General features: G+C 55.6%; 55 protein-coding genes and 1 pseudogene (1 of these 56 cut by a window edge). 31 read left to right on the plus strand and 25 right to left on the minus strand.

Annotated features, from left to right (window positions below):
• A protein-coding gene (locus tag JZ655_RS20565; protein WP_046886218.1) for a bifunctional aspartate kinase/homoserine dehydrogenase II crosses the window boundary here: on the minus strand, nt 1-1,139 show its beginning. 1,294 nt of this gene lie to the left of the window's left edge; 1,139 of the gene's 2,433 nt are visible here — the first part of the coding sequence; the start codon lies at nt 1,137-1,139; the stop codon falls past the left edge of the window.
• A gap of 2 nt (nt 1,140-1,141) precedes the next feature.
• A complete protein-coding gene (metB, locus tag JZ655_RS20570) occupies nt 1,142-2,302 on the minus strand; it encodes a cystathionine gamma-synthase (protein ID WP_207292629.1) in 1,161 nt (386 codons plus the stop codon).
• Nucleotides 2,303-2,579: 277 nt separating this feature from the next.
• Between metB and metJ the strand changes: the two genes are divergently transcribed.
• Nucleotides 2,580-2,897: a met regulon transcriptional regulator MetJ gene (metJ, locus tag JZ655_RS20575; protein ID WP_007369220.1), complete on the plus strand. Its 318-nt coding sequence runs from the start codon at nt 2,580-2,582 to the stop codon at nt 2,895-2,897.
• 69 nt (nt 2,898-2,966) lie between these two features.
• On the opposite strand, the pseudogene JZ655_RS20580 reads toward metJ, so the two are convergent.
• The 3 genes and pseudogenes from JZ655_RS20580 to rpmE all read right to left on the minus strand — a co-directional run.
• Nucleotides 2,967-3,404, minus strand: a pseudogene (locus JZ655_RS20580) (oligogalacturonate-specific porin KdgM family protein); the annotation flags it as partial.
• A 15-nt stretch (nt 3,405-3,419) separates the two neighbouring features.
• Nucleotides 3,420-4,117 (minus strand): IS1-like element IS1A family transposase gene (locus tag JZ655_RS20585; RefSeq protein ID WP_242637262.1). Its coding sequence is split into 2 segments (ribosomal slippage): nt 3,420-3,868 and nt 3,868-4,117, totalling 699 coding nucleotides; the frame shifts between segments, so codons are not numbered across the junction.
• Between the two features lie 376 nt (nt 4,118-4,493).
• On the minus strand, nt 4,494-4,706 hold the full coding sequence (gene rpmE / locus JZ655_RS20590; protein ID WP_040078031.1) for a 50S ribosomal protein L31: 213 nt from the start codon (nt 4,704-4,706) through the stop codon (nt 4,494-4,496).
• Between the two features lie 201 nt (nt 4,707-4,907).
• On the opposite strand from rpmE, the gene priA reads away from it, so the two are divergent.
• The 7 genes from priA to rraA all read left to right on the plus strand — a co-directional run bounded on the left by priA (nt 4,908) and on the right by rraA (nt 12,884).
• On the plus strand, nt 4,908-7,103 hold the full coding sequence (priA, locus tag JZ655_RS20595; RefSeq protein WP_207292630.1) for a primosomal protein N': 2,196 nt from the start codon (nt 4,908-4,910) through the stop codon (nt 7,101-7,103).
• Between the two features lie 136 nt (nt 7,104-7,239).
• On the plus strand, nt 7,240-8,265 hold the full coding sequence (gene cytR / locus JZ655_RS20600; RefSeq protein ID WP_207292631.1) for a DNA-binding transcriptional regulator CytR: 1,026 nt from the start codon (nt 7,240-7,242) through the stop codon (nt 8,263-8,265).
• A gap of 82 nt (nt 8,266-8,347) precedes the next feature.
• On the plus strand, nt 8,348-9,349 hold the full coding sequence (gene ftsN, locus JZ655_RS20605; protein ID WP_046886214.1) for a cell division protein FtsN: 1,002 nt from the start codon (nt 8,348-8,350) through the stop codon (nt 9,347-9,349).
• A 94-nt stretch (nt 9,350-9,443) separates the two neighbouring features.
• Complete coding sequence (gene hslV / locus JZ655_RS20610) at nt 9,444-9,974, plus strand: ATP-dependent protease subunit HslV (RefSeq protein ID WP_003862036.1); 531 nt, start codon at nt 9,444-9,446, stop codon at nt 9,972-9,974.
• Between the two features lie 9 nt (nt 9,975-9,983).
• Nucleotides 9,984-11,315, plus strand: coding sequence for an ATP-dependent protease ATPase subunit HslU (gene hslU, locus JZ655_RS20615; protein ID WP_207292632.1), 1,332 nt, complete (start codon nt 9,984-9,986; stop codon nt 11,313-11,315).
• Nucleotides 11,316-11,379: 64 nt separating this feature from the next.
• Nucleotides 11,380-12,306, plus strand: a complete 927-nt coding sequence (gene menA, locus JZ655_RS20620; protein ID WP_207293890.1) for a 1,4-dihydroxy-2-naphthoate polyprenyltransferase — start codon at nt 11,380-11,382, stop codon at nt 12,304-12,306.
• Between the two features lie 92 nt (nt 12,307-12,398).
• Nucleotides 12,399-12,884: a ribonuclease E activity regulator RraA gene (gene rraA, locus JZ655_RS20625; protein WP_046886212.1), complete on the plus strand. Its 486-nt coding sequence runs from the start codon at nt 12,399-12,401 to the stop codon at nt 12,882-12,884.
• Nucleotides 12,885-12,922: 38 nt separating this feature from the next.
• Here the strand turns inward: rraA and JZ655_RS20630 are convergent, their stop codons facing one another.
• A complete protein-coding gene (locus tag JZ655_RS20630) occupies nt 12,923-13,309 on the minus strand; it encodes a hypothetical protein (protein ID WP_207292633.1) in 387 nt (128 codons plus the stop codon).
• 757 nt (nt 13,310-14,066) lie between these two features.
• Nucleotides 14,067-14,306, minus strand: coding sequence for a septal ring assembly protein ZapB (gene zapB, locus JZ655_RS20635; protein ID WP_040078018.1), 240 nt, complete (start codon nt 14,304-14,306; stop codon nt 14,067-14,069).
• 400 nt (nt 14,307-14,706) lie between these two features.
• On the opposite strand from zapB, the gene JZ655_RS20640 reads away from it, so the two are divergent.
• The 4 genes from JZ655_RS20640 to fpr all read left to right on the plus strand — a co-directional run bounded on the left by JZ655_RS20640 (nt 14,707) and on the right by fpr (nt 19,058).
• On the plus strand, nt 14,707-15,552 hold the full coding sequence (locus JZ655_RS20640) for an MIP/aquaporin family protein (RefSeq protein WP_040078017.1): 846 nt from the start codon (nt 14,707-14,709) through the stop codon (nt 15,550-15,552).
• A gap of 21 nt (nt 15,553-15,573) precedes the next feature.
• Complete coding sequence (gene glpK, locus JZ655_RS20645; RefSeq protein ID WP_040078016.1) at nt 15,574-17,082, plus strand: glycerol kinase GlpK; 1,509 nt, start codon at nt 15,574-15,576, stop codon at nt 17,080-17,082.
• A gap of 123 nt (nt 17,083-17,205) precedes the next feature.
• Nucleotides 17,206-18,216, plus strand: coding sequence for a class II fructose-bisphosphatase (gene glpX / locus JZ655_RS20650; protein WP_207292634.1), 1,011 nt, complete (start codon nt 17,206-17,208; stop codon nt 18,214-18,216).
• Nucleotides 18,217-18,311: 95 nt separating this feature from the next.
• Nucleotides 18,312-19,058, plus strand: coding sequence for a ferredoxin--NADP(+) reductase (gene fpr, locus JZ655_RS20655; protein ID WP_040078014.1), 747 nt, complete (start codon nt 18,312-18,314; stop codon nt 19,056-19,058).
• On the opposite strand, the gene JZ655_RS20660 is transcribed toward fpr, so the two are convergent.
• On the minus strand, nt 19,059-19,478 hold the full coding sequence (locus JZ655_RS20660) for a DUF805 domain-containing protein (RefSeq protein ID WP_207292635.1): 420 nt from the start codon (nt 19,476-19,478) through the stop codon (nt 19,059-19,061).
• Nucleotides 19,479-19,591: 113 nt separating this feature from the next.
• Here JZ655_RS20660 and JZ655_RS20665 point away from each other — a divergent pair, with 113 nt between their 5' ends.
• Both JZ655_RS20665 and tpiA read left to right on the plus strand, forming a co-directional pair.
• Nucleotides 19,592-20,188, plus strand: coding sequence for a DUF1454 family protein (locus JZ655_RS20665; protein WP_207292636.1), 597 nt, complete (start codon nt 19,592-19,594; stop codon nt 20,186-20,188).
• A gap of 111 nt (nt 20,189-20,299) precedes the next feature.
• On the plus strand, nt 20,300-21,067 hold the full coding sequence (gene tpiA, locus JZ655_RS20670) for a triose-phosphate isomerase (protein WP_040078010.1): 768 nt from the start codon (nt 20,300-20,302) through the stop codon (nt 21,065-21,067).
• Between the two features lie 36 nt (nt 21,068-21,103).
• Here the strand turns inward: tpiA and JZ655_RS20675 are convergent, their stop codons facing one another.
• The 6 genes from JZ655_RS20675 to cpxP form a co-directional block, all read right to left on the minus strand.
• Nucleotides 21,104-22,408 (minus strand): SLC13 family permease, encoded by a 1,305-nt coding sequence (locus tag JZ655_RS20675; protein ID WP_207292637.1) that lies wholly within the window; start codon nt 22,406-22,408, stop codon nt 21,104-21,106.
• A 73-nt stretch (nt 22,409-22,481) separates the two neighbouring features.
• Nucleotides 22,482-23,231: a CDP-diacylglycerol diphosphatase gene (locus JZ655_RS20680; RefSeq protein WP_207292638.1), complete on the minus strand. Its 750-nt coding sequence runs from the start codon at nt 23,229-23,231 to the stop codon at nt 22,482-22,484.
• A 105-nt stretch (nt 23,232-23,336) separates the two neighbouring features.
• Nucleotides 23,337-24,326: a sulfate ABC transporter substrate-binding protein gene (locus JZ655_RS20685; RefSeq protein WP_207292639.1), complete on the minus strand. Its 990-nt coding sequence runs from the start codon at nt 24,324-24,326 to the stop codon at nt 23,337-23,339.
• 131 nt (nt 24,327-24,457) lie between these two features.
• Entirely contained in the window at nt 24,458-25,420 is a 963-nt protein-coding gene (pfkA, locus tag JZ655_RS20690) for a 6-phosphofructokinase (protein ID WP_040078006.1), read from the minus strand.
• A 165-nt stretch (nt 25,421-25,585) separates the two neighbouring features.
• Nucleotides 25,586-26,500, minus strand: a complete 915-nt coding sequence (fieF, locus tag JZ655_RS20695; RefSeq protein ID WP_040078004.1) for a CDF family cation-efflux transporter FieF — start codon at nt 26,498-26,500, stop codon at nt 25,586-25,588.
• Between the two features lie 153 nt (nt 26,501-26,653).
• The gene (cpxP, locus tag JZ655_RS20700; RefSeq protein ID WP_040078003.1) at nt 26,654-27,154 is read right to left on the minus strand and encodes a cell-envelope stress modulator CpxP; all 501 of its coding nucleotides are present in this window, start codon (nt 27,152-27,154) and stop codon (nt 26,654-26,656) included.
• Nucleotides 27,155-27,304: 150 nt separating this feature from the next.
• On the opposite strand from cpxP, the gene cpxR reads away from it, so the two are divergent.
• Nucleotides 27,305-28,003 (plus strand): envelope stress response regulator transcription factor CpxR, encoded by a 699-nt coding sequence (gene cpxR / locus JZ655_RS20705; protein ID WP_040078001.1) that lies wholly within the window; start codon nt 27,305-27,307, stop codon nt 28,001-28,003.
• Nucleotides 28,000-29,373 (plus strand): envelope stress sensor histidine kinase CpxA, encoded by a 1,374-nt coding sequence (gene cpxA, locus JZ655_RS20710; protein WP_040078000.1) that lies wholly within the window; start codon nt 28,000-28,002, stop codon nt 29,371-29,373. Before cpxR ends, cpxA begins: the two co-directional genes overlap by 4 nt.
• 103 nt (nt 29,374-29,476) lie before the next feature.
• Here the strand turns inward: cpxA and yiiM are convergent, their stop codons facing one another.
• The 4 genes from yiiM to rhaS (JZ655_RS20730) all read right to left on the minus strand — a co-directional run bounded on the left by yiiM (nt 29,477) and on the right by rhaS (JZ655_RS20730) (nt 32,747).
• Nucleotides 29,477-30,151, minus strand: a complete 675-nt coding sequence (gene yiiM / locus JZ655_RS20715) for a 6-hydroxyaminopurine reductase (protein ID WP_046886202.1) — start codon at nt 30,149-30,151, stop codon at nt 29,477-29,479.
• A 66-nt stretch (nt 30,152-30,217) separates the two neighbouring features.
• Entirely contained in the window at nt 30,218-30,838 is a 621-nt protein-coding gene (gene sodA / locus JZ655_RS20720) for a superoxide dismutase [Mn] (RefSeq protein ID WP_003861999.1), read from the minus strand.
• 152 nt (nt 30,839-30,990) lie between these two features.
• Nucleotides 30,991-31,839, minus strand: coding sequence for an HTH-type transcriptional activator RhaR (gene rhaR, locus JZ655_RS20725; protein ID WP_207292640.1), 849 nt, complete (start codon nt 31,837-31,839; stop codon nt 30,991-30,993).
• Between the two features lie 71 nt (nt 31,840-31,910).
• Nucleotides 31,911-32,747, minus strand: a complete 837-nt coding sequence (gene rhaS, locus JZ655_RS20730; RefSeq protein WP_040077995.1) for an HTH-type transcriptional activator RhaS — start codon at nt 32,745-32,747, stop codon at nt 31,911-31,913.
• A 301-nt stretch (nt 32,748-33,048) separates the two neighbouring features.
• On the opposite strand from rhaS (JZ655_RS20730), the gene rhaB reads away from it, so the two are divergent.
• From rhaB to rhaM, 9 genes are all read left to right on the plus strand, one after another.
• Nucleotides 33,049-34,518: a rhamnulokinase gene (rhaB, locus tag JZ655_RS20735; protein ID WP_207292641.1), complete on the plus strand. Its 1,470-nt coding sequence runs from the start codon at nt 33,049-33,051 to the stop codon at nt 34,516-34,518.
• A complete protein-coding gene (rhaA, locus tag JZ655_RS20740) occupies nt 34,515-35,774 on the plus strand; it encodes an L-rhamnose isomerase (RefSeq protein WP_207292642.1) in 1,260 nt (419 codons plus the stop codon). The genes rhaB and rhaA overlap by 4 nt, the downstream gene beginning before the upstream one ends.
• A gap of 120 nt (nt 35,775-35,894) precedes the next feature.
• Entirely contained in the window at nt 35,895-36,725 is an 831-nt protein-coding gene (gene rhaD, locus JZ655_RS20745; RefSeq protein WP_040077991.1) for a rhamnulose-1-phosphate aldolase, read from the plus strand.
• A 78-nt stretch (nt 36,726-36,803) separates the two neighbouring features.
• Nucleotides 36,804-37,790 (plus strand): rhamnose ABC transporter substrate-binding protein, encoded by a 987-nt coding sequence (gene rhaS, locus JZ655_RS20750; protein ID WP_207292643.1) that lies wholly within the window; start codon nt 36,804-36,806, stop codon nt 37,788-37,790.
• 104 nt (nt 37,791-37,894) lie between these two features.
• Nucleotides 37,895-39,397, plus strand: coding sequence for a sugar ABC transporter ATP-binding protein (locus tag JZ655_RS20755; protein ID WP_040077989.1), 1,503 nt, complete (start codon nt 37,895-37,897; stop codon nt 39,395-39,397).
• A complete protein-coding gene (locus JZ655_RS20760; RefSeq protein ID WP_207292644.1) occupies nt 39,397-40,401 on the plus strand; it encodes an ABC transporter permease in 1,005 nt (334 codons plus the stop codon). Before JZ655_RS20755 ends, JZ655_RS20760 begins: the two co-directional genes overlap by 1 nt.
• A complete protein-coding gene (locus JZ655_RS20765; RefSeq protein WP_207292645.1) occupies nt 40,398-41,402 on the plus strand; it encodes an ABC transporter permease in 1,005 nt (334 codons plus the stop codon). Before JZ655_RS20760 ends, JZ655_RS20765 begins: the two co-directional genes overlap by 4 nt.
• Nucleotides 41,403-41,532: 130 nt before the next feature.
• Complete coding sequence (fucO, locus tag JZ655_RS20770) at nt 41,533-42,681, plus strand: lactaldehyde reductase (RefSeq protein ID WP_207292646.1); 1,149 nt, start codon at nt 41,533-41,535, stop codon at nt 42,679-42,681.
• Complete coding sequence (rhaM, locus tag JZ655_RS20775) at nt 42,678-42,992, plus strand: L-rhamnose mutarotase (protein ID WP_040077982.1); 315 nt, start codon at nt 42,678-42,680, stop codon at nt 42,990-42,992. The genes fucO and rhaM overlap by 4 nt, the downstream gene beginning before the upstream one ends.
• A gap of 37 nt (nt 42,993-43,029) precedes the next feature.
• Here the strand turns inward: rhaM and JZ655_RS20780 are convergent, their stop codons facing one another.
• From JZ655_RS20780 to JZ655_RS20795, 4 genes are all read right to left on the minus strand, one after another.
• On the minus strand, nt 43,030-44,295 hold the full coding sequence (locus JZ655_RS20780) for an MFS transporter (protein WP_207292647.1): 1,266 nt from the start codon (nt 44,293-44,295) through the stop codon (nt 43,030-43,032).
• Between the two features lie 44 nt (nt 44,296-44,339).
• Nucleotides 44,340-46,463: an alpha-galactosidase gene (locus tag JZ655_RS20785; RefSeq protein WP_207292648.1), complete on the minus strand. Its 2,124-nt coding sequence runs from the start codon at nt 46,461-46,463 to the stop codon at nt 44,340-44,342.
• A gap of 104 nt (nt 46,464-46,567) precedes the next feature.
• Nucleotides 46,568-47,563, minus strand: a complete 996-nt coding sequence (locus JZ655_RS20790; RefSeq protein WP_207292649.1) for a LacI family DNA-binding transcriptional regulator — start codon at nt 47,561-47,563, stop codon at nt 46,568-46,570.
• Between the two features lie 20 nt (nt 47,564-47,583).
• Entirely contained in the window at nt 47,584-48,132 is a 549-nt protein-coding gene (locus JZ655_RS20795) for a helix-turn-helix domain-containing protein (protein ID WP_046886190.1), read from the minus strand.
• A gap of 102 nt (nt 48,133-48,234) precedes the next feature.
• Between JZ655_RS20795 and JZ655_RS20800 the strand changes: the two genes are divergently transcribed.
• Entirely contained in the window at nt 48,235-48,894 is a 660-nt protein-coding gene (locus JZ655_RS20800; protein ID WP_040077975.1) for an AzlC family ABC transporter permease, read from the plus strand.
• A complete protein-coding gene (locus tag JZ655_RS20805) occupies nt 48,894-49,217 on the plus strand; it encodes an AzlD domain-containing protein (protein WP_040077973.1) in 324 nt (107 codons plus the stop codon). Before JZ655_RS20800 ends, JZ655_RS20805 begins: the two co-directional genes overlap by 1 nt.
• A gap of 41 nt (nt 49,218-49,258) precedes the next feature.
• On the opposite strand, the gene JZ655_RS20810 is transcribed toward JZ655_RS20805, so the two are convergent.
• From JZ655_RS20810 to fdhD, 3 genes are all read right to left on the minus strand, one after another.
• Nucleotides 49,259-49,471, minus strand: a complete 213-nt coding sequence (locus JZ655_RS20810; protein WP_046886189.1) for a YdgH/BhsA/McbA-like domain containing protein — start codon at nt 49,469-49,471, stop codon at nt 49,259-49,261.
• Between the two features lie 191 nt (nt 49,472-49,662).
• On the minus strand, nt 49,663-49,875 hold the full coding sequence (locus JZ655_RS20815) for a YdgH/BhsA/McbA-like domain containing protein (RefSeq protein WP_040077971.1): 213 nt from the start codon (nt 49,873-49,875) through the stop codon (nt 49,663-49,665).
• Nucleotides 49,876-49,989: 114 nt separating this feature from the next.
• Complete coding sequence (gene fdhD, locus JZ655_RS20820; RefSeq protein ID WP_242637322.1) at nt 49,990-50,778, minus strand: formate dehydrogenase accessory sulfurtransferase FdhD; 789 nt, start codon at nt 50,776-50,778, stop codon at nt 49,990-49,992.
• A 430-nt stretch (nt 50,779-51,208) separates the two neighbouring features.
• Between fdhD and fdnG the strand changes: the two genes are divergently transcribed.
• Genes fdnG through fdhE form a run of 4 tightly spaced genes read left to right on the plus strand, consistent with a single transcriptional unit; the run spans nt 51,209 to nt 56,732 of the window.
• Nucleotides 51,209-54,259, plus strand: coding sequence for a formate dehydrogenase-N subunit alpha (gene fdnG, locus JZ655_RS20825; protein WP_207292651.1), 3,051 nt, complete (start codon nt 51,209-51,211; stop codon nt 54,257-54,259).
• A gap of 12 nt (nt 54,260-54,271) precedes the next feature.
• Entirely contained in the window at nt 54,272-55,174 is a 903-nt protein-coding gene (gene fdxH, locus JZ655_RS20830) for a formate dehydrogenase subunit beta (RefSeq protein WP_010436855.1), read from the plus strand.
• Complete coding sequence (gene fdoI, locus JZ655_RS20835) at nt 55,171-55,806, plus strand: formate dehydrogenase cytochrome b556 subunit (RefSeq protein WP_008501832.1); 636 nt, start codon at nt 55,171-55,173, stop codon at nt 55,804-55,806. Before fdxH ends, fdoI begins: the two co-directional genes overlap by 4 nt.
• Nucleotides 55,803-56,732, plus strand: a complete 930-nt coding sequence (fdhE, locus tag JZ655_RS20840) for a formate dehydrogenase accessory protein FdhE (RefSeq protein ID WP_046886186.1) — start codon at nt 55,803-55,805, stop codon at nt 56,730-56,732. The genes fdoI and fdhE overlap by 4 nt, the downstream gene beginning before the upstream one ends.
• The last annotated feature ends 16 nt before the right edge of the window (nt 56,733-56,748 follow it).

Genomic DNA, 56,748 nt, shown 5'->3' on the forward strand with positions numbered 1-56,748 from the left:
CCTGCTTCATCCAGAATTTTTAAGGCGCTGTCCGCCACTTCTGCGGTATAGCAGAACTGCAGCAGCTGACGGTCGTTATGCACGCCAACGGCCAGCGGACGCACCTGAGCACGCTTCAGAACCAGATCGATATCTTTATGCGCCAGCTTAAAGTCCTGACCCGCCGGCACCTGGAACTCAATCAGGCAGATATCATCATGGCTGGTCACAATACGCGCGCCGGTACCGGAGGCCAGCACGCGTTCGATGCGGGTAGAGCCCTGATCCGGGGTATAGCTGCAACGGAGTTGTAGATCGATATCGCTGCCGGAAACCGGCTGCAGGGTGCGCGCATGCAGAACCGGTGCGGCCAGACGCGCCAGCTCGCTGGCTTCGTCCAGACGCAGAAGCGGCAGCAGACAGGCATCTTTAACTTTACGCGGGTCGGCACTGTACACGCCGGCGACGTCGCTCCAGATAGTGACGCGGTTAACCCCCGCCAGCGCACCGATTTGCGTTGCCGAATAGTCAGAGCCGTTACGCCCCAGCAGCACGGTTTCGCCCGCGTTGCTGCGGCTGATAAAACCGGTCACGACGATGCGTTTACCCGGATGCTGTACCAGCAACTGTTGCAGCAGCGGATAGGACAAGCCTTCATCCACCTGCGGCTGCGCAGCGCGTTCGGCGCGCAGGAAGTCACGCGCATCAAGCCAGGCGGCTTCAAGCCCTTGTTGTTCCAGAACGGCCGCCATCAGCCGCGCAGACCAGACCTCGCCGTGGCCAACCACTTCAGCGTAAACCGCATCGGTCACGCCGCTATCCAGCAAGCCGGCCAGACGTTCGAGATCGTGAATGAAGGTACTGATCAGGCCATCCGCCACCTCGGCAGGCAGCAATCCGGCGATCAGTTCGCTCTGGTAACGGCGTAATGACTGTTGTACCTGATGCGCAGAGAGACGATCGGTCTGGCTTAATTTCAGCCAGCTAATCAACTGGTTGGTGGTGCTGCCCGCCGCAGAGACAACCATCATGTCCCCCGGCATCGAATATTCCGCCATGATCCCCGCGACCCGCAGGTAACATTTCACATCAGCAAGACTACTACCACCAAACTTGTGCAGTTGACGACCCTTCGCCCCTGCCTGCGCTATCACACTCATGATTACCCCTTGGCTGCGACCCGGAAGCCATTTTCCAGATCGGCAATTAAATCTTCACAATCTTCAATACCGGTTGAGATGCGTAGTAGCGTCTCAGCGATCCCGGCGGCGGCACGCGCTTCTGGCGCCATGCCAGCGTGGGTCATTGTTGCGGCGTGGGAGATTAAGCTTTCAACGCCCCCTAATGATTCCGCCAGCGTAAACAGTGACAACCCGCTCAGGAAGCGACGCAGCGTCTGCTCGTCGCCATCCAGTTCAAAACTTAACATCGCACCAAAGCCCTTTTGTTGACGGGCCACAATCTCGTGTCCCTGATTTTCCGGCAGCGACGGGTGATAGAGCTTTTTCACCAGCGGCTGGGTCTTCAGGAAATCGACAATCGCCTGGGCATTACGCTGCGCCACTTCCATACGCGGCGACAGGGTGCGCAGTCCACGCAGCAGCAGGTAGCTGTCAAACGCACTGCCGGTGACGCCGATGTTATTCGCCCACCATGCCAATTCGGTGACAAGCTCAGGATCCTTTGCAATCACTACCCCGGCGACCACGTCAGAGTGGCCGTTCAGGTATTTAGTACATGAATGCAATACCAGGTCCGCACCCAGCGCTAACGGATTCTGCAGCGCAGGACTGAGGAAGGTATTATCCACTACAGTTATCGCTCCCGCATCCCTTGAGAGCTGACAAATTTGTGCAATATCGACGACGCGCAACAGCGGATTGCTTGGACTTTCCACTAAAACCAGCTTTGGCTTCTCTGCCAGCGCCTGTTTTAGCGCCTGCTCATCCCCCTGATCGACAAACAAGACGCGGTAGCAACCCCGTTTTGCCAGGCTGTCAAACAGACGGTAACTGCCGCCGTAGCAGTCGTGCGGGGCCACCAGCAGATCGCCAGGTTTCAGGAACACCGTGGTGACAAGATGAATAGCCGACATGCCAGTATTGGTCAGTACCGCGCCGGCGCCGCCTTCCAGTTCTGCCAGCGCACGCTGGGTGACATCACGCGTAGGATTGCCACGACGCGAGTAGTCATGCGCGCGCGGTTCATTAAATCCGGTGAAGTTATAGGTACTGGAGAGATGAATCGGCGGGACGACGCAGCCATACTGCTCGTCGTCATTCAATCCGCTACGCACTGCAATGGTGGCCTGTTTACGCGTCATGGTGAAGGCTTCCTGGCTTAATGGATGAAAAGTCAGGCATCAGAGTAAACATTGATTATATGGACGTCAATACATCTGGACATCTAAACTTCTTTGCGTATAGATTGAGCAATACGCAAATAGCCGTTAAAATTATATGCTTTAGCGCATAACGCAGAGGCAATATCCGTGTCACAGCGGCGTCTCTACGGTAAACTACGCGGGATTATGGCCCCGGCCCCGGCAGTCGCTGCGGCATTGGCCTCATATTAATGACTTAGAGGATTAAAGGTATCTCATGGCTGAATGGAGCGGCGAATATATCAGCCCATACGCTGAGCACGGTAAGAAGAGTGAACAAGTAAAAAAAATTACGGTTTCCATTCCTCTGAAGGTGTTGAAGATCCTCACCGATGAACGTACGCGTCGTCAGGTGAATAACCTGCGTCACGCCACTAACAGTGAACTGCTGTGCGAAGCGTTCCTGCATGCGTTTACCGGTCAGCCCTTGCCTAACGATGAAGATCTGCGCAAAGAGCGCAGTGATGAAATTCCGGAAGAGGCGAAGGTGATCATGCGTGAACTGGGCATCGACCCGGATACGTGGGAATACTAAGGCAGCCAGGCTGAATCAGCCCTGACGATAAAATGCGATCCCGCTGAGCCGACTCAGCGGGATGGCTTCTTAGAAGTTGTAGCCTAAGCCCATACGAAAACGGGTTTGACGATCGTCGGTTGTCGCCGTGTTGTATCCGGACGCGACATTGCCCACCTCCGCAAAGGGCACCCAGGAATCTATTTTATAGGCCACGCGGAAGTTATATTCGTAATCCTCTTTTTTATTATTATATAGATTTTCATTATCTGCGAACTTATAGAGGCCGTTAAGTTCGAGCATGACATTATCGATATTATAACCCAGCCAAATTTCTGGGCGATAAACCATACGGTCATCTTGCCCCTGTGCATTACGCCGCGTATATTCCGTACGGTAGCGAAATGCTGTCCACCAGTTCTCATTTATAGCGTACTGAACGCGTAAATAGGGTTTATAAATTGCCATGTCTTCGCCCATCTCCACGGCAATGCCCGGTTGCCAGAGTAAACCTTGCCAGCCAAACTGGGTAATGACTCCAACTTATTGATAGTGTTTTATGTTCAGATAATGCCCGATGACTTTGTCATGCAGCTCCACCGATTTTGAGAACGACAGCGACTTCCGTCCCAGCCGTGCCAGGTGCTGCCTCAGATTCAGGTTATGCCGCTCAATTCGCTGCGTATATCGCTTGCTGATTACGTGCAGCTTTCCCTTCAGGCGGGATTCATACAGCGGCCAGCCATCCGTCATCCATATCACCACGTCAAAGGGTGACAGCAGGCTCATAAGACGCCCCAGCGTCGCCATAGTGCGTTCACCGAATACGTGCGCAACAACCGTCTTCCGGAGCCTGTCATACGCGTAAAACAGCCAGCGCTGGAGCGATTTAGCCCCGACATAGCCCCACTGTTCGTCCATTTCCGCGCAGACGATGACGTCACTGCCCGGCTGTATGCGCGAGGTTACCGACTGCGGCCTGAGTTTTTTAAGTGACGTAAAATCGTGTTGAGGCCAACGCCCATAATGCGGGCGGTTGCCCGGCATCCAACGCCATTCATGGCCATATCAATGATTTTCTGGTGCGTACCGGGTTGAGAAGCGGTGTAAGTGAACTGCAGTTGCCATGTTTTACGGCAGTGAGAGCAGAGATAGCGCTGATGTCCGGCGGTGCTTTTGCCGTTACGCACCACCCCGTCAGTAGCTGAACAGGAGGGACAGCTGATAGAAACAGAAGCCACTGGAGCACCTCAAAAACACCATCATACACTAAATCAGTAAGTTGGCAGCATCACCCGAAGTCTATATCCAATCCTGAATGCCATCGCTAAAAAATGGCAAAATAAAAACAAGACACGAGCAAAGTGTAGAATTACCCGAAGCGGGAAACCTTTTATATTTGGACATCCAGAATAAATGCGTGGCAGAGAGATCAAGAAAACAGAGATGAATATCACCCTCTGTTAAAGAATAAGCCAGCCAAATATTTGAGTGGGAAATATAAAAAGAGAGTGATGAAAAATAATGATTTTTAATTTAAATAAAAAGAAGTTAATTATTCAGGCAGTATATTGCAGGCATAAAAAAAACCGCCCGTAGGCGGTTTCTTCTGGAAGCTTATTTCGCGCCCGGGATGCTGAAACGCTTGTTGAAGCGGTCAACACGGCCACCGGTTGCAACATCACGCTGCTTACCAGTGTAGAACGGGTGGCATTTACCGCACACGTCCAGGTTCAGATCGTGGCCCACGGTGGAGCGGATCTGGATAGCGTTACCGCAAGAGCAGTTTGCAGTAATCATTTCGTATTTCGGGTGAATATCTTTTTTCATGGGAGAACCTCAGTAAAGGCCGCGTCGCTCTTCCAGCCCTAACGCCAGACACCACGCGATGTTGAATGTAAGTTCTTTGGCGTAAAGTACACCAAAGGCGGCGAATCATACAGAATTTAACCAGGCGATGCAAACTGATCCGCACGCCGCCTTTCACTAATGTGTATACTAACGCGCCACTTTTCAAGTCAGGAAGATTCGATGCCCGTTGCTCACGTTGCCCTGCCCGTTCCGCTTCCCCGCACCTTTGATTACCTGCTGCCCGACGGCATGGTTGCTCAGGCTGGCTGCCGCGTGAACGTGCCATTCGGTAAGCAGCAGCGGGTAGGGATTGTGGTCTCAGTCAGTGAGCAAAGTGAGTTGCCGAGAAGCGAACTGAAAAGCGTGGTCGAGGTGCTGGACGACGAACCCGTCTTCTCCGCCAGCGTATGGCGGTTACTGCTCTGGGCCGCCGATTATTACCACCATCCGCTGGGCGACGTGCTCTTCCATGCGCTACCGATCCTGCTGCGACAGGGCAAAAATGCCCGCCATGCCCCTCAGTGGTACTGGTTTGCCACCGAGCAGGGTCAGGCGGTGGATATCAACAGCCTGAAGCGCTCGCCAAAACAGCAGCAGGCGTTGGCAGCATTGCGTCAGGGGCGTATCTGGCGCCATCAGGTAGAAGATCTGGAATTTAATGACGCCGCGCTGCAAGCGCTGCGTAAAAAAGGGCTGTGTGAACTGGCAAGTGAAGCCCCGGCCATTCAGGACTGGCGTAACGGCTTCTCCGTGGCGGGTGATCGACTGCGGCTTAATACCGAGCAGGCGACGGCGGTAGGCGCTATTCATAGCGCATCGGATCGCTTCTCCGCATGGCTGCTGGCAGGCGTGACGGGCTCAGGTAAAACAGAAGTTTATCTTAGCGTACTGGAGAACGTCCTTGCTCAGGGCAAGCAGGCGCTGGTGATGGTGCCGGAGATCGGCCTGACGCCGCAAACCATCGCCCGCTTTCGCGAGCGTTTTAATGCGCCGGTTGAAGTGTTGCACTCCGGCCTGAACGACAGCGAGCGTCTCAGTGCCTGGCTGAAGGCGAAAAATGGTGAAGCGGCGATTGTTATTGGTACTCGCTCTTCTCTGTTTACCCCTTTCAAGAATCTGGGCGTTATTGTTATCGATGAAGAGCACGACAGCTCTTATAAACAGCAAGAGGGCTGGCGTTATCACGCCCGCGACCTGGCGGTGTACCGTGCCCATAGCGAGCAGATCCCGATTATTCTTGGCTCCGCCACGCCCGCGCTGGAAACCCTGCATAATGTGCGCCAGCGTAAGTACCATATGCTGCGCCTGACCCGCCGCGCGGGGAATGCCCGACCGGCAACGCAGCATGTGCTCGATTTAAAAGGTCAGCAGGTGCAGGCGGGATTAGCACCAGCGCTGATCGCGCGTATGCGTCAACATCTGCAGGCGGATAACCAGGTCATTCTGTTTCTCAACCGTCGCGGTTTTGCGCCGGCACTGCTGTGCCATGATTGCGGCTGGATCGCTGAGTGTCCGCGCTGCGACCACTACTATACTCTGCACCAGGCGCAGCATCATTTGCGCTGCCACCACTGCGATAGCCAGCGGCCAATACCACGTCAGTGCCCCTCTTGCGGCTCCACACATATGGTGCCGGTAGGGTTAGGCACCGAGCAGCTTGAGCAGGCGCTCAGCCCCTTTTTCCCGGATGTACCTATCTCACGTATTGACCGGGACACCACCAGCCGTAAGGGTGCGCTGGAGCAGCACCTGGCCGAAGTACATCGCGGCGGTGCCCGCATTTTGATCGGCACCCAGATGCTGGCGAAGGGGCACCACTTCCCGGACGTGACGCTGGTTGCGCTGCTGGACGTGGATGGCGCCCTCTTCTCGGCGGATTTCCGCTCTGCGGAGCGCTTCGCCCAGCTGTACACCCAGGTGGCGGGACGTGCAGGACGTGCGGGTAAACAGGGCGAAGTGGTGCTCCAAACTCACCATCCCGAGCATCCGCTGCTGCAGACCTTGCTGCAAAAGGGCTACGACGCCTTTGCCGAGCAGGCGCTGGCAGAGCGGCAATCGCTGCAGTTACCGCCATGGACCAGCCATGTCATTATCCGGGCAGAAGATCATAATAATCAGCAGGCTCCCCTGTTCCTGCAGCAGCTACGGAATCTGTTGCAAGCCAGCCCGCTGGTAGACAATCAGCTCTGGATCCTCGGGCCGGTACCCGCCCTGGCGCCAAAACGCGGCGGACGCTATCGCTGGCAGATTTTGCTGCAGCACCCCTCTCGTATTCGCTTACAGCACATCGTCAGCGGAACCTTAGCGCTCATCAATACCTTACCTGAAGCGCGCAAAGTGAAGTGGATGCTGGACGTCGATCCCATCGAAAGCTGAACCGCAATGAGAGGGGGATCGTAAAATTCAATGTGCATCACACTTTTTATGAAAATTCTGTAACCGATTCCATAAACTATCTGATAAAAAATGGGGTAATTCAGTAGATCGGTGATGCGCCTGTGAGGAGAAGACGTTGAAGTCCAGGAAAGAGGTTGCTCCGGCGACCATGAAAGATGTTGCCCTGAAGGCGAAAGTCTCGACGGCAACCGTATCCCGCGCATTAATGAACCCCGATAAAGTCTCTCAATCTACGCGCAATCGCGTAGAACAGGCGGCTCTCGAGGTAGGTTATCTGCCTCAGGCAATGGGACGTAACGTCAAACGTAACGAATCCCGCACCATTCTGGTCATCGTGCCGGATATCTGCGATCCCTTCTTTAGCGAAATCATTCGCGGTATTGAAGTCACCGCTGCGGCGAAAGGCTATCTGGTGCTGATTGGCGATTGTGCTCATCAAAATCAGCAGGAAAAGACCTTTATCGATTTGATCATTACCAAGCAGATCGACGGCATGTTACTGCTCGGTTCACGCTTGCCTTTCGATGCCAGCATCGCAGAGCAACGCAATCTGCCGCCGATGGTCATGGCTAATGAATTTGCGCCTGAACTGGAGCTGCCGACGGTTCACATTGATAACCTCACCGCCGCCTTTAATGCCGTAAATTATCTGCAAGAGCTGGGGCATAAACGCATTGGCTGCATCGCCGGGCCAGAAGAGATGCCGCTGTGTCACTACCGCCTGCAGGGATACGTCCAGGCGCTGCGCCGTGCGGGCGCAACGGTGGATCCCCACTACATCGCCCGCGGCGATTTTACCTTTGCTGCTGGCGGGCTGGCGTTAGAGACGCTGCTGGCGCTGCCGGAACCGCCAACGGCGGTCTTCTGCCATAGCGATGTAATGGCGCTGGGGGCGCTCTCCTGTGCCAAACGCCAGGGTCTGCGGGTGCCCCAGGATCTCTCCATCATCGGTTTTGATAACATCTCCTTGTCTGAGTTTTGCGATCCGCCGCTCTCAACCGTGGCCCAACCTCGCTTTGAGATTGGCCGTGAAGCGATGCTCCTGCTGCTCGATCAGCTGAATGGCCAGACGGTCAGCAGTGGATCGCGTTTACTGGATTGCGAATTGATCGTTCGCGGTTCTACGCGGGCGCTGACGTAAATCAGACTCCCTTATCTGGTCAAAGGCCCGTCGCTTAAGTAACATGACGGGCTGACAAACGAATAAATACAGCGAAACGATAGTGGCACAACGAGATTATGTACGTCGCGGCCAGCCGGCACCTTCGCGACGCAAAAAGAGTAGCCCAAAGAAACAGCAACGGAACCTGCCTGCTGTCTCGCCTGCGATGATCGCAATTGCCGCGGCTGTCGTGGTGGCTTTTATTGGCGGCCTGTACTTTATTACGCATCATAAAAAAGAAGAGACTGAGGCACTTCAGGGCAGCAAAGTCGCCGGAAACGGCCTGCCGCCAAAACCTGAAGAGCGCTGGCGTTATATCAAAGAGCTGGAAAGTCGCCAGCCAGGCGTGCGTGCGCCAACCGAACCCTCCGCCGGAGGGGAGGTGAAGAACGCCGATCAGCTCACGAACGAACAGCGTCAGCTATTGGCTCAGATGCAGGCCGACATGCGCCAGCAGCCAACGCAGCTGAACGAAGTCCCGTGGAATGAACAAACGCCCGCACAGCGTCAGCAAACGTTGCAGCGTCAGCGTCAGGCTCAGGTCCAACAGCAACAACAGCAGCAGCAGTGGTCGCAAACCCAGCCGGTACAGCAGCCTCGCACGCAGCCGCGCGTGACGGAACAGCCTTATCAGCAGCCGCAGCAGCAAACGCGCACGGTACAGACGCAGCCTGCCCAGCAGCCAAAAGCGCAGCCGCAAAAGCAAGCGGCCCAGCCGTATCAGGATTTGCTGCAAACACCGGCGCATACCACCGCACAGCAGCCGAAAACGCAGCAGGCCGCACCGGTTACCAAAGAGACCGAGGCGCCGAAGCAAACGGCTGAGAAAAAAGATGAACGTCGCTGGATGGTACAGTGTGGTTCCTTTAAAGGGGCAGAGCAGGCGGAAACCGTACGTGCCCAGCTGGCGTTTGAAGGATTTGATTCACGCATCACCACCAATAACGGCTGGAATCGCGTGGTAATCGGCCCGGTGAAAGGCAAAGAAAATGCCGATGGCACCATTTCCCGTCTGAAAGTCGCGGGCCACACAAACTGTATCCGACTCGCATCCGGGGGTTGAAACCCCCAAAATCTCCCCCATCTATCATTCTATTCAGCCCTGAGCACTGGCTCAGGGCATCTGTTTCCCGAATTTGTAACCAGGGGGTCTGCTCGTGACAACAATAGTAAGTGTACGCCGTAACGGCCAGGTGGTGATTGCCGGTGATGGCCAGGCCACGCTGGGTAATACCGTCATGAAGGGCAACGTGAAAAAAGTTCGCCGTCTGTATAACGACAAAGTGATCGCCGGTTTTGCGGGCGGCACTGCGGATGCCTTCACGCTGTTCGAGCTGTTCGAACGTAAACTGGAAATGCACCAGGGTCATCTGGTGAAAGCCGCCGTTGAGCTGGCGAAAGACTGGCGTACCGATCGTATGCTGCGCAAGCTTGAAGCGCTGCTGGCAGTGGCGGATGAAAACGCGTCGCTGATCATCACCGGTAACGGTGACGTCGTGCAGCCAGAAAATGATCTGATTGCTATCGGCTCTGGCGGTCCGTATGCCCAGGCCGCAGCCCGCGCACTGTTGGAAAACACCGACATGAACGCGCGCGATATCGCTGTGAAGGCGTTGGATATTGCAGGTGATATCTGCATTTATACCAACCACAACCACACCATTGAAGAATTACCGTCTAAAGCGTAAGGATCGCCCATGTCTGAAATGACCCCACGCGAAATTGTCAGCGAACTGAACAAACACATTATTGGCCAGGACAACGCTAAGCGCTCCGTGGCGATTGCCCTGCGTAACCGCTGGCGCCGTATGCAGCTTGACGAAGATCTGCGCCACGAAGTGACCCCAAAAAACATTCTGATGATCGGCCCGACCGGTGTCGGTAAAACCGAAATCGCTCGTCGTCTGGCAAAGTTGGCCAATGCGCCGTTTATCAAAGTCGAAGCGACCAAGTTCACCGAAGTGGGCTACGTAGGTAAAGAAGTGGATTCCATCATCCGCGATCTGACCGACTCTGCGATTAAAATGGTGCGCGTGCAGTCCATCCAGAAAAACCGTTATCGCGCCGAAGAGATGGCCGAAGAACGTGTTCTCGACGTCCTGATCCCACCGGCGAAGAACAACTGGGGCCAGGCAGAACAGCCTCAGGAGCCCTCTGCAGCACGCCAGGCATTCCGTAAAAAACTGCGCGAAGGCCAGCTGGATGACAAAGAGATTGAGATCGATCTCGCTGCGGCACCGATGGGCGTTGAAATCATGTCTCCACCAGGCATGGAAGAGATGACCAGCCAGCTGCAGTCTATGTTCCAGAACCTGGGCGGCCAGAAACAAAAACCGCGTAAGCTGAAAATCAAAGATGCGATGAAGCTGCTGATTGAAGAAGAAGCGGCAAAACTGGTTAACCCGGAAGAGCTGAAGCAGGACGCGATCGACGCCGTTGAACAGCACGGTATCGTGTTTATCGATGAGATCGATAAAATCTGTAAGCGCGGCGAATCCTCCGGCCCGGATGTTTCTCGCGAAGGCGTACAGCGTGACCTGCTGCCGCTGGTGGAAGGCTGCACCGTCTCCACTAAGCACGGCATGGTGAAAACCGACCATATTCTGTTTATCGCCTCCGGCGCATTCCAGGTGGCGAAGCCCTCTGATCTGATCCCGGAACTGCAGGGTCGTCTGCCAATCCGTGTAGAACTGCAGGCGCTGACCACAGAAGATTTCGAGCGCATCCTGACCGAACCTAACGCCTCTGTAACCGTACAGTACAAGGCGCTGATGGCGACCGAAGGGGTGAATATCGAATTCACCGAAGACGGTATCAAACGTATCGCTCAGGCCGCATGGCAGGTGAACGAAACCACCGAAAACATCGGTGCACGTCGTCTGCATACCGTGCTGGAGCGTCTGATGGAAGATATCTCTTACGATGCCAGCGATCTCAATGGTCAGAGTATTACCATTGATGCCGACTATGTGAGTAAGCACCTTGATGCTTTAGTAGCAGATGAAGATCTGAGCCGTTTTATCCTATAATCGCGTTCATTGCATTTTCATCACAAACGATGGGGCTGAAAAGCCCCATTTTTATTGGCACATAATAACGATGACTGAAATCAGCCGTACGCAAGCCTGGCTAGAAAGCCTGCGCCCAAAGACTCTCCCACTCGCCTTTGCTGCCATTGTGGTAGGCACGGCCCTCGCGTGGTGGCAGGGTCATTTTGATCCTCTTGTTGCCTTGCTGGCGTTGATTACCGCTGGCTTACTGCAAATTCTCTCTAACCTCGCCAACGACTATGGCGATGCCGTAAAAGGCAGCGACAAACCCGATCGTATCGGACCTTTGCGCGGCATGCAGAAAGGGGTCATTACTCAGGAACAGATGAAACGGGCCCTGATTATCACCGTGGTGCTGATTTGTCTGTCCGGGCTGGCGCTGGTTTCGGTTGCATCAAAAACCTTTAGCGATTTTATCGGCTTTCTGGTGTTGGGTTTGCTCGCCATTATCGCGGCCATTACCTACACGGTCGGCACCCGACCTTATGGCTACATTGGTCTGGGCGATATTTCAGTGCTGGTCTTTTTCGGCTGGCTGAGCGTAATGGGCAGCTGGTATCTGCAGGCTCATACGCTGATTCCTGCCCTGTTCTTGCCAGCGACCGCCTGCGGTCTGCTGGCGACGGCAGTGCTGAATATTAATAACCTGCGTGATATCGACAGCGACCGCGTGAACGGCAAAAACACCCTGGCGGTGCGTTTAGGCCCGGTGAATGCCCGTCGCTACCACGCCTGCCTGCTGATCGGCGCGCTGGGTTGCCTGGCGTTATTCAACCTGATTTCGCTGCAGAGCGTGTGGGGCTGGCTGTTTATTCTGGCGGCGCCGCTGCTGATTAAACAGGCGCGTTATGTCATGCGCGAACAACGTGCAGAGGCCATGCCCCCGATGCTCGAACGTACCGTAAAAGGGGCGCTGCTGACTAACCTGTTGTTCGTTATCGGTATTGTGCTCAGTCAGACGCTGAGTTAACTGACAAATATCAATTAACAATTGATGATTTTGCCAACAATGCCTTTCGCGCGATATACTGAAATCACTCGCAGCAACAGAGCGTTAAGCCTATGAAATACGATACCTCCGAGCTTTGCGACATCTATCAGGAAGATGTCAACGTCGTAGAACCCCTGTTCTCCAATTTTGGTGGACGGTCGTCATTCGGCGGTCAAATCATCACGGTGAAATGTTTCGAGGACAACGGGTTGCTGTATGATCTGCTCGAACAGAACGGCCGTGGCCGCATTCTGCTGGTCGATGGCGGCGGCTCCGTGCGTCGTGCGTTAATCGATGCCGACCTGGCGCGTCTTGCTACGCAGAACGAATGGGAAGGGATTGTGGTCTACGGCTCCGTGCGCCAGGTGGACGATCTGGAAGACCTGGATATCGGCATCCAGGCTATCGCAGCCATTCCGGTGGGGGCTGCGGGTGATGGCATCGGCGAAAGCGATGTACGCGTCAATTTCGGCGGCGTCACCTTCTTCTCTGGCGATCATCTGTATGCCGACAATACCGGGATTATCCTTTCTGAGGATGCGCTGGATATTGAGTAACGAAAAAGGCCATCGGCAAACCGGATGGCCTTTTTCTTTTATTTGTCCTCACCCGATTCATAATAGGTGATACGAATTTCATACGTTCCCTTCCGCTCCTCGACAGCAATCCCCATCTGAACACGACGGTCGGGATAGCTATCAATATAAGCGTTGAGCTTTTCAGCTATCGACTGGATTTTATCCCCTTCAATATCCGTAAACGTAAGCGTACTGATCTGCAAGCCACTTCCCTCATCGGCGTGACGGGAGAAATACCAGTGCGATGCAAGCTTGGGTGCCTGCCTGAGCGGTTCAGGTGTTAATAAATAATATTGAAGAAAATCTCGTTGCGTGTATTCCTCATCCATGAAGGAACGCGTCATTAAAAGACAATAAAGTATCGCCAGCGCAGAGAACGTTAAAATAAGGAAATATTTCTTCATATGCGCAATTCACGAATGATATGGGGATCGGCCACTGGCTCGATCAATGACATAAAAGCCGGCAGGCTCCCAGAGTAGGGTTGGTGTGTACAGCTTGTATCGGCAGGGTCAGGGAAAAGTAAAGGGAGCACGCTTTTATTCTTAAACTGTCCAACTGGACCATAATAATCCCAGATACGCCATGCCTGCTCTTTGGGACATATATGAAGAAAAGAAGTGTAATCCGTGTAGTCCACTGCCTGGCAAAAGCCGAACAGATTGGAAACTAAATCCTCTGCACTGTATCCGCTGTCGGTTATGACGACATACGGCCAACAGGCCTGTAATGACTCAAACTGATGTGAAGTACTCATAAAGATGGATAACGCGACCCCCTTTAATACCCTGTCACTCAGCCCTCTTCTCACTAAGAAGCCTCGGTATATACCTGTAGTAGACTGAGCCCCCCACCATTTTTTCGACATACTCTGATGGTAGGTCACTTCAAACCATTCATTATCTCCACCGCGCCGCATCGTCATTTGTTGCCATAAACGTTCGGCTCCAGCGGGATTGGCGTGCCCCAAATCGATCCACCCTAAATTTTCCGTATAAATGAGACCGTACTGAGATTCCCGGGTGATATATCTATATTGTTATCAATAATATAGCTTCGTTTCGTCATCTCGCGCTCCGTGTGAGTTGTCGTATCAAGCGAATCTATTTCGATGAAATAAAAAAGGCACGCATTTAGCGTGCCTTTTGTACGAATTCGGAATTACACTTCTTCCATACGTCCCAGAAGTGCCTGCAGACGATCCTGCCAGCCACTCTGCTGTTCGCGCAGCTGGTTGTTTTCACGCTCCAGCTCTTCACGACCGTGCTGTGCAGCCTGAACATCCTGCGCCAGCGCGTTGTTTTTTTCTTTCAGCTCTTCGATTTCCATCTGCAGCAGCGTGATGGTGTCAATCGCCTGCTGTACTTTCGATTCCAGTTTCTCAAACACTTCTAAAGACATGATCCTACCTCTCCTGAATTGCAAGGCGACGCTTCAATGTAAACGCGCAAGACATATGTTCCGATTGTATGGAGCGCCGTCGCCCCTGTCCAGCGGCAAGCCGCGTAGATCGCGGTTTGACACACTTTTCGGCCTCGTCCTGGTGCATTCGCGTCACCTACCCCTTAATTGTTAATACTTTAGTTAACAAAATGGTCCATCTCATACACCAGACTTATCCTTAAATGCGCTTCATGGCGCGAAAACGCTCATTTTATTGACGCAGCACACACATTTTAAGTTCGATATTTCTCGTTTTTGCTCGTTAACGATAAATTAACACTGTGTCTACAGGACATGGTGGTCAGCGCTAAGCTGACCGCGCTAACAATAACCATTAATTATTCTTCAGGATCCGATTATGAGTGAAACATCAACCTTAAAAGGCCAGTGCATTGCCGAGTTCCTTGGTACCGGGTTGTTGATTTTCTTCGGAGTGGGATGCGTCGCTGCACTGAAAGTGGCAGGTGCCAGTTTCGGGCAGTGGGAAATCAGTATTATCTGGGGTCTGGGTGTGGCGATGGCCATTTACCTGACTGCAGGGGTATCTGGTGCACATCTTAATCCGGCGGTGACCATCGCGCTGTGGCTGTTTGCGTGCTTTGATGGACGCAAAGTGGCTCCGTTTATTCTTTCGCAATTTGCCGGCGCGTTTTGCGCAGCGGCATTAGTTTACGGGCTTTATTACAATCTTTTCATCGACTTCGAGCAGACGCACCACATGGTGCGCGGCAGTGCCGAAAGTCTGGATCTGGCGGGAATTTTCTCCACTTATCCGAACCCGCACATCAATTTCGTGCAGGCCTTCGCGGTTGAAATGGTGATTACCGCTATTCTGATGGGCGTCATTATGGCGCTGGGTGATGATGGCAACGGCATTCCACGCGGGCCGCTGGCACCGCTGCTGATTGGTTTGTTAATTGCGGTAATTGGTGCCTCAATGGGGCCACTGACCGGCTTCGCCATGAACCCGGCGCGCGATCTGGGACCCAAAACCTTCGCCTTCTTCGCGGGCTGGGGCAGTGTGGCCTTTACCGGTGCTAAAGACATTCCTTACTTCCTGGTGCCGCTGTTCGGCCCTATCGTCGGGGCTTCTCTTGGGGCGTTCGGCTATCGTAAGCTGATTGGCCGCCACCTGCCGTGCGACACCTGCGTAGTTGAGGAGAAAGACACCGCCTCTGCTACTGAATCAAAAGCTTCGCTGTAATCTGACTACGGGACTCTAAACATGACCGACAAAAAATATATCGTTGCGCTCGACCAGGGCACTACCAGCTCCCGCGCTGTCGTAATGGATCATGACGCGAACATCGTCAGTGTTTCACAGCGCGAATTTGAACAAATTTACCCGCGTCCAGGCTGGGTGGAACACGACCCGATGGAGATCTGGGCATCACAAAGCTCTACCCTGGTAGAAGTGCTGGCGAAAGCCGATATCAGTTCCGATGAAATTGCCGCGATCGGCATTACTAACCAGCGCGAAACTGCCATTGTCTGGGAGCGCGAGACCGGTAAGCCGATTTACAACGCCATCGTCTGGCAGTGCCGTCGTACCTCCGAGATCTGCGAAAAACTGAAGCGCGACGGCATGGAAGAGTACATCCGCAGCGCTACCGGCCTGGTGGTTGACCCTTACTTCTCTGGCACCAAGGTGAAGTGGATTCTGGATCACGTAGAAGGCTCACGCGAGCGGGCAAAACGCGGTGAATTGCTGTTCGGCACCGTCGATACCTGGCTTATCTGGAAGATGACCCAGGGGCGCGTTCACGTTACCGACTACACCAACGCCTCGCGTACCATGCTGTTTAACATTCACGATCTGGACTGGGACGATAAGCTCCTGGATGCGTTGGATATCCCGCGCGCCATGCTGCCGCAGGTGCGTAAATCATCAGAAGTGTACGGCCAGACCAATATTGGCGGTAAAGGTGGCACCCGTATTCCTATCGCCGGCATTGCCGGGGACCAACAGGCGGCGCTGTTTGGCCAGCTGTGCGTCAAAGAAGGGATGGCTAAGAACACCTACGGCACCGGCTGCTTTATGCTGATGAACACCGGCGAGAAGGCGGTGAAGTCTGAGCACGGCCTGCTGACCACCATCGCCTGCGGTCCACGCGGCGAAGTGAACTACGCCCTGGAAGGGGCCGTGTTCATGGCAGGGGCATCCATTCAGTGGCTGCGCGACGAAATGAAGCTCATCAGCGATGCCTTCGACTCAGAATATTTCGCCACCAAGGTGAAAGACACCAACGGCGTGTACGTGGTGCCGGCATTTACCGGGCTGGGCGCCCCTTACTGGGACCCGTATGCCCGCGGTGCGATTTTCGGCCTGACGCGTGGCGTGAACTCGAACCACATTATTCGTGCCACGCTGGAGTCCATTGCCTACCAGACGCGCGACGTACTGGAAGCGATGCAGGCTGACTCCGGCATTCGTCTGCACGCGCTGCGTGTCGATGGCGGCGCGGTTGCCAACAACTTCCTGATGCAGTTCCAGTCCGATATCCTCGGCACCCGCGTAGAGCGCCCGGAAGTGCGTGAAGTGACCGCGCTGGGTGCGGCGTATCTGGCAGGTCTGGCCGTCGGCTTCTGGCAGAACCTCGATGAGCTGCAAGAAAAAGCGGTAATCGAACGTGAATTCCGCCCGGGTATTGAAACTACCGAGCGTAACTACCGTTACAGCGGCTGGAAAAAAGCGGTGAAACGCGCTCTGGCGTGGGAAGAGCACGACGAGTAATCCTCTATTCCCTCTCCCATCGGGAGAGGGTCAGGGTGAGGGGCGCAGACCGCACCGGTCTCCGCCCCCCTTCCCACTCTGTGATAAACTTCGTGCAATTCCTTTTGATTGTACGAGTCCCTCATGAAACGTGAACTTGCTATCGAGTTTTCCCGCGTCACCGAAGCTGCCGCGCTCGCAGGCTATAAATGGCTGGGCCGTGGCGACAAAAATACCGCCGACGGCGCTGCCGTCCACGCGATGCGCATTGTACTTAACCAGGTCAACATCGACGGCACCATCGTGATTGGCGAAGGCGAAATCGACGAAGCGCCCATGCTCTACATCGGCGAAAAGGTCGGTACCGGCAATGGCGACGCGGTTGATATCGCCGTCGACCCGATTGAAGGCACCCGCATGACCGCCATGGGGCAGGCCAATGCGCTGGCTGTGTTGGCCGTGGGGGATAAGGGCTCGTTTCTCAATGCGCCCGATATGTACATGGAAAAGCTGATTGTGGGTCCAGGGGCAAAAGGCGCCATTGACCTCACTCTGCCGCTGGAAGATAACCTGCGTAACGTCGCCGCCGCGCTGGGAAAATCTCTCAGTGAACTGACCGTTACCATCCTCGCGAAACCGCGTCACGACGCCACCATTAAGCAGCTACAGCAGCTGGGCGTGCGCGTTTTTGCCATTCCGGATGGCGATGTGGCCGCGTCGATCCTTACCTGCATGCCTGATAGCGAAGTGGATGTCATGTACGGTATTGGTGGCGCACCGGAGGGGGTCATCTCTGCAGCCGTCATTCGCGCGCTGGATGGCGATATGCAGGGCCGCCTGCTGGCACGTCATGATGTGAAGGGCGATACTGAAGAGAACCGCCGTATCGGCGAAGAGGAGCTGGCCCGCTGTGCCGCAATGGGCATCCAGGCCAACGCCGTACTGCGGCTGGATGACATGGCACGCAACGATAACGTTATCTTCTCGGCAACCGGCATTACCAAAGGCGATCTGCTGGATGGCATAACGCGCAAAGGCAATATGGCCACAACCGAAACTCTGCTGATCCGCGGTAAATCACGCACCATCCGCCGGATCCAATCTATTCATTACCTCGACCGCAAAGATCCAAACGTCCAGACGCACATTCTGTAAACCGTTTGATCAAACGAGCTTTCCAGCCGCAACAGGCTGGAAATCTCCGCGATGAGGAAGGAAGATAAAGACAGATATTTGCACAGGAGAAGACCATGGCGGAGTGGGTAACAGCGAAAGTCACCAGGAACACGTTCTGGACCGATGCACTATTTAGTCTTACCGTTCATGCCCCTGTTCACCCCTTTAAGGCCGGGCAATTCGCCAAGCTGGGGCTGGAGATCGACGGTGAACGCGTGCAGCGCGCCTATTCTTACGTTAACGCGCCTGACAATCCAGACCTTGAGTTCTATCTCGTCACCGTGCCCGATGGCAAGCTAAGCCCTCGCCTCGCGGCGCTGAAACCGGGCGATGAAGTGCTGATTGTGAGTGAAGCGGCGGGTTTCTTTGTCCTCGAAGAGATCCCGGACTGCGACACGCTATGGATGCTGGCAACCGGCACGGCCATCGGCCCTTATCTCTCTATTTTGCAGTACGGCCAGGATCTGGAGCGCTTCAAAAATATCGTGCTGGTGCATGCCGCTCGCTATGCCGCAGATTTGAGCTATTTACCCCTGATGCAGGAGCTGCAAAAGCGCTACGAAGGGAAGTTAACCATTCAGACCGTCGTCAGCCGCGAAACGGTTGCAGGCTCGCTTACCGGACGCGTACCGGCGTTAATCAAGAGTGGTGAACTGGAGAACGCCGTTGGCCTGCCGATGACGGCGGAAACCAGCCATGTGATGCTGTGCGGCAACCCGCAGATGGTGCGCGACACCCAACAATTACTGAAAGAGACCCGGCAGATGGCGAAACACCTTCGCCGCCGACCGGGCCATATGACCGCAGAACACTACTGGTAATCAGCGAAACTTCACGTCCTGCGTCTCTTTACCATACTTATTCTCGCTCTGGGTGCCCACAAAGGCACCCAGGTCGATAATGATCATTACAAAGAGAATGGTCGGTAACAGGCGCCCCACCACCCAGGGTAATATTGACGGCAGCATCGACCAGTTTCCCGCCAGCAGCATCCACGCCAGTATCACCAGCAACGCCCATAGCCCGGAGCGACCGCGATCGTGCAGACGTTTTACCACCACCGATGCCGTAGGCCAGAGCAGGCACACCAGCGCAAAGGCCGCAGTCTGGGTCGTCAGCCAGGCGTTATACGCTGCGGCAAATAAGATCAGCATGGCGGCAATCCACGCGCCAATCCAGATCCAGAAATCACGGCGGCCTATCCGCCCTTTGAAGGAGAACAACCACTGCTGTAGGGTCATGTAAGATTCCTGATTATTATCGCGACGCGTAGTTTAACCTGGAGCCGCATCTTTTTGACAAGCCAGGCGGATACCGTTTTAATCGTGTGCAGTAATAATTTGGGGTTTTATCGATGAAGATGTGGTTTCACCTTGTTTGGCTCTCTTTAACGCTGCTTAGCGCGGGCTTCTCTGTACGCGCTGCCCAAACCCCTGCGCCCGCGACTGCACCCTATGTCATGCCTGGGGCGCCCTCTTTTGATCAGTCCATTAGCCAGTTCCGCGAAACCTTTAATAGCAACAATCCTAAGCTGCCGCTCAATGAATTTCGCGCCATCGATGGTGCGCGCGATACGCCCAATCTCACCCGTGCTGCCAGCAAGATAAACGAGAACCTGTACGCTTCCACGGCGCTGGAACGCGGTACGCTGAAAATCAAAAGTATGCAGGTGACCTGGCTTCCCATTCAGGGGCCAGAGCAGAAAGCGGCAAAAGCGAAAGCGCTGGAATACATGAGTGCCATACTGCGGGCCTTTACCCCGGCGCTGACCAAAATTCAGAGTCAGCAAAAATTGCAAAAGCTACTCACCGCCGGCAAGAGCAAACGCTATTACGCCGAGACAGAGGGCGCGGTCCGCTATGTTGTGGCAGATAACGGTGAAAAAGGCCTGACCTTCGCCGTTGAACCGATTAAGCTGGCGTTATCTGAGTCACTTGGCGGGGCTAATTAATGACGAAAAGCAAAGCCTTTCGGGTGAAAATCTCTATACTGATTCACAGACCATGCTGCCCGGAAGGGTGGCCATATTCCTTAATTCGCTGACTAAGCGTGGAGAATTGAAATGCGACATCCTTTAGTGATGGGTAACTGGAAACTGAACGGCAGCCGCCACATGGTAAACGAACTGGTTGCTAACCTGCGTACAGAGCTGGCTGGCGTGACCGGCTGTGCTGTTGCAATCGCTCCGCCGGATATGTATCTGGACCTGGCTAAACGCGCTGCTGACGGCAGCCACATCGTGCTGGGCGCGCAGAACGTTGACGTTAACCTGTCTGGCGCATTCACCGGTGAAACGTCCGCTGAAATGCTGAAAGATATCGGCGCGAAATACATCATCATTGGCCACTCTGAGCGTCGTACCTATCACAAAGAGTCTGATGAGTTTATCGCTAAGAAATTCGCTGTGCTGAAAGAGCAGGGTCTGATTCCGGTTCTGTGCATCGGCGAAACCGAAGCAGAAAACGAAGCGGGCAAAACTGAAGAAGTTTGCGCACGTCAGATCGACGCGGTGCTGAAAACCCAGGGCGCAGCGGCCTTTGAAGGCGCGGTTATCGCTTACGAGCCAGTCTGGGCGATCGGTACTGGCAAATCCGCAACGCCTGCACAGGCTCAGGCAGTTCACAAATTCATTCGCGACCACATTGCCAAAGCCGATGCGAAAATCGCTGAGCAGGTAATCATTCAGTACGGCGGTTCCGTGAACGCAGCGAATGCGGCAGAGCTGTTCACCCAGCCGGATATCGACGGTGCGCTGGTTGGCGGTGCCTCTCTGAAAGCAGACGCCTTCGCAGTGATCGTGAAAGCGGCTGAAGCAGCAAAACAGGCCTAAAAGCCTTTTTCCTCTCCCCCAACGGGGAGAGGAAACCTAGATTTTTCCCAGCAGGCTAAACCACAGATAATCCAGCGGCAGCAGAATCAGCCAGGTTGCCAACGCCAGCGCAATACAGAGCAACATCCCCGCCTTTGCCGGCACTTTTCCCAGCCCCATCGCAACCACAATCGGCGACGCCTGATACGGCAGCAGCGGCGTGGAGTAGCCCAGCACCTGGATCATAATCACCGACAGCAGCGGAAAGCCGGTGGCATCTGAGAAACTCTGCGCCAGGGTGGTATAGAGCGCAGGAACGCCGTTAGCGGTCATGATAAAGTTCAACGCGGTAGTAATGCCCGTCAGCGCCAGGAAGCTGGTGAAGGGGCTCTCTTTGTCCAGCGGCATCACCTGCAATAGCGCCTCGCCGACCGCGTTGCCGATACCGGTTTGAGTGACGGTGATCGCCAGACCCAGGATACCCGCCACATAGATGCAGGTGCGCATATTCACTCCGGCAGAAAACTCTTCACCGGTGATAAAACCAACACGCGGAAGCATCACGATCACGGCCGCCGCCAGCCCGGTCCAGGCGGGCCCAATGCCGTGCCAGCTCTCGCTTACCCACATCACCAGTACAGCTGCCAGTAGCCATGCCAGGCGCTTCTCATCTCGTCCCATGGGCTCTGACGGCGCCAGATCCTGGGGCGGCTTTGGCGCACCGGGGAACAGCCAGCAAATGAGGCCGATCAGAATCACTCCTTTCAGAATGCCAAGCACCGGAGTATGCAGTAGCAGATACGGCACATAGTTGAGGTGGATGCCATACGACCCCTCCGCTGCGCCGCTCATCACCAGGTTCGGCACGTTAGCAGGCAGAATGGTCGCCGAAAGCTGGAAGGTACCAAAGCCCACCGCCAGCGCCAGGCCAAACCATGCTCGTGAACCGTCTGCAATCCCCGCGCGCTTCGCCATCGCCGCCACAATAGGCATCAGCAGCGCAATACGGCCCATGTTGGAGGGCATCACGAACGCCAGCGCATAACTTAATAGCACCACGCTCGCTACCATCAGCATCCAGGAGTCGGTCAATTTAGTCGAGAGTGCTCTCGCCGCCCTGTCTGCCAGACCGGTTTTGCGGATAGCGACACCAAGCACAAATCCGCTGAAAACCAGCCAGAAGGCCGACGAAGCGAAACCGCCAAAAATAACCTCAGGCGGCGCGATTTTGGCGGTCATCGCTGCGGTAAAGAAGAGCAGCGCGGTAATAAATTCTGGTAGAAGGGAGGTTGCCCAGAGCACGATGGTGATGCCAACAATGATCGAGGGCAGGAACAGAGGGTGAGTAAACCAGAGCGACATACCTGTCTCCTGTCGTTTTTTTCAGCAAGTCTACGGCGACAGGCAGCCAGAGACAACGCTATTTATGGTGGGGTCACTGCAGAATATCGCATTGATGATCCTGTAATTCTTCCGCGGATGCGCGGTTAAGCAGTAGCAGGTTGCGCTCGGTCGCCAGCAGGACAAAGGAGCCGTCAGCCTGCTGTGCCATCGCCAGTGCAAAACGCCCCATGTGGTTGCGTGCTTCCGGCACCTCTTCCGCCAGCATCAAAAAGGGGCTGCGTTTGACCAGTTCGTTTTCCGTCACCCGACGCGCCAAGTAGTCGTGCCCCGCCAGCCCGCCGGGAAAGGGAAGCCATTGAGTACTGATTTGCGCCTGATGCGTATCAAGCTTGATGCGCACGTCCGGGCGCAGGCAAGAGATATGAATATGGAAGTGGTTTTGCGTACGTCCGGTTGGCGAATTAATGGTGAGCGAGACGGCGCTGGCGGGCACCTCCGCGCCGCGTTTACGGCTCATAAAATTGCGCGCCTGCCATGCCAGCCAGAAGAAATTAGGCGTATGGGGCTCCAGCAGTAGCGGGCTTTCGGTACCCTTGATGCGATAAGTGGGCATCAGCAGATACTGTAAGGGACCGTTACGATCTTTGAATACCACGTAGCCTGCATCCGTTTTCACCTGCTCGCAGGGCGCGGGTTGGCGATGCTGCTGCTGATTGGGTACGCACTGCTCAAGCACGATGTGGCGAAGGGCATCCGGGTTGCCCGCCTTCATCCAGAACCCAACGCCTGCAGCGCCGACAATGACCACCAGCACCAGTAAGATAAGCCCTGCTCTTTTCATCTCGCGTTCCCTGTTTTGACCAGAAGAAGAGAGTAACGCAAAAAAGTGACCAATAAAAAACCCGGCGGATTTCTCACGCCGGGTCATCGCCTTTTCCGCCAGATCTTAGCGTTTGCTGATCTGGTCGAAGGTACCACCGTTGGAGAAGTGGTCCTTCTGCGCCTTCGCCCAGCCGCCGAATACATCGTCAATGGTGAAGAGCTTCAGTTTCGGGAAGGTGCTTTCATATTTCTTCGCCACCGCCTCATCACGCGGGCGATAGTAGTTCTTCGCCGCAATCTCCTGCCCTTCCGGGGTGTAGAGATATTTCAGATAGGCCTCCGCTACCGCTTTGGTCCCCTTCTTCTCGACCACTTTGTCGACCACAGAGACGGTCGGCTCGGCCAGAATTGACTCGCCTGGGGTCACAATTTCAAACTTGTCTTTACCCAGTTCGTTGGTCGCCAGCAGGGCTTCGTTTTCCCAGGCAATCAGCACATCGCCAATACCCCGTTCAACAAAGGTGTTGGTTGCGCCACGTGCGCCGGAGTCCAGCACTTCCACGTTTTTAAACAGCGCCTTCACGAAATCCTGCGCTTTTGCCTGATCATTGTTGTTGTGATGAAGGGCATAACCCCACGCAGCCAGGTAGTTCCAGCGTGCGCCACCGGAGCTTTTCGGATTTGGTGTGATAACAGAAACGCCCGGTTTAACCAGATCGTTCCAGTCATGAATCTGTTTAGGGTTACCTTTGCGTACCAGGAACACGATGGTAGAGGTGTAAGGGGCGGAGTTATCCGGCAGGCGTTTGATCCAGTTCTTATCAATACGACCACGCTCTGCAATGGCGTCCACGTCATAGGCCAGCGCCAGGGTGACCACGTCGGCTTCAATACCGTTGATGACGGACGTAGCTTGCTTACCTGAGCCACCGTGAGACTGACGGATCACGACATTATCGCCAGTTTCCTGTTTCCAGTGCGCCGCGAAGGCCTTGTTGTACTGTTCGTACAGTTCACGCGTCGGGTCGTACGACACGTTCAGTAACTGGATATCCTTAGCCAGAACGCTGGTCGAAGCCAGCAATAATGTTAAACCTACGCTCCACTTATTCATCGCCCAACTCTCTAATGTGATATTTGATGAGTGAAGCGTGCCAGAAAGCGGACCATTGATTAAAGAATAAAAAAAGATTGGTTATAGCAACGGGGAATAAAAGCCCTCTCCGGACGGAGAGGGCCAGAGGATTAATACAGTTTTTTCGCGCAGTCTAACCAGTCACCTTTGAACGGACGCTTCATATTTTCAATCGCGTCGATGATGTCATGGTGAACCAGTTTTTCGTTCTGAATACCGACGCAGCGGCCACCGTGGCCCTGCAGCAGCAGATCGATCGCATATGCGCCCATGCGGGACGCCAGGATACGGTCGTATGGCCCTGGGGAGCCGCCGCGCTGGATGTGGCCCAGTACGGTCGCACGGGTTTCGCGCTTGGTTTCGGTTTCGATGTACTTCGCCAGTTCATCTACATCACAGATGTGCTCAGTGATGGCTACGATGGCGTGTTTCTTACCTTTCGCGATACCGGCTTTGATTTCTGCTACCAGGTCTTCACGGCTGAATTCCACTTCCGGCACCACGACGAACTCACACCCCCCCGCGATGGCCGCAGCCAGCGTCAGGTCGCCACAGTAGCGGCCCATCACTTCAACGATGGAGATACGCTGGTGGGAAGAGGAGGTGTCACGCAGGCGGTCAATCGCTTCAACGACGGTACCCAGTGCGGTGAAGAAACCGATGGTGTAGTCGGTACCTTTGATGTCGTTATCGATGGTGCCTGGCAGACCGATGCACGGGAAGCCCATTTCAGTGAGACGTTTTGCCCCCATGTAGGAGCCATCGCCCCCGATAACAACCAGTGCGTCCAGGCCGCGCTTCTTCATGTTTTCGATCGCCACTTCACGGATGCGATCATCGCGGAACTCAGGGAAACGTGCAGACCCCAGGAAGGTGCCGCCACGGTTAATCATATCGGACACGCTGTAGCGGTCGAGTTGTACCATGCGATCTTCATACAGGCCCAGATAACCATCATAGATACCAAAAACTTCCAGACCTTCCGTCAACGCTGCACGGACTACACCACGAATTGCCGCGTTCATGCCCGGCGCATCACCGCCGCTTGTCAACACACCGATTTTCTTAATCATGACTACCTCTGAACTTAGGAATGCAAAAATGAAATCTGTTGCCGGAAGACGTCTGGCGACCAATTTATACTGCAAATAGTATATCAATCACTTCCGGCTGAATTGATTCAGGTCAGACCCAATGGCGGTAATTTATCCACAAAATGCTGGCCTGGCTCACTTTTTTTACAACGAATTACGAAAGCTCAAATGGTCATTGCCTGACCTGGGTACGACTGAGCAGGGATCCTGATGAATAATGACATCTGAGCCCGGGAAACGCTGCAAAATCGCCTGCTCGACCTGCTCAGCCACCAGATGGGCCTGAACAAGCGGCAGGTTATCTTCCATTTCCAAATGAATCTGTATAAAGCGGGTCGGCCCTGACTGCCGCGTGCGAAGATCGTGCGCCCCGCTGACGCCAGGCCAGGAGATCACGATTTCAAAGATTTCTTGCCGTTCTGCGTCGGGAAGTGCCCGGTCCAGAAGCGCTTGTACCGCTTCGTAGCCCATGCGTAACGCACAATATAAAATATACACCCCGATACCTAACGCGAATATTGCATCGGCCCGGTGCCACCCGTACCAGGCGAGACCGAGTGCAATAAGAATAGCGCCATTCATCATAACATCAGACTGATAATGAAGCATATCTGCCCGTACCGCCTGGCTTTGCGTTTTTCGCACCACCCAGCGCTGGAACGTAACAAGAACTAATGTGCTAATAAGCGCGATAACCGTCACCCCAACGCCTACGCCCGGATCTTTCATCGGCGTTGGGTTGAAAAGATGCTGGATGCCGGTCAAAAAGAGAAACAGCGCCGAACCCGAAATAAACATACTTTGCGCCAGCGCGGCAAGGGATTCCGCCTTACCGTGGCCAAAGGTATGTTCCTCGTCTGCGGGTTGCAGCGAGTAGCGCACCACCAGAAGGTTGGTGAGCGAGGCGGCAATATCCACCAGCGAGTCTACCAGTGCCGCCAGAATACTGACCGAGCCGGTGTACCACCACGCGAAAATTTTTATCAGCAGTAATCCCGACGCCATAATCGTCGCTGCGATTGCCGCCCGGCTTACAAGCCGTCCATAGGATTGATTCATAAACACTCCTGTCATGACATGCCGCTAGTATAACGGATGCAGGGGAGCCAATAAGATGAATAAAAAGTTAACGCGCGCGAATTTCAGGCAAAAAAAACCCCCACATCATGTGGGGGAAGACAGGGATGGTGTCTATGGCAAGGAAAACAGGGTTTACTGGTTGCTACGGGTATTGCTACTGAAAAACGTTGAGTCGGAACTCTTCTGCATCCGTGCAACCTCACGCAACTGATCCATCCGTTGCTGATGTTTCTCGTTCAGAACCGCTTGCTGCTCGGGCGTTAGCAGATGGAACATTTGGTTGCGGACCCGGGCCATCTCGACCTGGCGAGCAACCTGCTCTTGCGCCATCTTTTCTGCCTGAACGCGCACAGCGCTTTCATCAAAATTTTCTGCGGTGACAAGGCGGTGCATTGTCTCCATTTCGCTAACATTAACAGGGGGCTGGTCATGTCTTGCCCTCTGCATCAGATCTCGCATCTGTTGACGCTGATGTTCGGTTAAACTTATGCCGTCAAACATATGGCTTTGGCTGCTGGGTTGCGTAATGCCCTCACTGGAAGACTTGTTATCGCCGGTGATGACTCCAGCCGCCTGGCTTAAAGCACTAAACGCCAGTGTTGAGGCCATGACGGCAGCGGTAACTTTGCGCATCACTTGCTCCCAAAATCTTTCGTGTCGCGATTCAACGAGAGACAGTCTACGATTCAGGCTGCAAACATGCGTCAGGGGGTGTAAAACAACGTAAAGTCATGGATTAGATAGCCTTGATGACGTAATTTCTGCCTCGGAGGTATTTAAACAATGAATAAAATCCTGTTAGTTGATGATGACCGAGAGCTGACATCCCTGTTGAAGGAGTTGCTCGACATGGAAGGCTTTGATGTACAAGTTGCCCATGACGGGGAACAGGCGCTGGGTCTCCTTGACGATAGCATTGACTTGCTTTTGCTCGACGTCATGATGCCGAAGAAAAACGGTATCGACACCCTTAAAGAGCTTCGCCAGACACACCAGACACCCGTTATTATGCTGACCGCGCGCGGCAGCGAACTTGACCGCGTCCTCGGCCTTGAGCTGGGCGCAGACGACTATCTACCGAAACCGTTCAATGACCGTGAACTGGTGGCCCGTATTCGCGCGATTCTGCGCCGTTCACACTGGAGTGAGCAGCAGCAGAATACCGATACCGGATCGCCAACCCTTGAAGTGGACTCCCTGAGCCTGAATCCTGGTCGCCAGGAAGCGAGCTTTGACGGCCAGGCGCTGGAGTTGACCGGTACCGAATTCACCCTGCTTTATCTCCTGGCGCAACATCTGGGCCAGGTGGTATCGCGTGAACACCTTAGCCAGGAAGTGCTGGGTAAACGTCTCACGCCGTTCGATCGGGCCATTGATATGCACATCTCTAACCTGCGCCGTAAGTTGCCAGAGCGTAAGGATGGGCATCCGTGGTTTAAAACCCTGCGTGGCCGTGGTTATCTGATGGTCTCCGCTTCATGATAGGCAGCTTAACCGCCCGCATCTTCGCCATTTTCTGGCTGACGCTGGCACTGGTTTTGATGCTGGTCTTGATGCTGCCTAAGCTCGATTCCCGCCAGATGACGGAGCTCCTCGATAGCGAGCAACGTCAGGGCATCATGATTGAGCAGCACGTAGAAGCGGAGCTCGCTATTGATCCGCCCAATGATTTGATGTGGTGGCGCAGGCTTTTTCGCGCCATTGATAAATGGGCGCCGCCCGGCCAACGTCTTCTGCTGGTGACCAGCGAAGGGCGCGTGATCGGTGCGGAACGCAGTGAAATGCAGATCATTCGCAACTTTATTGGCCAGGCAGATAACGCCGACCATCCGCAAAAGAAAAAATATGGTCGGGTCGAGATGGTGGGGCCCTTCTCCGTACGTGACGGGGAAGATAACTACCAGCTTTACCTGATTCGTCCTGCAAGCAATTCCCAGTCCGATTTTATTAACCTGCTATTCGACCGGCCGCTTCTGCTGCTCATTGTCACGATGCTGGTCAGCTCGCCGCTGCTGTTGTGGCTGGCATGGAGTCTGGCTAAACCTGCACGTAAGTTGAAAAATGCGGCCGATGAAGTGGCGCAGGGTAACCTGCGACAGCACCCTGAACTGGAAGCGGGACCGCAAGAATTCCTGGCGGCAGGGGCCAGTTTTAACCAGATGGTGACGGCGCTTGAGCGGATGATGACCACCCAGCAACGCCTGTTATCTGACATCTCCCATGAGCTACGCACGCCGCTGACGCGCCTGCAGCTCGGAACCGCCCTGCTTCGCCGCCGTAGCGGAGAGAGCAAAGAGCTGGAGCGTATCGAAACGGAAGCGCACCGTCTGGATAGCATGATCAACGACCTGCTGGTGATGTCTCGCAATCAGCAGAAAAATGCGCTGGTGAGCGAAAAGGTGAAGGCCAATCACCTGTGGCATGAGGTGCTGGACAACGCCGCCTTTGAAGCTGAGCAGATGGGCAAGTCGTTTACCGTTAACTTCCCGCCCGGACCCTGGCCGCTGTACGGTAACCCCAACACGCTGGAAAGCGCGCTGGAGAATATCGTGCGTAACGCCCTGCGTTACTCGCATACGAAGATTGAGGTGGCCTTCTCGGTCGATAAAGACGGCATTACCATTAACGTGGATGATGACGGCCCGGGCGTCAGTCCGGAAGACCGCGAACAGATTTTCCGTCCGTTCTACCGTACCGATGAGGCGCGCGATCGCGAGTCTGGCGGCACGGGGTTGGGTCTGGCGATTGTCGAGACCGCGATGCAGCAGCACAATGGCTGGGTGAAAGCCGATGACAGTCCGCTGGGCGGTCTGCGGTTGACGCTGTGGCTGCCGCTGTATAAACGTTCGTAGCTCCCCCCCTCACCCTAACCCTCTCCCCCCAGGGGAGAGGGGACTGCCCGGTGCGTTTTTCTCACCCTCGCCCCTTTAGGGAGAGGGCCGGGGTGAGGGGACGTTACCTCCCCCACAATCTCCGCGAATTATCCTCGATCTTCCCGCTAATACGGCGCTTCTGCATCGTTCTGGTCCAGCTGGTGGACAATCCTGCCGCCGACAGCAGACGATGGTACTGCTCATCGTCAAACGGCATATGCCAGGCGATCGCGCAGGCATCGTACACCGACACATCACTCACACGGGAAACGAGTTCCAGTGGGGCATCCGTCAGCACTTTCCCCGCCAGCACCACCCGGTAGAGCCAGCCGGTTTTACCGGCACTTTGCAGCCGGGCGGACATATCCTCTATGCCAAAATGGTAGTTAAGTTTGAAGCACGGCGAACGCGGCTGCGTCACCTGAATCAGGGCATCACCCCAGCGGAAGATATCGCCGATAAAGACGTTTTGTTCGGTCAGCCCTTCGGTAGAGAGGTTCTCGCCAAACGCGGGGGCGACGAAGCGCTCCGCCTGCCCGGGGAATTCGTTCATCCAGAAAGCATAATGCTCGCGCGGATAGTGGCACAGCGCGCGCTCCGGCCCGCCGTGAATTTTCTTTTCAGCCTGCTCATCACCCACGAGACCGCGCTCGGTTAAGCTCAGCTCGCCGTCCACCTGTACTTTTGCGATAGCGCTGGGGCGGCTGCCTTCGTACTCCGTTACCTTGCCTGTAAACACGTTGACCGGGTAGTGCATCTCTACTCCTTCAGATACAAAAAAAGCGAGTCATCAGACTCGCTTCTCATTCAGGTCAATGCAACCTTATTTTTTAGCAGCGAAACGCGCAGCAGCTTCGTCCCAGTTCACGACATCCCAGAAGGCTTTGATGTAGTCAGGGCGACGGTTCTGGAACTTCAGGTAGTAAGCGTGTTCCCACACGTCCAGACCCAGGATTGGGAAGCCGGATGCACCAGAGATTGCTTCACCCATCAGCGGGGAGTCCTGGTTAGCAGTAGAAACTACCGCCAGTTTGTCGCCTTTCAGCACCAGCCAAGCCCAGCCAGAGCCGAAACGGGTCGCAGCGGCTTTTTCAAACTCAGCTTTGAAGTTGTCCACGGAACCGAAGTCACGCTCGATAGCGGCTTTCAGGTCGCCCTGCAGGGTGGTGCCAGTTTTCAGGCCTTTCCAGAACAGGCTGTGGTTAGCGTGACCACCTGCGTTGTTACGCAGTACGGTTTTTTTGTCGGCTGGCAGCTGGTCCAGTTTGGTGATCAGCTCTTCAACCGGCAGGTTAGCGAACTCTGGCAGGCTTTCCAGCGCGGCGTTCGCGTTGTTCACGTAAGTCTGGTGGTGTTTAGTGTGATGGATTTCCATCGTCTGCTTGTCGAAATGCGGTTCCAGTGCGTCATAGGCATACGGCAGGGATGGCAGTGTATAACTCATAATCCTCTCCATTAGTGTCGGGCGGCACAGCTGTTAATGCCGCGTAAGCAGTTGGTTCATTATAGTTAATTAAATGATATTGAAAATGATTATCAATGCCGTACACTTTGTGTGGTTATTATTTTATTATAAATGACTGAATGACGGGGCGATCATGCCGCCTTGCGGCTGCGCTGGCGCCACTGGACCGGCGTCATGCCCACTTCGCGGTTGAACACCACAGAGAAGTAGTTACTGTCCTCAAAACCACAGCGCATCGCCACCTCACTCACCATCAGTTCCGTGTGCTGCAACAGATATTGTGCGTGGCAGATCCGCAGCTGGCGCAGGTAATGATTAACCGTCATACCGGTCTGCGTGCGGAACTGTTGACGTAATGCCCGCTCGCTGCACTGCTCCTGCTCGCAGAACTTCTCCAGCACAAAGCTGCGGTTCAGGCTGCCCGCTAGGGCGGTGATAAGTTTGTCGAGAAGGGCTTCCTGCTCATTCGCTGAAGGGTGATCGGTGGCGTAACGAAAGCGCTTAAGGGTCATCACCAGCTGCGCGAAAAGGAGTTCAGACATTGAGTTAGCAAGGGGATCACTCTTCTGGCTCTCTTGCTCCAGTTGGGCAATCACCTGTCGAACCTGAGTCACGCCGTTACTGCTCAGTCGCCAGTGCGGTTCGCCGCGCGCCTCAGTAAAACGCGGAATAGCCGCCGCCCAGTCGACGTTGAGCTTCAGCCTTTCAGGGCAGTAGATAACGTTCTGCAACACCAGGTCGTTAACAGAAGCGTAGGAGTGTTTATCTTCGGCGCGAATGTAAAACAGGTCACCGCGGGTGATGCGATAAGGACGGTCATTAAGCACGTGAAGCCCGTTGCCTCGCCAGACCAAAACCATTTCGCAAAACTCATGGGTATGCTCGGCAAAGACATTTTGCGGGTAGCGATCCGCCACGGCAACGGCCTGGCCGGCACCGGCAAAAAAGTCGGCTTTGCGAAGGATCAACTGAGCGGCCACGGTACACCTCAACGACTAATAACCGCTTATTATCGGCCATTTACGCTGAAAAAACGGTGATTTTACTCGCGTTACTGAAGCGGCGTATCCCGGCCCTGGCGAATGTCGCGCGGGGACCAGTTAAATTCCCGGCGAAATAGCGTTGAAAAATGGTTACTGTCGCCGAAACCGCAGCGATAAGCGATATCTGTCACGCTCTCATCGGTGTGGCGCAACAGATGACGCGCCTTAATCAGGCGTAAACGGTTGAGATAGCGCTGTGGCGTCGACCCGGTGTGCTGTTTCAGCTGGCGATGCAGGGTGCGCAGCGAAAGCGAAAAGTTATCTGCCAGCGTTTCCCAGCACACATCTTCGGCAAAATGGTCTTCCAGCCACGCCATCAGCTGATTAAGACGCTCATCGTTATTGCCCGCCTTTTCCATCAGGCTGCTACGGCGCAGCAGGACCAGCAGCTGCATAAACAGCAACTCATAACTGGCGATCGCATGGGTATCCCCGCCAGCGTCCATCATCTCCATCTGGCTTACCAGCTGCCTCACCTGCTGTAAGGTGGACTGGTTAACACGCCAGTGCGACGGATAATGGCCGTCCTGCTCCTGCGGCAACAGCTTATTCAGTCCCGACAGAAACTGGAACGCCTCTGGCGAACGGTAGAGAACATTGGTCAGGCAGAGGTTGTCAGTATGTTCATATAAATGCCGATCATGATCGCGCACAAAGCAGACGGTACCGCCGCTAATGGTGTAGGGCTGGCCGTTGAATACGTGTATGCCGGTGCCGTGTTCCACAATCACAATCTCATGAAAATCATGATGGTGTTCTGGAAACGCCGCCTGAGGAAGCCGTGGCTCGATCGCGACTGGCGAACCTCCAGAAGGGAAAAAATCCACGCTGTGCAGTACGGTCATAACGGCCCCTACGAATGAGAAATGTTCTCAAAATAGTAATTAAGCCCCTGCGAACTCACCTTAAATTTTTGACAGCAAAGTGCGCAAAGCCTGTCGGTTTTTTAAGAAACGCGCGGAAAGATCGGGAAATGCGGTCAGGGTCACATCTCCTGAATTCCCGGGGATAACTGGAAACTGTGAACTCTCTCACGTTCACCTTCGCTTTCTTGCCAGCTGCCGATTTTGCCTGTCAGTGGCAAGAAGGTCTGTTTTTCTTCCCTTTCTTACACTCTCCGCTAATGACTTAAGAAAGGATCTGACCATGACTGTTCGCCATTGTGTGGCTGTCGATTTAGGTGCCTCCAGCGGCCGCGTCATGCTGGCCCGCTATGAACCTGCTCAGCGCACACTTTCGCTACGCGAAATCCACCGCTTTGTGAACTGCCTGCAGAAGCAGGACGGTTTTGATATCTGGGATATCGATAGCCTGGAGGCGGAAATCCGTACCGGCCTGAATAAGGTGTGCGATGAGGGTATGCGTATCGACAGTATCGGCATTGATACCTGGGGAGTGGATATCGTGCTGCTGGGCCACAACGGTGAGCGCGTTGGCCTGCCTGTTTCATATCGTGATGCCCGTACAGACGGCGTCATGGCCTGCGCTGTGGAGCAGTTAGGTAAAGCCGACATTTACGGCCGCAGCGGCATTCAGTTTCTCCCTTTCAACACCCTGTATCAATTGCGTGCACTGGTGGAGCAGCAGCCAGAGCTGACGGCACAGGTTGCCCATGCGCTGATGATCCCGGACTACTTCAGCTACCGGCTGACCGGGAACATGAACTGGGAGTACACCAATGCCACCACCACGCAGCTGGTGAATATCAATTCTGATACCTGGGATGAGAACCTGTTGAACTGGACGGGGGCATCTCCGCAGTGGTTTGGCACCCCAACTCCCCCAGGCAACGTGATTGGCCAATGGGGCAGCCCGCAGGGCAACGCTATCCCGGTGGTGGCAGTCGCCAGCCATGATACCGCCAGCGCCGTGATTGCAGCGCCGCTGGCCGATCAGGATGCGGCGTATCTCTCTTCCGGCACCTGGTCGCTGATGGGCTTTGAGAGCAAAACCCCCTACACCTGCGAGAAGGCGCTGGCGGCCAATATCACTAACGAAGGCGGCGCCGAAGGGCGCTACCGGGTGCTGAAAAATATTATGGGGCTCTGGCTGCTTCAGCGGGTGCTGAAAGAGCAGGCCATCAGCGACCTGCCTGCGCTGATTGCAGAGACCGAAAGGCTGGCGCCCTGCCGCTTCCTGATCAACCCCAATGATGATCGTTTTATCAACCCGGCAAACATGAGCAGCGAAATTCAGAGTGCCTGCCGTGAAAGCCATCAACCGGTGCCTCATCTGCCGGCTGAATTAGCGCGCTGCATCTTCGACAGCCTCGCCCTGCTCTATGCCGACGTACTGAGCGAACTGGCAGCACTACGCGGCAAACCGTTTAGCCAGTTGCACATTGTGGGTGGCGGCTGCCAGAACGCGCTGCTGAATCAGCTTTGCGCCGACGCCTGCGGGATCACGGTGATTGCCGGGCCGATTGAAGCCTCTACGCTCGGCAATATCGGTATCCAGCTCATGACCCTGGATGAGCTGCGTAGCGTCGATGAATTCCGAACGCTGGTCAGTCACAACGACAACCTCACCACGTTCACCCCTAATTCCTGCCATGAAATTGCCCGCTACCGGGCACAGTTTCAGCAAAACCGACTGACAAAGGAGCTTTGCGCATGACCACTCAATTAGAACAAGCCTGGGAACTGGCTAAACAGCGTTTCGCCGCCGTGGGCGTGGATGTCGAGGAGGCGCTCCGTCAGCTCGATCGTCTGCCGGTCTCCATGCACTGCTGGCAGGGCGATGACGTCGCAGGCTTCGAGAACCCAGGCGGCGCACTGACGGGTGGTATTCAGGCAACCGGCAACTATCCGGGTAAAGCCCGCAACGCCGGGGAGCTGCGCGCGGATCTGGAGTTGGCCCTGAGCCTCATCCCCGGGCCTAAGCGCCTTAACCTGCATGCCATCTACCTTGAATCCGACGAGCCCATCGCCCGTAACAAAATCAAGCCGGAACACTTTAAAAACTGGGTGGAGTGGGCAAAAGCAAACAAGCTGGGTCTGGATTTTAACCCCTCCTGCTTCTCCCACCCGCTCAGCGCGGATGGCTTTACCCTTGCCCATATTGATGACGAGATTCGCCAGTTCTGGATCGAGCACGTGCAGGCCTGCCGTCGTATCTCGGCTTACTTCGGCGAGCAGCTTGGCACGCCATCGGTGATGAACATCTGGGTCCCGGACGGCATGAAAGACATCACCGTCGACCGCCTCGCGCCGCGTCAGCGTCTGCTGAATGCGCTGGATGAGGCGATCAGCGAGAAGCTTAACCCGGCGCACCACATTGACGCCGTAGAGAGCAAGCTGTTCGGCATTGGCGCAGAGAGCTATACCGTGGGCTCCGGCGAGTTCTACATGGGTTACGCCACCAGCCGCCAGACGGCATTGTGTCTGGATGCCGGCCACTTCCACCCAACCGAAGTAATCTCCGACAAAATTTCCGCCGCCATGCTCTACGTGCCGCGCCTGCTGCTGCATGTAAGCCGTCCGGTACGCTGGGACAGTGACCACGTCGTGCTGCTGGATGACGAGACCCAGGCCATTGCCAGCGAGATTATCCGCCACGACCTGTTCGACCGCGTGCACATCGGCCTCGACTTCTTTGATGCCTCTATCAACCGCATCGCGGCATGGGTTATCGGCACCCGCAATATGAAGAAAGCCCTGCTGCGCGCCCTGCTGGAGCCAACTGCGGAGCTGAAGAAACTGGAAGCGCAAGGCGATTACACCGCGCGTCTGGCGCTGCTGGAAGAGCAAAAATCACTGCCATGGCAGGCCGTCTGGGAGATGTACTGCCAGCGTAATGACACGCCGGCAGGCAGCCAGTGGCTGAATAACGTGCGGGCGTATGAGAAAGACGTGCTGAGTCAGCGCGGATAACTGCCCCCTCACCCCTGCCCTCTCCCCAAAGAGGAGAGGGTGTTCAAATTCCCTCCCCCCTTTGGGGAGAGGGTTAGGGTGAGGGGTGTTACCTCACCGCGATAACTGGAAAAGAAAACTATGCAGACCATTACTAACGCCTGGTTCGTCCAGGGCATGATTAAAGCCACTTCCGATGCCTGGCTGAAAGGCTGGGATGAGCGCAACGGCGGTAACCTGACGCTGCGTCTTGATGACGCAGATATCGCGCCGTTTGAAGCGGATTTTCACCAGAATCCGCGCTATATCGCGCTGAGCCAGCCTATGCCTTTGCTGGCGAATACGCCTTTTATCGTGACCGGTTCCGGTAAGTTCTTCCGCAACGTACAGCTCGACCCGACCGCAAACTTAGGCGTGGTAAAAGTGGACAGCGACGGCGCGGGGTACCACATTCTTTGGGGGCTCACAAACGAAGCGGTGCCAACCTCAGAGCTGCCGGCACACTTCCTCTCCCACTGCGAGCGCATTAAGGCGACTCATGGCAAAGACCGGGTGATCATGCACTGCCACGCAACGAACCTGATCGCCCTGACCTATGTGCTGGAAAACAATACCGACTTCATTACCCGCAAACTGTGGGAAGGCAGTACCGAGTGTCTGGTGGTGTTCCCGGACGGGGTTGGCATCTTGCCGTGGATGGTACCGGGCACCGATGAGATCGGCGAAGCCACTGCGCAAGAAATGCAGAAGCATTCGCTGGTGCTGTGGCCATTCCACGGGGTATTTGGCAGCGGCCCAACGCTGGATGAAACCTTTGGTCTGATCGACACCGCCGAGAAGTCCGCAGAAGTGCTGGTAAAAGTCTATTCCATGGGGGGGATGAAACAGACCATCACCCGGGAAGAGTTGATTGCGCTGGGCAAACGCTTTGACGTCACCCCTATGCAGTCGGCGTTAGATCTCTACAAATAAGAACATCGCGCCCCGCTCACAGAGACGGGGCGAAACTTACCTGCAATCCCTACAACTGACTCAAGTGGAGTAAAAGCAATGAAAATAAAGACAAGCTTGATCCTCACCGTTGCCGCGCTGGCGTTGTCCGGTTCCGCTCTGGCGGAAGTTAAAATTGCCCTGGTGGCAAAATCGTTAGGTAATGGGTTCTTCGAAGCCGCCAACGTGGGCGCGCAAGAGGCAGCCAAAGAGTTAGGTGATGTTAAAGTCATTTATACCGGGCCGACCACCACCACCGCTGAAGCGCAGATCGAAGTGCTGAACGGTTTGATCGCCCAGGGGGTGGATGCGATCGCTATCTCCGCCAACGATCCTGATGCGCTGGTGCCGGTGCTGAAAAAAGCGATGCAGCGCGGTATTAAAGTCGTTTCCTGGGATTCTGGCGTGGCGAAAGCCGGTCGTCAGATCCACCTGAATCCTTCCAATAACGCCCTGATCGGCGAAACCAACGTGAAGCTGGCAGCCGACGCGCTGAAAGCCCTGAACGCGGAAAAAGGCGAAGTGGCCGTACTGAGCGCCACCCCCACCTCAACCAACCAGAATACCTGGATTGCCGAGATGAAAAAGGTGCTGCCACAGTACCCGTCCGTCAATCTGGTGACCGTGGCCTACGGCGACGATCTTTCTGATAAGAGCTATCGCGAAGCGGTGGGCATGCTGAAAACGTATCCGGATCTGAAAGTGATCGTCTCGCCCTCCTCCGTAGGTATTGTCGCCGCCGCCCAGGCGGTGAAAGACCAGGGCAAGATAGGCAAAGTGTACGTCACCGGTTTAGGTCTGCCGTCTGAAATGGCGGGCGCGGTGAAATCGGGCGCCAGCAAAAGCTTCGCTATCTGGAATCCGATTGACCTTGGCTACGCCGCTACCTATCTGGCGGATGACCTGGTGAAAGGCACCGCCACCAAAGGCGAAGCCAGCATGGGCAGACTGGGCAAAGTGAAGCTGGATGCCGATGGCAACGGCGCCATGGCTGAGCCGTTTGTTTACGATGCCAGCAACATTGATAAGTTCTCGAAGATTTTCTAATCCTTTCTCCCTCTCCCTGTGGGAGAGGGTTGGGGTGAGGGCATCAGGCCGCACTTCCCCTACCCTTCTCCCGAGGTGAGGGGGGATAAATATGGAGAACTATCATGACACCACTCCTCCAACTGAAGGGCATCACCAAGGTCTTCCCCGGCGTGCGTGCCCTTGAGAACGTTCAGCTTGAGCTCTGGCCAGGTAAAGTCACCGCCCTTATCGGCGAAAATGGCGCGGGCAAATCCACGCTGGTGAAAGTGATGACCGGCATTTACCAGCCTGAAGAGGGCGAAATTCTCTACAAGGCAATCCCTATTCAGCTCCCGACACCGGAATCTGCGCACAAGGTCGGCATTACGGCAATTCATCAGGAAACCGTCCTGTTCGATGAACTCTCGGTCACCGAAAACATTTTTGTCGGTCAGTACCTCTATAAGGGCCTTTTTAAAAAACTCGACTGGTCAGAGATGCACCGCCGCGCGCAGGCCATCCTCACCCGTCTGGAGGTACAGATTGACCCACGGGCTACGCTAAAAACCCTGAGCATCGCCCAGCGGCACATGGTGGCGATCGCCCGCGCGCTGTCGTTTGATGCGCAGGTGGTGATCCTCGACGAGCCGACCGCGGCCCTGTCGCAGCACGAAATCCTCGAGTTTTATCAGATCGTGGAGCGCTTAAAGCAGGACGGAAAAGCGATCCTCTTCATCTCGCATAAATTCGACGAAATCTTTGAGCTGGCCGACCATTACACCATTCTGCGCGATGGGGTGTATGTCGGTTCCGGCGCGATGAACGACATCACCGAAGAGCGGATGGTCGCCATGATGGTGGGCCGCGCCATCACTCAGACCTTCCCCAAAGTGGAGTGCGAAAAGGGCGAGACGGTGCTGGAGGTGAAAAACCTGTGCCACCCCACCGAGTTTGCCAACATCTCCTTTACCCTGCGCAAAGGCGAAATCCTCGGCTTTTACGGGCTGGTTGGCGCCGGGCGCACCGAGCTGATGCAGGCCCTCTCTGGCGTCTCGCGCCCCTCCTCCGGTGAAATCGTCCTGAAGGGTAAAACGCAGCATTTCCGCCAGCCGTCGGACGCCATCAAAGCCGGCATCGTCTGCGTGCCGGAAGAGCGCCAGAAGCAAGGGGCGATCATTGAGCTGTCGATTGCGCAGAACATCAGCCTGCCGCAGCTTGGCAAAATGAACCCCAACGGGGTGCTAAATCATGATCGTGAATGGCAGCTGGCGGATGAGTACGCCAGACGTCTGCAGGTGAAAGCCTTTAGCTGGAAACAGCCGGTTGAAACGCTTTCCGGCGGGAATCAGCAGAAGGTGGTGATCGGCAAATGGCTGGCGACACATCCTGACGTGATCATCCTCGATGAGCCAACAAAAGGCATTGATATTGGCTCCAAAGCCGCCGTTCATCAATTTATGTCCGAGCTTGTCGGTCAGGGTCTGGCGGTAATTATGGTCTCGTCAGAACTGCCGGAAGTGATGGGTATGGCCGATCGCATTATCGTCATGCACGAAGGGCTTATGGTGGCGGAGTATCAGGCAGGGGGCGCAACGGCAGAAACCATCGTCAGCGCCGCCAGCGGTGCAAAACAGGAGGCCGCATAATGGTCAGGCAACTGCTGAAACACCGTGAAGCGCTGCTGGGCGCGGTGATCATTTTGATGATCGTCGCCATTGGCAGTCGCGTGCCCTCGTTTATCGCCCCGGGAAACCTGGTGGAGATGTTTAACGATACCTCCATCCTCATCATTCTCGCCCTCGGCCAGATGATGGTACTGCTCACCAAAGGCATCGATTTGTCGATGGCGGCTAACCTGGCGCTGACCGGCATGATCGTCGCGCTCATCAATTTCCATCATCCGGAAGTGCCCGTCTGGGCGCTGCTGATGCTGGCCACGGCGCTCGGCCTGCTGATGGGCATGATCAACGGACTGCTGGTGTGGAAGCTCGGTATTCCAGCCATTGTGGTGACGCTGGGTACGATGAGCATCTATCGCGGGATTATCTTTTTGCTCTCCGGCGGCGGCTGGGTGAACTCCAATCAGATGGGGGCCGATTTCCTCGGCCTGCCGCGTGCGGCGGTGCTGGGCTTGCCCGTACTGAGCTGGTGTGCGATTGCCGCTCTGTTGCTGGTGGGCTATTTCCTGCGTTACAGCCGCACCGGGCGCGCGCTCTACACCGCGGGCGGTAACGCCACGGCGGCCTACTACACCGGCATTAACGCCGGGAAGATGCAGTTTGTCAGCTTCTGCCTGTCCGGTGCGCTGGCAGGGTTCTGCGGATATCTGTGGATTTCCCGCTTCGCCGTGGCCTATGTCGACGTGGCTAACGGCTTTGAGCTGCAGGTGGTGGCCGCATGCGTGATTGGCGGTATCAGCACGATGGGCGGCACCGGTCGCGTGCTCGGCTGCCTGTTCGGCGCGCTGTTCCTCGGGGTAATTAACAATGCCCTGCCGGTCATCGGCGTGTCCCCGTTCTGGCAGATGGCCATTTCCGGCACGGTGATTGTGATTGCGGTGCTGCTCAACGAGCGCGGCAATAAACGCAAAGGGCGGTTGATTCTGCGCGATGCGGCGCTGGCGCGTCAGAAACTGGCGGTGAAATCATGAGCAAAATTATGACCACTGAAGAGATGAAACCGACCCCACCCTCGACGGGTTTTTTCCAGAAACTGCTGTGTTGGGAAGGGTTCTTGCTGGCGGTCACGCTGGCGGTATTTGTGGTGAATGCCCTCGCATCGCCCTATTTCCTCGATATCTGGAACCTGTCTGACGCCACTTTTAACTTTACCGAAAAAGCGATCATCGTGCTGCCGATGGCGATGTTGATTATCGCCCGCGAGATTGACCTCTCCGTGGCCTCTACCATTGCGCTGAGCTCTACGGTAATGGGCTTTTGCGCAGCGGCGGGCGTAGATACTCCGTTGCTGGTCTGCGTGGGGCTGGGCGTCGGGCTGCTGTGCGGCCTGTTCAACGGCTGGCTGGTGACGCGCTTTAACTTATCTTCCATTGTCATCACCATCGGCACCATGAGCCTCTATCGCGGGATCACCTACATCCTGCTGGGCGATCAGGCACTGAACAGCTATCCGGAGAGCTTTGCCTGGTTTGGGCAGGGTTACGTCTGGGGCGCACTGTCGTTTGAGTTCGCGCTGTTTATCGTGCTGGCGGCGGTGTTTGCCTTTGTGCTGCACCGCACCAACTTTGGTCGCCGGACCTATGCCATTGGCAATAACCCGACCGGCGCATGGTATTCCGGCATTAACGTGAAGCGTCACAACCTGCTGCTGTTTGCCCTGGTGGGGCTGATGGCGGGCCTCGCCTCGGTGTTACTCACCTCGCGCCTGGGCAGCACGCGCCCGACGATTGCGATGGGCTGGGAGCTGGCGGTGGTGACCATGGCGGTGCTGGGCGGTGTAAACATTCTGGGCGGATCCGGCAGCATGGTGGGGGTGATTATCGCCGCCTTCCTGATGGGGCTGGTGACCTTTGGCCTGAGCCTGCTCAACGTGCCGGGGATTGTGATGTCGGTGATTATCGGCGCGATGCTGATTGTGGTGATCTCACTGCCGATTATCACACGGCGGATTATGCAGCGGAGACGGATTTAATTTCCCCCTCACCCTAACCCTCTCCCCTGGGGAGAGGGAACTCGCTGGTGCGGCCATTTAGCCTCTCCCAACGGAGAGGAACGGGGTGAGGGGAACGGATTACCCAAAAATCATATTAAGGAGAATTATCATGAGCTTTATGTTGGCGCTTCCCAAAATCAGCCTGCATGGCGCAGGCGCAATCAGCGATATGGTCAACCTGGCGGCGAGCAAGCAGTGGGGTAAAGCCTTGATCGTGACCGATGGTCAACTGGTGAAGCTCGGCCTGCTCGACAGCCTCTTTGCCGCGCTGGACGCCCATCAAATGTCATATCATCTGTTTGACGAGGTGTTTCCCAATCCGACGGAAGCGCTGGTGCAGAAAGGGTATACCGCATACCGGGAGGCAGAATGCGACTACGTGATTGCCTTCGGCGGCGGTAGCCCCATCGATACCGCTAAAGCGATTAAAATCCTTACCGCCAACCCTGGCCCCTCTACCGCTTATTCCGGCGTCGGGAAAGTGAAAAACGCAGGCGTGCCGCTGGTTGCGATCAACACCACCGCAGGCACCGCGGCGGAGATGACCAGCAACGCGGTGATTATCGATTCCGCGCGTCAGGTGAAAGAGGTGATTATTGATCCGAACATCATCCCGGATATTGCCGTGGACGATGCCAGCGTGATGCTGGATATTCCAGCGTCCGTTACGGCCGCCACCGGCATGGATGCCCTGACCCACGCCATTGAAGCCTACGTCTCGGTCGGCGCGCACCCGCTCACCGACGCCAACGCGCTGGAAGCGATTCGCCTGATTACCCTGTGGCTGCCGAAAGCGGTCGACGAGGGCCATAACCTTGAAGCCCGCGAGCAGATGGCGTTTGGTCAGTATCTGGCTGGCATGGCGTTTAACAGCGCCGGTCTGGGTCTGGTTCATGCCCTGGCGCACCAGCCAGGCGCCACGCACAACCTTCCGCACGGCGTGTGTAATGCCATCCTGTTGCCGATCATCGAAAACTTTAACCGCCCGAATGCCGTGGCCCGCTTTGCCCGCGTGGCGCAGGCAATGGGCGTTGATACCCACACGATGAGCGACGAAGCGGCCAGCATGGAGGCCATCCATGCCATTCGCTCCCTGAGCGCTCGCGTAGGTATCCCTTCTGGTTTCAGTAAACTGGGGGTAACGAAGGCGGATATCGAGGGCTGGCTGGATAAAGCGCTCGCCGATCCCTGTGCGCCCTGTAACCCACGAACCGCCAGCCGCGACGAAGTGCGCGAGCTCTACCTGGAGGCATTATGATCCGCAAAGCCTTTGTGATGCAGGTTAACCCTGACGCACATGACGAGTACGAACGCCGCCACACGCCCATCTGGCCTGAGCTGGAGGCGGTGCTAAAAGACCACGGCGCGCATCACTACGCCATCTTCCTTGATAAGCAACGCAACCTGCTATTTGCGACCGTGGAGATTGAATCGGAAGAGCGCTGGAACGCCGTCGCCCATACCGACGTCTGCCAGCGCTGGTGGAAACATATGCGTGACGTTATGCCCGCTAACCCGGACAACAGCCCGGTGAGTACGGAACTTAAAGAGGTGTTCTACCTCGAGTAACCGACCGGTGCTGCCGCCATCGCGGCAGCACCGCTTTTCAGCTTACCTCCACGGAACTCCCCTGCACCGCCGCAGGACGCGAATGGGTAAGGGTAAACGCCGAGATTGCCGTTACCGCCAGGACAAAGCAGCCCAGCATCAGATAGGTATCCTGGAAGCCGATCCGGTCATACATATTGCCGGCGAATGCGGAGAGGAAGATCGCTGCCAACTGTTTGGCAAAGTTGAAGCCAATCAGATAGATGGTGGCCGACAGGCGAGTATCAAAGACGCCGGTAATATATTTAAACGCCCCCACCAGCAGGAACGGCACCTCCAGCGCGTGAAGCATCTTCAGGGCCACCACCTCCACCGCCGTAGTGGCGAATGACGAGCCGATAATACGCGTAGCCATGATCACCCCGGCAATCAGAAGGGTGTTTTTCGCGCCAATGCGGTTAATGATCCACGGCGAGCAGAACATGATGATGGCGTTGCAAAGTTCCCCTGCCGTCGTGGCAAAGCCAAACGCCCGCGTGCCCGCTTCAGGGGTCGCAAAGAACGTTTTAAAGAAGGTGGCAAACTGCTGATCAAAGACGTCGTAGACGCAGGCCACGCCAATCACATACAGAATAAACATCCACATTTTGCGCTGACGGAACAGGTTCACCACGGTCTTAAGGGTAATCTGCGGCTGGTTGGCGCCCAGGGAATTCATCACCTGCGCCGTCTGGTTTGGTTTTGGTTTGGCGACCACTAACAGCAGCATGAGTAAGAGCGCCGCGCCGGACCCCATCCAGAAGACAAGCGACGGATCGATGCTGAATAATATCCCGCCCGTCGAGGCGCACAGTCCCCAGCCCAGACAGCCGAACATACGCGCTTTGCCATATTCGAAGAAGCTATTGCGGCTCACACGCTCAATGTAGGCCTCAATCGCCCCCGATCCCGCCGAGAAGACGAAACCGATATACAGCCCGCCGCTAAGCGCCCCCAGCCAGATATTGGTTTTCAGGAGCGGAGCAAATACGTAGAGGAAAAAAGGGGCAAACAAGAAGAGCAAGATAGCGATGATCCACAGCAGGTGTTTTTTCAGCCCCAGCTTGTCGGAAATCACCCCCAGCACGGGCTGGAAAGCGATCGCAGAGAGCGAGATGCAGGAGAAAACAATCCCGGTATGGGTTTTATTCAGACCGATGATATCCGACAGCCAGATAGGCAGAAACGGAAAGCAGGTGGCCATAATGAAGAAGTAGAGAAAAAAGAACGACCCGAAAATCCAGAAATTAGGGTTGTCTTTGTGGGTACAGGCAGTCGTGTTCATTATTTTTATCCTCAACCGGGGGCCGCCTTCACGGCCCCTCACCTTTACACGCGTTCAACGCCAATCAAAATGGCGGTTTCTGGATCGAGCACCGGCAACGCAATCCCTGCCTGCATCAACCATTCGCCGCTTACCGTTTGCGGCGCGTCCATCCATGCCGGAAGTTTGCGCATCGTATGGCCCCCCTCGCCCGTCAGGCGGATGTTAGGGTGATCGAGAAGCGTAATACGATACTGTGCGCCCGCTTCCAGCCCCGGCATGCGCAGCGGCATCATCAGGGTGTAGTCCGGCATGCGGAGCTGGCTGATGATAAACAATCCCTGCCCCTGGTCCTGGCTCACTATACCGGTAGCCAGCGTCGTGGCATCGGGCATATCGATCCGCCACTGGGTGCCGGTGTGGATCACCTCGCGCCACTGTTTGTGCAGCGCGGCGTAATGGCGATAGCCTTCGCGCTCCTGCTCGTCCACCGCTAGCGGATCCAGCTCCAGCCCCATGTGGCCAAAGAGCGCCGTCAGGCCACGAAACGCGATGCTGTGCTGTCGGAAAGTGGCATGGCATTTATGATGACCGATATGCGCGCCCATCACCTCTGGCGGGAAGAAGTAACTCATGCCGCGCTGAATGGTGTTCCGCTCCAGCGCATCGTTATTATCCGACGCCCAGAAACGGTGGCAGCGGGTCAGGACTTCATAGTCGATACGCCCGCCACCCGACGAGCAAGATTCAAATTCGATATGCGGGAACCGCTCGCCCAGGACATCCAGCAGGCGATAGAACTGACGGGTTTGCGCGTCGGCAGCCGCCTTGCCATTGTGGCCAGGCTGAACCAGCTCGCGGTTCATGTCCCACTTCACGTAATCCACCTGATGCTCGCCCAGCAGCCAGCTCATGCGTTCCAGAAGATAGTCAAAGGCCTGAGGAATGTTGAGGTTCAGTACCAGCTGATGGCGGCCCGTGGCCTGTTCATAGCCCGGCAGCGCCAGCACCCAGTCAGGGTGGGCACGATAGAGATCGGAGTTGGGGTTGATCATTTCCGGCTCAACCCAGATGCCAAACTCCATACCGAGCGCCTTAACGTGACGCACCACGGGGGTTAAGCCGTCCGGGTATTTTTTCTCGTCGAGGTACCAGTCCCCCAGCGCGGCATGGTCATCGTTACGCCCTTTAAACCAGCCATCGTCGATGATAAAGCGTTCTACCCCCAGCGCGGCAGCTTCGTCAGCCATGCGCATGATGTAAGCCGGGTCGTGATTAAAGTAGATCCCTTCCCAGGTGTTGAGGTGTACCGGACGCGGTTTGTTATCCGGGAAACGAATAATGTTTTCACGCAAATAGCGGTGGAACTGCTGGCTCATGCCATTCAGCCCCTGCGCGGAGTAGCTGGCGTACAGGTTCGGCGTCCAGAGGGTTTTCCCCTCAGCAATCGCTATCTCGCCGGGCAGATAGAGCGCCTCCGCCTGCAGATAACGCCGCCCGTCGGTTTTCACTTCGGCACGCAGACGATGGTTACCACTCCAGCCGAGGTGCACGCCCCACACATCGCCCTGCATTTCATTGAAGGACGGCGTGCCGGTAATCAGCGCCGGGAAGTGTTCATGAGAGGTTTTGCCGCGGCGGTTTTCAATGACAAAGCTGTCATGTTCCAGCCGCAGGCGGTGAGGCTGAAACTCGCGGATCCAGCGGCCATGAAACGCCATGACCTCCTGCGCCCGCTCTGCCACCGGTAGAGTAATAGCCAGTCGATCCACTTGCCACGCCTGCGGCCGCAGGTTGGTAACGCCGTGGCGCACCCGCAGCACGCCGCTCTCCTCCAGGTCAATCTCACTGGTCAGGCGCAGACCGGCGTGAGTATCTTCTGCCGCGATAGTCAGACTTTGGCCCTGCTGGGTGACGGCGGTGGTGGTAAAGACCGGCGAGCCATCCATCCCCTGACGATGCCCCTCAATGCCCGGGGAACCAAATAACCCGTGACCCAGTTCGGCCATCAGGGTTACAGGGGAATCAACATCCAGTCTTCCATTGGCAACAGGACGGGAAAGCGTGGCCGCATCCTGCGGCGAAAAGTGGCGAAGGTGCGGCCCCCAGTAAAGAATCTCGGCGAACGGGTGGGTTTTTATCACCACATCCACCGTCTCGCTTACGAGTCGTAAAATGGCATCTTGCATCAGACATCTCCAGTCATCGGGATGATCTGAGTCTTGATCCGAAACGTTTCGGATACAAACTTAAACGTTTCGGTTTTGTGATCGGGTTTAGAAATTTAAAGAAATTAGGCAGTTTCGCCCGGTGAGAAGGCGGGTTGCCACAACACCTGTAATCTGGCGATATCCTCGCCGCTGATCAGCTGACGAACCATATCGGCAATCTGTCTGCCCACCCCTTCACGGGTAGACTGGATCACTGCCGCCACTTCGGTAGTGACAATGCTGTCCTGCGGTAAACCGTCGTAAACAATCAGCGCCACAGGGTTGTCGCCCGTTAATCGTCCCCTCTGAGAAAGCGCCATCGCGGCCCCATCGCCGTGGGTATTACAGTCGGTAATAATCGCCGTTGGCGGTTCGGGTAAGGCCAACAGATCGCAGGTGGCGGTATACCCCTCGCGTCGGGAAGGAGGCATAGCGCGCAGCCATTCATCTGAGAGCCCCGCCTCCTGCAACGCATCCAGATAACCCTGGCGTCGCTGAGTGATAAAGGCCTGGTTATTACTCTCTCCCAGGAATGCGATACGCCGGTGGCCTTTGGCGATGAGCCAGCGGGTGGCCTGGTGGGTACCGGCATAGTTATCGAAATCAAACCAGGCGTAAGGCTGCGGTAGCTGGCTGCGGCCGAGGGCAAGGAAGGGGAAATTTGCCGCCTGCAGTTGCTCAAGACGCGGGTCGCGATCGAGGGTATGCGCCACGATTAACGCATCCACCCGGCGGCTCTGCACCATGCGCATATAGCTGTGTTTATCGGCCAGATCGTCATCGGCAATCAGCAGCAGGTCAATCTCATGTCGCGCCAGTTCGTGGCTAATTTCGCCGACCATGTCCATAAAAACGCTGTTATTGAGCGGAACAGGATGTACCGGGAAGACCAGCCCAACCGCATCAATTTTGCCCATCTTCAGACGACGGGCAAAGGTATTGGGCCGGTAACCACGGCGCTGAGCTTCCGCTTCCACGCGCGCACGCGTCTCGCGAGAAACGTCATCATATCCGTTGAGGGCACGACTCACGGTGGTGACCGAGAGTCCGAGTTCTTTGGCGATGGCTTTAAGCGACATGATTATCCGTGTCTTGAAAGTTAGTTCTGTTCCGCCACCATAAGCGCAAACGTATCTGGCTCAAGGGCTTTAAAAATATGCGGCCGATCGGCGGGGTAACAAATGTAATCCCCTTCGCCCAGCTCTTCCGGCGCATCGGTCAGGCCCACCACTGCCCGTCCCTGAGTGATAACAATATGCTCAACCGAACCGGGTGGATGCGGATGCGAAATACGGTCTGCGCCCGGCTGAGCCGCCAGCATATAGATATCACGTCGTGCGCCTGGCGGGCAGGTGGCTAACAAAATTGCCTCATAGTTTGCCTGCTCGGCAATCACTTTCGTCCCTTCTCCCCGGCGAATAACCTGGGTAATAGGTTGCTGTGGCTCAAGCAAGCGCGCAAAGGGAATATCCAGTGCCACACAAAGTGACCATAAGGTCTCCAGACTAGGATTGCCGTTTCCGGACTCCAGCTGCGACAGGGTAGATTTGGCGATCCCGGCGCGGCGAGCAATTTCCGCCAGAGAAAGTCCGGTTCGCATACGTTCCCGCACCAGGCTTTTGGCGATTACGCTTATTGGCTGCGTCATAAAACGGCCTCGTGTTCTATAAATCGAACGAATCGTTCATCTTGATAAACTACAGTGATGCGTTCATTATAATGGATATTCGTTCGATATGGCTAAAATTGTATGAAACCACATTTCTCCTGCCTGAAAGGCGACACGATAAAGGCCATTCTGCTGGTTTGTCTGGCTGTTGGCGTTGTAGGGATGTCTTACGGCTCGTTGGCAATGGCGTATGGCTTCCCCCTCTGGGTACCGTTTTTGCTCTCCATTTCCGTGCTGGCGGGCGCCTCTGAATTTATGTTTATCGGCATTGTGGCCAGCGGCGGCAATCCACTCGCTGCCGCTGCCGCGGGTCTTCTGGTGAACGCGCGCCATGTGCCTTTTGGCGTTACCGTGCGCGAGCTGGTGGGCCAGCGCGGCGCGAGCTTGCTGGGTTGTCACATTATGAATGACGAGAGCGTGGTATTTGGCCTGTCACAAAAAACGCCAGAACAGCGCAAAGCGGCCTACTGGCTCTGCGGGCTGGGTGTGGCAATTATCTGGCCGCTGGGCACCCTGCTGGGGGCGATGGTCGGCAAACTGCTGCCAGAGCCGGAAACCATCGGGCTGGATGCAGTGTTTCCGGCCATTTTACTGGCGTTAGTGGTGCCCGCCTTTAAAAACCGCACTACGCTTATCCGTGCCTTTAGCGGGGCGGCGTTGTCGCTGGCTGCGGTACCCTTTGCACCGGTGGGCCTGCCCGTCTTGCTCTCTCTGTTTGGCCTCGCCACGAGGAAGAAATAATGGAAAACATGACCGTCTTTATTCTTGGTATCGCCCTGCTTTCGGCGGGCACCTATCTGATGCGGCTTGGCGGGGCGAAACTTGGCAGTCGGTTAGCGTTATCTGAACGCTCCCAGGCGCTGCTGTCGGATGCAGCAACCGTATTGCTGTTTTCGGTGGCGCTGGCGACCACCTTCTATGAAGGAGAGCACTTTTCGGGGATGGCGCGGGTGTTGGGCGTGGCCTTTGCGGTATTCCTTGCCTGGCGCAAGGTGCCGTTGATTTTCGTGATCATCGCCGCGGCGGTGGTAACAGCGTTATTACGCCTGGCAGGCATAAACTAAAAAAGCGCCCCGGGGGCGCTCTTTCGACAAATGCTTTGCTCTTATTTATTCAGTTCTGCGGTCATGTGCACGCGGTTACCGGCGAAGGCCTGGGTAATGGTGTAAGAAGACGCACCGGCCTGCTGTGCCTGGGCGGCGATTTTCGCTTCAGCGCCGTCGATGGTGCTGGCGGAGGCGGTAACCGACTGGGCAGCGAAAGAACCGAAAGAGGTAGCCAGAGCGATTACTGCAACAAAAGTTTTGATGCTTTTCATGATATAAACCCTTTAAGTTAGTTGTCTGTGTAAGGCGCCGTGCCTTGATGTGATAAATAATAGGCCTGAACATCAACAACTGAAAGCGGAAGGATTTGCTTTAATAAATCAAAATTACTGAACAATAAATCAGCGGATCGCCAAAACAAAAAAAGCGCCCCGGGGGCGCTCTTTCGACAAATGCTTTGCTCTTATTTATTCAGTTCTGCGGTCATGTGCACGCGGTTACCCGTGAAGGCCTGAGTGATGGTGTAAGAAGACGCACCGGCCTGCTGTGCCTGAGCGGCGATTTTCGCTTCAGCGCCGTCGATGGTGCTGGCGGAGGCGGTTATTGACTGGGCTGCGAAAGAACCGAAAGAGGTAGCCAGAGCGATTACTGCAACAAAAGTTTTGATGCTTTTCATGATATAAACCCTTTAAGTTAGTTGTCTGTGTAAGGCGTTGTGCCTTGATGTGATAAATAATAGGCCCTTACACGGACTACTGAAAGCGGAAGGATTTGCTCACAACATTCAAAATTACTGATTAACAATTAAGCGCTGCGGATGGGTATAGATTGTGGCTCTTCCCGGTTTGCAGAACCCTACCAGCGTCAGGTTGCAACGCTCGGCCACCTCTACCGCCAGGGTGGTGGCAGCGGATACCGCAAACAAGATCTCAACGCCGCACATGGCCGCTTTTTGCACCATCTCGTAGCTGGCGCGGCTGGAAACCAGTGCAGCCCCCTGCTGCCAGGCTTCACTCTCATTCACTCTGCGGCCCAGCAGTTTATCCAGTGCCACATGGCGTCCGACATCTTCATGCCCACCCGCGATCTCACCCGACGGCAATACCCAGGCGGCGGCATGTGTGCATCCGCTTAACTGCCCTATCGGTTGCACATCGTTGAGATGGTGGAGAGCATGATCAAGATGAGTGAGTTCAAAACGCTGCGTAAAAGGCAGCGGCACCACGGGTTTGCCAATATCGTTAAGCTGTTCAACACCGCATACGCCGCAGCCGGTTCGCCCTGCCAGCGCACGTCGGCGCTCTTTGAGTCCCATAAAACGGCGGCTTGAGAGTTCGATTTGCACCTCAAGGCCGTTACAGGCCGGGACGACGTCCATGCCGTAAATCTCCTGCGGGTGCGTAATGATACCTTCCGATAATGAAAAACCGATGGCGAAAAGCTCCAGATCCTTGGGAGTGGCCATCATCACCACATGGGAAATGCCGTTGTAAACCAGTGCAACGGGTACCTCTTCTGCCAAAAAATCGGGGATCGCATCGTTAATATGAGGGGGTCTGTGTACCCGTTGCTCAACCACGCCAGCAGACAGCGATGAGGGGCGGATATCACGATTCGGTTTTGACACAACGTATTTCCTGAGCAACCACGAGGGAGAAGCCTGCTATTGCACCATAAAGTGCAGGCCTCGCGCATAGTATGGATCAACTTTTCAGACTCCATTTATCCTCAGTTTACCTACTCCGTTCGGAGTGACACAACCCGGACGCATAAACATCCCCATAACATCAGGGGTTAATTTTGTGACTAATGTCACGCTTTATAATCAATATAGTGATAATACGTTCACTTTGTTTTAACGCCGTTGGAACAGGCGTACCGACATTGTGGTATTCTGGTCAAACCCCTCGTGTAAATGAGGGATTAACGCAAATTTTCTCATTTGCGGTTAATTCTTAACCGCAAAATAAAACTACAAAGCAATGTCGTAATGAACCAAGGAGTGACCCATGCAGGTCAGCAGAAGGCAGTTCTTTAAGATCTGCGCTGGCGGTATGGCAGGCACAACGGCAGCCGCGCTGGGCTTTGCCCCCGGCGTAGCGCTGGCGGAAACACGGCAGTACAAACTGCTGCGCACCCGCGAAACCCGTAATACCTGTACGTACTGCTCCGTCGGCTGTGGGCTGTTAATGTATAGCCTCGGCGACGGTGCCAAAAACGCCAAAGCATCTATCTTCCACATTGAAGGTGACCCGGATCACCCGGTCAACCGTGGCGCGCTATGCCCGAAAGGGGCAGGTCTGGTGGACTTTATCCACTCAGAAAGCCGCCTGAAATTCCCGGAATACCGCGCGCCAGGCTCCGATAAATGGCAGCAAATTAGCTGGGAAGAGGCGTTTGACCGCATCGCGAAACATATTAAAGAAGACCGCGATGCTAACTTTATTGAGAAGAACACAGACGGCGTCACGGTTAACCGCTGGCTCTCCACCGGAATGCTGTGTGCCTCGGCCTCCAGCAACGAAACCGGCTATTTAACCCAGAAATTTACGCGTGCACTCGGTATGCTCGCGGTCGACAACCAGGCGCGTGTCTGACACGGACCAACGGTAGCAAGTCTTGCTCCAACATTTGGTCGCGGTGCGATGACCAACCACTGGGTCGACATCAAGAACGCCAACCTTATTGTGGTGATGGGCGGTAACGCCGCTGAAGCGCACCCTGTCGGGTTCCGCTGGGCGATGGAAGCCAAAATCCACAACGGTGCGAAACTGATTGTGATCGATCCCCGCTTTACGCGTACAGCGTCAGTGGCGGATTTCTACACCCCTATTCGTTCAGGTACTGACATCACTTTCCTGTCAGGCGTATTGCTGTACCTGATGAATAACGAAAAATATAACCGTGAGTACACCGAAGCCTATACCAACGCCAGCCTGATCGTGCGTGAGGATTACCACTTCGAAGATGGCCTGTTCAGCGGTTACGACGCCGAAAAACGCAAATACGACAAAACCAGCTGGAACTACGAGCTGGATGAGAACGGCTTTGCGAAGCGCGATAAGACCCTGCAACACCCGCGCTGCGTGTGGAACCTGCTGAAAGAGCACGTCTCCCGCTATACGCCAGAAGTGGTCGAAAACATCTGCGGAACGCCAAAAGCGGACTTCCTGAAGGTGTGCGAGCTGATCGCCGAAACCAGCGCGAAAGACAAAACCGCGTCGTTCCTGTACGCACTCGGCTGGACGCAGCACTCTATCGGCGCGCAGAACATCCGTACCATGGCGATGGTTCAGTTGCTGCTCGGTAACATGGGGATGGCAGGCGGTGGCGTGAACGCCCTGCGCGGTCACTCCAACATTCAGGGTCTGACCGACCTCGGCCTGCTGTCGCAGAGCCTGACCGGTTATATGAACCTGCCAAGCGAAAAACAGACAGATTTGCAAACCTACCTGACGGCGAGCACGCCAAAACCGCTGCTCGAAGGCCAGGTGAACTACTGGGGCAACTATCCGAAGTTCTTCGTCTCGATGATGAAAGCCTTCTTCGGTGACAAAGCGACAGCGGAAAACAGCTGGGGCTTTGACTGGCTGCCGAAGTGGGACAAAGGCTACGACGTGCTTCAGTACTTCGAAATGATGCACCAGGGCCAGGTCAACGGCTACATCTGCCAGGGCTTTAACCCGGTGGCGTCGTTCCCGAACAAAAACAAGGTTGTCGAGTCCCTGTCGAAACTGAAGTTCCTGGTGACAATTGACCCGCTCAATACTGAAACCTCGACCTTCTGGCAAAACCACGGCGAGTCAAACGACGTCGATCCGTCAAAAATCCAGACCGAAGTGTTCCGTCTGCCTTCGACCTGCTTCGCGGAAGAGAACGGCTCTATCGTTAACTCCGGGCGCTGGCTGCAGTGGCACTGGAAAGGGGCGGACGCCCCGGGCATTGCCATGAACGACGGCGAGATCCTGGCCGGTATCTTCTTACGCCTGCGTAAGATGTACGCCTCTGAAGGCGGCGCGAATCCAGAGCCGGTGCTGAACATGACCTGGAACTACTCCACGCCGGAGAACCCATCCCCGGAAGAGGTGGCGATGGAGAGCAACGGTAAGGCGTTGGCGGACGTTATCGATCCGGCCACCGGTGTGGTTCTGGCGAAGAAAGGCGATCAGCTCAGTACCTTCGCGCACCTGCGCGACGACGGCACCACCTCCAGCGGCTGCTGGATCTTTGCCGGGAGCTGGACGCCGAAAGGTAACCAGATGGCCAACCGCGATAACGCCGACCCATCGGGCCTCGGCAATACGCTGGGCTGGGCATGGTCGTGGCCGCTGAACCGCCGCATTCTCTATAACCGTGCCTCCGCTGACCCGCAGGGTAACCCGTGGGATCCGAAGCGTCAGTTACTGAAGTGGGACGGCGCGAAGTGGGGCGGCGTGGATATTCCGGACTACAGCACCGCCGCACCAGGCAGCGATGTTGGACCGTTTATCATGCAGCCTGAAGGGATGGGACGTCTGTTTGCTATCGATAAGATGGCGGAAGGGCCATTCCCGGAACACTACGAGCCGTTTGAGACGCCTCTGGGCACCAACCCGCTGCACCCGAACGTGGTCTCTAACCCGGCCGCACGTATCTTCAAGGGCGACTTTGAGGCGCTGGGTAAAAAAGACAAGTTCCCGTACGTGGGCACCACTTACCGTCTGACCGAGCACTTCCACTACTGGACCAAGCACGCGCTGCTTAACGCCATCGCGCAGCCAGAACAGTTTGTGGAGATCGGCGAGAAGCTGGCGAACAAGCTCGGCATTGCCCATGGCGATACCGTGAAAGTCTCCTCTAACCGTGGCTATATCAAGGCCAAGGCGGTGGTGACCAAGCGTATTCGCACGCTGAACGTTCACGGTCAGGAAGTGGATACCATCGGTATCCCGATTCACTGGGGTTACGAGGGCGTGGCGAAGAAAGGGTTTATTGCGAACACCCTGACGCCGTTCGTCGGTGATGCGAACACGCAGACGCCGGAGTTTAAGGCCTTCCTCGTGAACGTGGAAAAGGTGTAACGGAGACGACCTATGGCTTATCAATCTCAAGACATTATCCGTCGTTCCGCGACAAACAGTTTCACGCCCGCGCCTCAGGCGCGGGACCACCAGCAGGAAGTGGCAAAGCTTATCGACGTGACCACCTGTATCGGCTGTAAAGCCTGTCAGGTGGCCTGCTCGGAGTGGAACGACCTCCGCGACGAAGTAGGGCACAACGTTGGGGTGTACGACAACCCGGCAGACCTGACCGCCAAGTCCTGGACGGTGATGCGTTTCTCGGAAGTGGAGCAGAACGACAAACTGGAATGGCTGATCCGCAAAGATGGCTGTATGCACTGTGCGGATCCGGGCTGCCTGAAAGCCTGTCCGTCGGAAGGGGCTATCATTCAGTATGCCAACGGCATCGTCGACTTCCAGTCCGAGCAGTGCATTGGCTGCGGCTACTGCATTGCGGGCTGTCCGTTCGACGTGCCGCGACTGAATCCGGAAGACAACCGCGTCTACAAATGCACGCTGTGCGTTGATCGCGTTACCGTCGGCCAGGAGCCGGCATGCGTGAAGACCTGCCCAACGGGGGCTATCCACTTTGGTTCCAAAGAGGATATGAAGACGCTGGCGGCAGAGCGCGTGGGTGAGCTGAAAACCCGTGGTTACGACAACGCGGGCCTGTACGATCCGGCCGGGGTGGGCGGGACGCACGTCATGTACGTGTTGCACCACGCCGACAAGCCGAATTTGTATCATGGTCTGCCGGAGAACCCGGAAATCAGCGCCACGGTGAAGTTCTGGAAAGGCATCTGGAAACCGCTGGCAGCGGTCGGGTTTGCTGCCACCTTCGCAGCGAGCATCTTCCACTACGTCGGCGTCGGTCCGAACCGCGCGGAAGAGGAAGACGACAACCTGCATGAAGAGAAAGACGAGGTGCGCAAATGAGAAAACGTGACACCATCGTGCGCTATACCGCGCCGGAACGCATCAACCACTGGGTCACCGCCTTCTGCTTCATGCTGGCGGCGATAAGCGGGCTAGGATTCTTCTTCCCGTCCTTCAACTGGCTGATGCAGATCATGGGAACACCACAGCTGGCGCGTATACTGCACCCGTTTGTTGGCGTCATCATGTTCGCGTCGTTCATCATTATGTTTTTCCGCTACTGGCACCATAACCTAATCAATCGGGATGATATCTTTTGGGCGAAGAATATTCGTAAGATCGTCGTCAACGAGGAAGTAGGTGATACCGGGCGTTATAACTTCGGCCAGAAATGCGTATTCTGGGCGGCGATTATCTTCCTGGTCCTGTTGCTGGTAAGCGGTGTGATCATCTGGCGTCCGTACTTTGCGCCTGCTTTCTCAATCCCGGTGATCCGATTCGCGCTGATGCTGCATTCATTTGCCGCAGTGGCGTTAATTGTGGTTATCATGGTGCATATTTACGCCGCCCTCTGGGTGAAAGGCACCATTACCGCGATGGTGGAAGGATGGGTAACCAGTACGTGGGCGAAGAAACATCACCCGCGCTGGTACCGTGAAGTCCGCCAGAAACAGGAAAAGTCATCTGAATGAGTATTCGCATAATCCCGCAAGATGAGCTGGGTTCGAGCGAGAAACGCACGGCGGATTACATTCCGCCGTTGTTATTCCCCAGACTCAAGAACCTCTATAACCGCCGCGCAGAGCGTCTGCGCGAACTGGCCGAGAGCAACCCACTGGGCGATTTTCTGCGCTTTGCGGCGCTGGTCGCCCATGCGCAGGAGGTGGTGCTGTACGACCATCCGCTGCAGATGGACCTCACCGCGCGCATTAAAGAGGCCAATGCGCAGGGCAAGCCGCCGCTGGATATTCATGTCCTGCCGCGCGACAAGCACTGGCATAAGTTGCTGCATTCGCTGATTGCCGAGCTGAAGCCGGAAATGAGCGGCACGGCGCTGGCGGTCATTGAGAACCTGGAAAAAGCCTCTGACCTGGAGCTGGAAGAGATGGCGAGCGCGCTGTTCGCCTCTGACTTCTCACTGGTCAGCAGTGATAAAGCGCCGTTTATCTGGGCCGCGCTGTCGCTCTACTGGGCACAAATGGCCAGCCTGATTCCGGGCAAGGCTCGGGCCGAATACGGCGAAGCGCGCCAGTTCTGCCCGGTGTGTGGCTCTATGCCGGTCACCAGCATTGTGCAAATTGGTACCACGCAAGGGCTGCGTTATCTGCACTGCAACCTGTGCGAGACCGAGTGGCACGTGGTGCGCATCAAATGCAGCAACTGCGAGCAGACCCGCGATCTCAACTACTGGTCACTGGAAAACGAAGAGGCGGCGGTGAAAGCTGAAAGCTGCGGCGACTGTGGCACTTACCTGAAGATTCTGTATCAGGAAAAAGACCCGAAAGTTGAAGCCGTAGCGGACGATCTGGCAACGTTAGTGCTGGATGCGCGAATGGAGCAAGAAGGCTTTGGTCGCAGCTCGATTAACCCGTTTATGTTCCCGGGTGAAGGGGAGTAGCTTCCTGTAACAGCGC

The organism is Leclercia pneumoniae (assembly GCF_017348915.1).
GTDB lineage: Bacteria > Pseudomonadota > Gammaproteobacteria > Enterobacterales > Enterobacteriaceae > Enterobacter > Enterobacter pneumoniae.

Excerpts from the sequence above, each read along its gene's own strand:
- JZ655_RS20685 (WP_207292639.1), bottom strand. The coding sequence starts at position 24,326 with ATGAATAAGTGGAGCGTAGGTTTAACATTATTGCTGGCTTCGACCAGC.
- fpr (WP_040078014.1), top strand. The coding sequence starts at position 18,312 with ATGGCGGAGTGGGTAACAGCGAAAGTCACCAGGAACACGTTCTGGACC.
- JZ655_RS20780 (WP_207292647.1), bottom strand. The coding sequence starts at position 44,295 with ATGAACACGACTGCCTGTACCCACAAAGACAACCCTAATTTCTGGATT.
- yiiM (WP_046886202.1), bottom strand. The coding sequence starts at position 30,151 with ATGCACTACCCGGTCAACGTGTTTACAGGCAAGGTAACGGAGTACGAA.
- JZ655_RS20810 (WP_046886189.1), bottom strand. The coding sequence starts at position 49,471 with ATGAAAAGCATCAAAACTTTTGTTGCAGTAATCGCTCTGGCTACCTCT.
- JZ655_RS20660 (WP_207292635.1), bottom strand. The coding sequence starts at position 19,478 with ATGACCCTACAGCAGTGGTTGTTCTCCTTCAAAGGGCGGATAGGCCGC.
- cpxP (WP_040078003.1), bottom strand. The coding sequence starts at position 27,154 with ATGCGCAAAGTTACCGCTGCCGTCATGGCCTCAACACTGGCGTTTAGT.
- JZ655_RS20755 (WP_040077989.1), top strand. The coding sequence starts at position 37,895 with ATGACACCACTCCTCCAACTGAAGGGCATCACCAAGGTCTTCCCCGGC.
- rhaD (WP_040077991.1), top strand. The coding sequence starts at position 35,895 with ATGCAGACCATTACTAACGCCTGGTTCGTCCAGGGCATGATTAAAGCC.
- JZ655_RS20795 (WP_046886190.1), bottom strand. The coding sequence starts at position 48,132 with ATGACGCAGCCAATAAGCGTAATCGCCAAAAGCCTGGTGCGGGAACGT.
- fucO (WP_207292646.1), top strand. The coding sequence starts at position 41,533 with ATGAGCTTTATGTTGGCGCTTCCCAAAATCAGCCTGCATGGCGCAGGC.
- JZ655_RS20790 (WP_207292649.1), bottom strand. The coding sequence starts at position 47,563 with ATGTCGCTTAAAGCCATCGCCAAAGAACTCGGACTCTCGGTCACCACC.
- rhaS (WP_207292643.1), top strand. The coding sequence starts at position 36,804 with ATGAAAATAAAGACAAGCTTGATCCTCACCGTTGCCGCGCTGGCGTTG.
- rhaS (WP_040077995.1), bottom strand. The coding sequence starts at position 32,747 with ATGACCGTACTGCACAGCGTGGATTTTTTCCCTTCTGGAGGTTCGCCA.
- fieF (WP_040078004.1), bottom strand. The coding sequence starts at position 26,500 with ATGAATCAATCCTATGGACGGCTTGTAAGCCGGGCGGCAATCGCAGCG.
- JZ655_RS20805 (WP_040077973.1), top strand. The coding sequence starts at position 48,894 with ATGGAAAACATGACCGTCTTTATTCTTGGTATCGCCCTGCTTTCGGCG.
- fdoI (WP_008501832.1), top strand. The coding sequence starts at position 55,171 with ATGAGAAAACGTGACACCATCGTGCGCTATACCGCGCCGGAACGCATC.
- rpmE (WP_040078031.1), bottom strand. The coding sequence starts at position 4,706 with ATGAAAAAAGATATTCACCCGAAATACGAAATGATTACTGCAAACTGC.
- JZ655_RS20760 (WP_207292644.1), top strand. The coding sequence starts at position 39,397 with ATGGTCAGGCAACTGCTGAAACACCGTGAAGCGCTGCTGGGCGCGGTG.
- fdhE (WP_046886186.1), top strand. The coding sequence starts at position 55,803 with ATGAGTATTCGCATAATCCCGCAAGATGAGCTGGGTTCGAGCGAGAAA.
- zapB (WP_040078018.1), bottom strand. The coding sequence starts at position 14,306 with ATGTCTTTAGAAGTGTTTGAGAAACTGGAATCGAAAGTACAGCAGGCG.
- priA (WP_207292630.1), top strand. The coding sequence starts at position 4,908 with ATGCCCGTTGCTCACGTTGCCCTGCCCGTTCCGCTTCCCCGCACCTTT.
- JZ655_RS20815 (WP_040077971.1), bottom strand. The coding sequence starts at position 49,875 with ATGAAAAGCATCAAAACTTTTGTTGCAGTAATCGCTCTGGCTACCTCT.
- JZ655_RS20630 (WP_207292633.1), bottom strand. The coding sequence starts at position 13,309 with ATGAAGAAATATTTCCTTATTTTAACGTTCTCTGCGCTGGCGATACTT.
- rhaM (WP_040077982.1), top strand. The coding sequence starts at position 42,678 with ATGATCCGCAAAGCCTTTGTGATGCAGGTTAACCCTGACGCACATGAC.
- cpxR (WP_040078001.1), top strand. The coding sequence starts at position 27,305 with ATGAATAAAATCCTGTTAGTTGATGATGACCGAGAGCTGACATCCCTG.
- JZ655_RS20675 (WP_207292637.1), bottom strand. The coding sequence starts at position 22,408 with ATGTCGCTCTGGTTTACTCACCCTCTGTTCCTGCCCTCGATCATTGTT.
- cpxA (WP_040078000.1), top strand. The coding sequence starts at position 28,000 with ATGATAGGCAGCTTAACCGCCCGCATCTTCGCCATTTTCTGGCTGACG.
- hslU (WP_207292632.1), top strand. The coding sequence starts at position 9,984 with ATGTCTGAAATGACCCCACGCGAAATTGTCAGCGAACTGAACAAACAC.
- JZ655_RS20785 (WP_207292648.1), bottom strand. The coding sequence starts at position 46,463 with ATGCAAGATGCCATTTTACGACTCGTAAGCGAGACGGTGGATGTGGTG.
- metJ (WP_007369220.1), top strand. The coding sequence starts at position 2,580 with ATGGCTGAATGGAGCGGCGAATATATCAGCCCATACGCTGAGCACGGT.
- pfkA (WP_040078006.1), bottom strand. The coding sequence starts at position 25,420 with ATGATTAAGAAAATCGGTGTGTTGACAAGCGGCGGTGATGCGCCGGGC.
- tpiA (WP_040078010.1), top strand. The coding sequence starts at position 20,300 with ATGCGACATCCTTTAGTGATGGGTAACTGGAAACTGAACGGCAGCCGC.
- JZ655_RS20680 (WP_207292638.1), bottom strand. The coding sequence starts at position 23,231 with ATGAAAAGAGCAGGGCTTATCTTACTGGTGCTGGTGGTCATTGTCGGC.
- rhaA (WP_207292642.1), top strand. The coding sequence starts at position 34,515 with ATGACCACTCAATTAGAACAAGCCTGGGAACTGGCTAAACAGCGTTTC.
- JZ655_RS20765 (WP_207292645.1), top strand. The coding sequence starts at position 40,398 with ATGAGCAAAATTATGACCACTGAAGAGATGAAACCGACCCCACCCTCG.
- rraA (WP_046886212.1), top strand. The coding sequence starts at position 12,399 with ATGAAATACGATACCTCCGAGCTTTGCGACATCTATCAGGAAGATGTC.
- rhaB (WP_207292641.1), top strand. The coding sequence starts at position 33,049 with ATGACTGTTCGCCATTGTGTGGCTGTCGATTTAGGTGCCTCCAGCGGC.
- JZ655_RS20800 (WP_040077975.1), top strand. The coding sequence starts at position 48,235 with ATGAAACCACATTTCTCCTGCCTGAAAGGCGACACGATAAAGGCCATT.
- fdxH (WP_010436855.1), top strand. The coding sequence starts at position 54,272 with ATGGCTTATCAATCTCAAGACATTATCCGTCGTTCCGCGACAAACAGT.
- glpK (WP_040078016.1), top strand. The coding sequence starts at position 15,574 with ATGACCGACAAAAAATATATCGTTGCGCTCGACCAGGGCACTACCAGC.
- JZ655_RS20640 (WP_040078017.1), top strand. The coding sequence starts at position 14,707 with ATGAGTGAAACATCAACCTTAAAAGGCCAGTGCATTGCCGAGTTCCTT.
- JZ655_RS20665 (WP_207292636.1), top strand. The coding sequence starts at position 19,592 with ATGAAGATGTGGTTTCACCTTGTTTGGCTCTCTTTAACGCTGCTTAGC.
- sodA (WP_003861999.1), bottom strand. The coding sequence starts at position 30,838 with ATGAGTTATACACTGCCATCCCTGCCGTATGCCTATGACGCACTGGAA.
- glpX (WP_207292634.1), top strand. The coding sequence starts at position 17,206 with ATGAAACGTGAACTTGCTATCGAGTTTTCCCGCGTCACCGAAGCTGCC.
- metB (WP_207292629.1), bottom strand. The coding sequence starts at position 2,302 with ATGACGCGTAAACAGGCCACCATTGCAGTGCGTAGCGGATTGAATGAC.